The organism is Jiangella alkaliphila (assembly GCF_900105925.1).
GTDB lineage: Bacteria > Actinomycetota > Actinomycetes > Jiangellales > Jiangellaceae > Jiangella > Jiangella alkaliphila.
This window is the reverse complement of the sequence record NZ_LT629791.1, coordinates 1,072,671-1,129,479: the sequence shown is the minus strand read 5'-3', so window position 1 is coordinate 1,129,479 and position 56,809 is coordinate 1,072,671. Positions and strand designations below refer to the sequence as shown.

Genomic DNA, 56,809 nt, shown 5'->3' with positions numbered 1-56,809 from the left:
GACCGGCATCGGCGTCGCCGGCAGAGTCGTCGGCGGGGAGCAGATGTACGACCATGGTCGGCCGTCCGACGCGGACACCGCGGCGCACGATCACCCGGAAATCGGCCGAGCGCCGCAGGCGGTGCTCGGCCTTCAGCACCTCGGATCGTCGAGCGAGCGCAAGCGTGCCGGCCGGATCAGGCGGACAGCTTGGCACGGCCCTTGCTGCGGCGGGCGGCGAGGATGCCACGGCCGGCGCGCGTACGCATACGCAGCCGGAAGCCGTGAGTCTTCGCACGACGGCGGGTATTCGGCTGGAAGGTGCGCTTGACCACGTCCGAGCTCCTGTGTCGATCGATGAGATGTGCGTGCATTCGGGTGCCGCGCGGAACCCGCGCATCCCTGGAAAGTGCACAGCCAGGCATGACAACAGGAGCCCTCGTCGGACCGATTTACGGTACGCGGTCGCCGCGTCTCAGGTCAAACTCGGCGGCTTCATCGCGCGCGGGCGCGAGCGAACCCTTCAGCATGGCACCCTGGAAAGGTTCCCGGCCGGTAGCGACACGCCGGCCTCTGGGGGCAACCTGTGGACATCAGTTGAAGCCCCGGCCGCATGTTGTTAGCGTCACGTGCTCCAGCACGCTGTCCGTCCGGTACGGCACCACCAAACCGGCGCCGCGTTCGTGCAGGTCACAATGGAGCGGATAGGCACAAACCGCACGTGTCGACACCCTCCACACCCTGTGGACGACCGTGTGGACAACGACAACGGGGGTGGCCAGCCAGTTGCCGCCAGTTTGGAGTGAACTGTGGCAGACGAGGCCGGAATCGACTTCGCGACCGCTTGGTACAAGGCTCTGACCGACCTGGAATCCATCGAGATCGGGCCGCAACAGCGCGCGTTCCTGTCCCAGGCCCGTCCCGTCACTCTCGTCGAGGGTACCGCTGTCATCTCCGTCCCGAGTGATTTCGCCCGAGCTCAGGTCGAGCAGCGGCTGCGTTCGCACATCGTCGACGCGCTGTCCGAAGTGCTCGGCCGGCCGGTCGGCCTGGCCGTCAGTGTCGCGCCACCGCCCGACGGCGCGGCCGGCGCCACGCTCGAACCGGTGCCGCCTCCGCCGCCGATGGGCGGCTATCTCGACGCGCCGCCCTCGTCGTCGGTCGACACCGAGGAGATCCCGCTGGTCAGTGCCGCCACCGAGGCGCCGGCGTTCGTGCCGCGGCCGGCGCCCGACGGCCCGGCCCGGCGCGGCGACACCGAGCCGCACCTCAACCCGCGGTACACGTTCGACACCTTCGTCATCGGCTCGAGCAACCGGTTCGCGCACGCCGCGACGGTCGCCGTCGCCGAGGCGCCGGGCAAGGCGTACAACCCGCTGCACGTCTACGGCGAGTCGGGCCTGGGCAAGACCCACCTCCTGCACGCCATCGGCCACTACACGCGGACGATGTACCCCGGCACCCGGGTGCGCTACGTGAGCTCCGAGGAGTTCACCAACGACTTCATCAACTCCATCCGCGACGACAAGGCGTCGGCGTTCCAGCGCCGCTACCGCGACGTCGACGTCCTGCTCATCGACGACATCCAGTTCCTCGAGGGCAAGATCCAGACGCAGGAGGAGTTCTTCCACACGTTCAACACGCTGCACAACGCGAACAAGCAGATCGTCATCACGTCCGACCGGCCGCCGAAGCAGCTGTCGGCGCTGGAGGACCGGCTGCGCAACCGGTTCGAGTGGGGCCTGACGTGCGACGTGCAGCCGCCCGACCTCGAGACCCGCATCGCGATCCTGTCGAAGAAGGCCACCCAGGACCACCTCAACGTGTCGCCCGACGTCCTGGAGTACATCGCCAGCCGCATCGCCACGAACATCCGCGAGCTCGAGGGCGCGCTGATCCGGGTCACGGCGTTCGCGAGCCTCAACCGCCAGCCGGTCGACCTCTCGCTGGCCGAGATCGTGCTCCGCGACCTCGTGCCGACCGATTCCGGGCCCGAGATCACGGCCGCCACGATCATGGCGCAGACGTCGGCCTACTTCGGCCTGACCATCGAGGACCTGCAGGGCACCAGCCGCAGCAGGGTGCTCGTCACGGCCCGCCAGATCGCGATGTACCTGTGCCGCGAGCTGACCGAGCTGTCGCTGCCGAAGATCGGCCAGCACTTCGGCGGCCGCGACCACACCACCGTCATGCACGCCGAGCGGAAGATCCGCACGCTGATGGCCGAGCGGCGCAGTGTCTTCAATCAGGTCACCGAACTGACCAACCGCATCAAGCAGCAGGCCCGGCAGTCATGACGGTGGCCGGCGCCGCGACGGCCGGAGAAGCACAGTCACTGAGGGTGATCGACTTCTCACAGGCTGTGGACAAGTTTGTGGACATGGGTGCCATCGCCGTGGACCGGCTCGGGGAAAGTGTCACTCATCGGTGGACAACCTCGGACGGTCCACGTCACCCACTGCTCGCGCCCACAGGCTCCGTGGACAACGGTAGCGCCGCTCACCTGCGACGTTCATGGTTTTCCACACTTTCCACCAACGTTACGAACCTGACTGACCTATCCATGGATCAACTGGCAGCGCACAAGTCTGGCGGGCCGGTTCCTGTGGATCGTGTGATTCACGGCCGCCGTTTGACGCCTCTGGCCGCCACTGTCAGCGGCCCGTGGAAGGATGACGTCGAACCACAACGACCCGGGCGGGAGCCCGAGGGGAGGACGGACCGGTGAAGTTCCGGCTCGATCGCGATGTACTGGCAGATGCGGTGGCCTGGACGGCCCGCACCCTGCCCAACCGGCCGACGGTGCCGGTGCTGGCCGGCCTGCGCATCGACGCGTCCGACACCCAAGTGACGTTCTCGTCGTTCGACTACGAGGTGTCCGGCCGCGTGTCCGTCGAGGCCGACGTCGCCGACGGTGGCACCGTTCTGGTCTCCGGCCGGCTGCTGGCCGACATCGCACGGTCGCTGCCGAACAAGCCGGTCGACCTCACCGCCGACGGCTCCAAGGTCACCATCACCTGCGGCAGCGCCCGGTTCACCCTGCTGACGCTGCCGGTCGAGGAGTACCCCGACCTCCCGTCCATGCCCGAGGCGTCCGGCACCGTCGACGGCACCGTTCTCGCCGAGGCGGTCAGCCAGGTGGCGGTCGCCGCCGGCCGCGACGACATGCTGCCCACACTCACCGGCATCCGCATCGAGATCGAGGGCGAGACCGTCACCCTCGGTGCCACCGACCGCTACCGCCTCGCCGTCCGCGAGTTCACCTGGAACCCCGGCACGCCCGACATCTCCGCGGTCGCGCTGGTGCCGGCCCGCACGCTGGTCGACGCCGCCAAGACGCTCGGCCCGGCCGGCGCCGTCACGCTGGCGCTGGGCACCGGCAGCCAGGACAGCCTGCTGGGCCTCGCGGCCGGCGGCCGCCACACCACCAGCCGGCTCATCGACGGCGAATGGGTGCCCAACTACCGCCGGCTGTTCCCGGCCGAGACCGCCACGGTGGCCAGGGTCGAGATCTCCGCGCTGGTCGAGTCGGTGAAGCGCGTCGCCCTGGTGGCCGAGCGCAACACCCCGGTCCGGCTCGCCTTCGACGAGGGCCAGGTCGTCCTCGAGGCCGGCAGCGGCGAGGACGCGCAGGCCTCCGAGGCGCTGCCCGCCGACGTCCAGGGCCCGGCCATCGCCACCGGCTTCAACCCGACCTACCTGCTCGACGGCCTGCAGGCGCTGGGCACCCCGTTCGCGCACCTGTCCTTCACCGACACGCCGCTGAAGCCCGTGGTCATCCAGGGCGTCGGCAGCGCCGAGGCCGAGCCCGAGGGCGGCTACCGCTACCTCGCCATGCCCATCCGCCTCTCGGGCTGACGGCTCGCGACGGCGACCCGGTCGCACGCGGCGGCTGCGGCGCGCGAGGATGGTGACATCGGCTCGCGCCGCCGTACGGCGCCCATCGGCACGGGAGGAACTCTGGTGGCCACGGAAGGGAACGTCATGGAGCTGGGCCTGGTCGGCCTCGGCCGTATGGGCGGCAACATGCGCGAGCGGCTGCGTCGGGCCGGCCACACGGTGGTGGGCTACGACCGCAACCCCGAGGTCAGCGACGTCGGCAGCCTGAAAGAGCTGGTCGAGCGGCTGTCCGCGCCGCGGGCGGTGTGGGTCATGGTGCCGGCCGGCGACCCCACCCGGGCCACCGTCCAGGAGCTGGGCGAGCTGCTCGACGAGGGCGACCTCGTCATCGACGGCGGCAACTCCAGGTTCACCGACGACCGCGTGAACGCCGACATCCTCGCCGAGCACGGCGTCGGGTACGTCGACTGCGGCGTCTCCGGCGGCATCTGGGGCCTCGAGAAGGGCTACGGCCTGATGGCCGGCGGCGCGAAGGAGCACGTCGAGCGGTTGATGCCGATCTTCGACGCACTGCGGCCCGAAGGCCCGCGCGAGGAAGGCTTCGTCCACGCCGGCGGCGTCGGCGCCGGTCACTACGCCAAGATGGTGCACAACGGCATCGAGTACGGCCTCATGCAGGCCTACGGCGAGGGCTACGAGCTGCTGGCCGCCTCGGGCATCGTCGACGACGTCCACGGCACGCTGAAGGCATGGTCCCGCGGCACCGTCGTCCGCTCCTGGCTGCTCGACCTGCTGGTCCGGGCGCTCGAGCAGGACCCTGTGCTGGCCGAGATCGAGGGCTACGTCGAAGACTCCGGCGAGGGCCGCTGGACGGTCGAGGAGTCCATCCGCAACTCGGTGCCGGCGCCGGTCATCACCGCCGCCCTGTTCGCCCGGTTCGAGTCCCGGCAGGACGACTCCCCCGCCATGAAGGCGGTGGCCGCACTGCGCAACCAGTTCGGCGGCCACGCCGTCAAGGCGGCGGACGCCGGGCCGACCTCCGGGACGGGCGACGCCCGCACCTGAGGCCGGGGACGTCCGCGCATGCACGTCGCCCATCTGTCGCTGGCCGACTTCCGGTCGTACGCCTCGGTCGAGCTGCCGCTCGAGCCCGGCGTCACGGCGTTCGTCGGGCCCAACGGCCACGGCAAGACCAACCTGGTCGAGGCGCTGAACTACCTCGCGACGCTGGGCAGCCACCGGGTCGCGCAGGACGCGCCGCTGGTGCGGCTCGGTGCCGAGCGGGCGGTGGTGCGCGGCAGCGTCGTCGAGACCGTGGGCGGCGAGCCGCGCAGCACGTTGCTGGAGATCGAGATCACGCCGGGCAAGGCGAACCGCGCCCGGCTGAACCGGTCGCCGGTCCCCCGGCCGCGCGAGCTGCTCGGCGTGCTGACGACCGTGCTGTTCGCGCCCGAGGATCTGGCGCTGGTCAAAGGCGACCCGTCCGAGCGGCGCCGGTTCCTCGACGAACTGCTGGTCGCGCGGGCGCCGCGGTTCGCCGGCGTCCGGTCCGACTACGACCGGGTGCTGAAACAGCGCAACGCGCTGCTGAAGTCGGCCGGCATGGCCATGCGGGCGAGCCGGGGCGGCGGGTCGTCGCGCGGACCCGACCTCAGCACGCTGGACGTCTGGGACACCCACCTCGCCCAGGCCGGCGCCGAGCTGCTGGCCGCCCGCCTCGACCTCGTCGAGGCGCTCCGGCCGCTGGCCGCCAAGGCGTACGACGCGGTGGCCGGCGGTTCCGGCCCGTCCGGCGACCGGGACGCCTTGCTCACGTACAAGTCGTCGCTCGGCCCCGACGCCGAGCTGGTGCCGTCGCGTGAGACCCTGGCGGCGGCGCTGCTCGAGGCGCTGGCCGGGGTTCGCCGCGACGAGCTGGACCGCGGTGTGTCACTGATCGGCCCGCACCGCGACGACCTCGTGCTGTCGCTCGGCCCGATGCCGGCCAAGGGATACGCGAGCCACGGCGAGTCGTGGTCGTTCGCGCTGGCGCTGCGGCTCGCCTCGTACGAGCTGCTGCGTTCGGCCGGCAGCGACCCCGTGCTGGTCCTCGACGACGTCTTCGCCGAGCTCGACACCGGGCGGCGCGACCGGCTGGCCGAGCTGACGGCCGGGGCCGAGCAGGTGCTGGTCACGGCGGCGGTGCCGGCCGACGTGCCGGCCGGGCTCAGCGGGGCCAGGGTCGACGTGCTGGGCGGCGAGGTCCGGCGGGCGTAGGGTTCGCCTGGGTGAGAGGGGTGACGGCGGCCGATGAGTGACAGCGACGATGGCACCGTCCCGGCGCCGGGCGTCGACCTGCCGGCACCCGCCACGGACCCCGTCGGGCCGGCCGACGGTTTCACGTGGAACCCCGACGGCGATGACCTCGCGAAAGCGCTGCTGGCCAGGGCGAAGGTGGCGGGCCGGACGGGCCGCCCCGCGCCGTCCCGCAAGACCGGCGACACCGCGGGCCGCGGTGGCACCTGGCGCCGTCGCCGCGCACCGGGCGCCGGCTGGAGCGGCCCGGGCTCCGACGACCGCGATCCGCAGGCGGTCGGCTCGGCCGTCGACCGGCTGATCGGCGAGCATGGCTGGGCCGAGGACCTCGCGGTGCACGGCGCGGTCGCCCGCTGGGACCAGGTGGTCGGGCCGGAGGTCGCGGCGCATGTGCAGCCCGAGCACTACGAGGACGGCGTGCTGACCGTCCGGGCCGACACCACCGCGTGGGCGACGCAGGTGCGGCTGTTCGCGGCCGAGCTGGTCCGCCGGTTCAACAAAGAGATCGGCGACGGGTCCGTCACCAGGGTCGACGTGCGCGGACCGCAGGCGCCGAGCTGGCGGCGCGGACCCCGCAGCGTACCCGGACGCGGTCCGCGCGACACGTACGGCTGACCGAAATCCGCCGATCCGCTCCGCGGCGCCAGATTGCCCCCAGCGCCGTCGAGGCGCCCGGTGCGGGTATGGGGACACACGCGGGGCGATCTACGCGGCTCCACGGGGCATTCAGGGCCGCAGAACGCGCATTCTGATGTCGGCACAAGGTAGAATGGACACTGTCCATCCAGGCCGCGCGGTCTCCTGGGCCTCTCAAGCGGCCTGCAGGTGGCGCGGTGCGGCCTGATCCCTGGCAGGAGGTCCCCCGCTCGTGACGGACACTACGTCCTACGACGCCAGCGCCATCACCGTACTCGAAGGTCTCGAAGCGGTACGCAAGCGTCCCGGCATGTACATCGGCTCCACCGGCGAGCGAGGTCTGCACCACCTGGTCTACGAGGTCGTCGACAACTCCGTCGACGAGGCCCTGGCAGGGGTCTGCGACCTCATCGAGATCACCCTGCTGCCTGGCGACAACGGCGACGGCGTGCGCGTCATCGACAACGGCCGCGGCATCCCGGTCGACATGCACCCGGTCGAGAAGCGGCCGGCGGTCGAGGTCGTCATGACGGTTCTGCACGCGGGCGGCAAGTTCGGCGGCGGCGGCTACAAGGTCTCCGGCGGCCTGCACGGCGTCGGCGTCTCCGTCGTCAACGCGCTCTCCCGCAAGGTCGACCTCGAGATCCACCGCGACGGCTACCGGTGGACGCAGTCCTACTCGCTGGGCGTGCCCGACGCCCCGCTCGAGCGGCACGAGGAGTCCGACCGCACCGGGACCACCACGACGTTCTGGGCCAGCCCCGACATCTTCGAGACCACCGACTACGACTTCGAGACGCTGTCGACCCGCTTCCGCGAGATGGCGTTCCTCAACAAGGGCCTGACCATCGTCCTGCGCGACGAGCGGCCCGAGGGCATCGACGCCGGCGCCGACGAGGACGTCGACAGCGAGCAGAGCTCCGCGCCGCGCGAGGTCCGCTACAAGTACGACCTCGGGCTGGTCGACTACGTCCAGCACCTCAACAACGCCAAGTCGCCGGTGCACCGCACCGTCATCGACTTCGAGGCCGAGTCCGAGGACGGCGACGGCCAGGCCATGAGCCTCGAGGTCGCGATGCAGTGGAACGACCAGTTCACCGAGTCGGTGCACACGTTCGCCAACACCATCAACACCCACGAGGGCGGCACGCACGAAGAGGGCTTCCGGGCGGCGCTGACCACCCTGGTCAACCGGTTCGCGCGCGAGTGGGGTGTGCTGAAGGAGAAGGACCCGAACCTCTCCGGCGAGGACGTCCGCGAAGGACTCACCGCCATCATCAGCATCAAGCTGGCCGAGCCGCAGTTCGAGGGCCAGACGAAGACCAAGCTCGGCAACACCGAGGCGAAGAGCTTCGTCCAGAAGGTCGTCAACAACGAGCTCGGCGCCTGGTTCGAGCAGAACCCCAACGAGGGCAAGCTGATCGCCCGCAAGGCGCAGAGCGCCGCCATCGCCCGGGTCGCCGCCCGCAAGGCGCGCGACGCCGCCCGCAGCCGCAAGGGCCTCATGGGGGGCGCCGGGCTGCCCGGCAAGCTGGCCGACTGCCAGTCCACCGACCCGGAGGAGTGCGAGCTCTTCATCGTCGAGGGCGACTCCGCCGGCGGCCCGGCCAAGCAGGGGCGCGACTCGCGGGTGCAGGCGATCCTGCCGATCCGCGGCAAGATCCTCAACGTCGAGAAGGCGCGCATCGACCGCATCCTGCAGAACCAGGAAGTGCAGGCGATCATCAACGCGCTCGGCACCGGGGTCCAGGAAGAGCTCGACCTCAACCGGCTGCGCTACCACAAGGTGGTCCTGATGGCCGACGCCGACGTCGACGGCCAGCACATCGTGACGCTCCTGCTCACGCTGCTGTTCCGCTTCATGCGTCCGGTCATCGAGCAGGGTCACGTGTTCCTTGCTCAGCCGCCGCTCTACAAGCTCAAGTGGGCCGGCCGCGACGTCGATCCCGAGTACGCGTACTCCGAACGTGAGCGCGAAGCCCTCGTAGGTGCCGGTGTCGCCGCCGGCAAGCGGCTGCCGAAGGAGAACGGGATCCAGCGGTACAAGGGTCTCGGCGAGATGAACGACGACGAGCTGTGGGAGACCACTATGGATCCCTCGCAGCGGCTGCTGCTTCGGGCCACGCTCGACGACGCCGCGCACGCCGACGAGGTCTTCTCGACTCTCATGGGCGAGGACGTCGAGAGCCGGCGCAAGTTCATCCAGCGCAACGCCCGCGACGTGCGCTTCCTGGACATCTGAGCCCGGCGCGAGACGAACCGACCCGAGTAGGACATGAAACACAACGGGGCCGCAGACAACCGTGAGGCTGTCTCGCGCGTCATACCTGATGTGTGGCCGGCAGGTCGCACCTGGAGGAACCACTCGTGACGAACGACATCACCACGGCCGGCGACGCGACCGGGCCCGGTGGACGCATAGAACCGGTCGACCTGCAGGTCGAGATGCAGCGCAGCTATCTCGACTACGCGATGGCCGTCATCGTCGGCCGTGCGCTGCCGGACGTCCGCGACGGCCTGAAGCCGGTGCACCGCCGCGTGCTCTACGCGATGTACGACGGCGGCTTCCGCCCCGACCGCGGGTTCTACAAGTGCTCGCGCGTGGTCGGCGAGGTGATGAGCAACTACCACCCGCACGGTGACACCGCCATCTACGACACCCTGGTCCGGCTCGGCCAGTGGTGGTCCATGCGGTATCCGCTGGTCAAGGGCCAGGGCAACTTCGGTTCCCGCGGCGACGACAAGCAGGCGGCGATGCGCTACACCGAATGCCGCATGGAGCCGCTGGCCATGGAGATGGTCCGCGACATCGAGGAAGAGACCGTCGACTTCTCGCCGAACTACGACGGCAGGAGCGACGAGCCCGACGTTCTGCCGGCGCGGTTCCCGAACCTGCTGGTCAACGGTTCCGGCGGCATCGCGGTCGGCATGGCCACCAACATCCCGCCGCACAACCTGCGTGAGGTCGCCGCGGGCGTCGACTGGTATCTGGACAACCCCGAGGCCGACAGCGAGCAACTCCTCGACGCGCTGCTCGCGCGGATCAAGGGCCCCGACTTCCCCACCAGCGCCCTCATCGTCGGCACCACGGGCATCGAGCAGGCCTACCGCACCGGCCGCGGCTCGGTCACCATGCGCGCCGTCGTCGACGTCGAAGAGGACAGCCGCGGTCGCGCCATCCTGGCCATCACCGAGCTGCCTTACCAGGTCAACCCCGACGCGCTGCTGCGCAAGATCGCCGAGCTGGCCGACACCGGCAAGGTTCCCGGCATCGCCGATCTCAAGGACAACTCGTCGTCGCGCACGGGCATGCGCATCGAGGTCGTGCTCAAGCGCGACGCCGTCGCGTCGGTGGTCCGGAACAACCTCTACAAGCACACACAGCTGCAGGACACCTTCGGCTGCAACATGGTGGCGCTGGTCGACGGCGTTCCGCGCACGCTGCCGCTCGACGGGTTCGTCCGGCACTGGGTGACCCACCAGGTCGAGGTCATCCGCCGGCGCACCGAGTTCCGGCTGCGCAAGAAGCGCGAGCGCCTGCACATCGTGCTGGGCCTGCTCAAGGCGATCGACGCCATCGACGAGGTCATCGCGCTGATCCGCCGGTCGCAGGACGTCGAAGAGGCCCGCAACGGCCTCATGCAGCTGCTCGACATCGACGAGATCCAGGCCACGGCCATCCTCGACATGCAGCTGCGCCGGCTCACCGCGCTGTCGCGCGAAGAGCTGCAGAACGAGCACGACGCCCTGGTCGCCGACATCGCCGAGCTGCAGGCCATCCTCGAGTCCGACGAGCGCAAGCGGACCATCATCCGCGAGGAGCTGGCCGAGATCGTCGAGAAGTTCGGCGACGACCGGCGCAGCCGCATCATCCCCGCCGAGGGCGACATGACCGCCGAGGACCTCATCCCCGAGGAGCCGGTGGTCGTCACCATCACCCGCGGCGGCTACGCCAAGCGCACCAAGGCCGACCTCTACCGCTCGCAGAAACGCGGCGGCAAGGGCGTGCGGGGTGCGCAGCTGCGTGAGGACGACGTCGTCGACCAGTTCTTCGTCACCACCACGCACCACTGGATCCTGTTCTTCACCAACCGCGGCCGGGTCTACCGCGCCAAGGCGTACGAGCTGCCCGAACTGGCCCGCGACGCCAAGGGCCAGCACGTCGCGAACCTGCTGGCGTTCCAGCCCGACGAGAAGATCGCCCGGGTGCTCACGCTGAAGGACTACGAGCAGTCGCCGTACCTCGTGCTGGCCACGAAGCACGGCATGGTCAAGAAGACCAAGCTCACCGAGTACGACTCCAACCGCTCCGGCGGCGTCATCGCGGTCCTGTTCCGCGAAGAGGACGACGAGCTGATCGGCGCCGAGCTGGTCACTGCCGACGACGACGTCCTGCTGGTGTCGCGCAAGGCGCAGGCCATCCGGTTCACCGCCACCGACGAGCAGCTGCGGCCGATGGGCCGTGCCACGGGCGGCGTCGTGGGCATGAAGTTCCGCGACGGGGACGAACTGCTGTCGATGTCCGTTGTGGGTGATGGAACCGACTCGTACGTCTTTACCGTCACAGATGGTGGATTCGCCAAACGAACCGTTGTCGAGGAATATCGTGTTCAGGGACGCGGGGGTTTGGGTATCAAGGCGATGAAGATCAATGAGGACAGAGGGTCTCTTGTGGGTGCGTTGGTCGTCGGCGACGGCGACGAAGTGCTTGCCATCCGGGCATCCGGAGGGGTGACGCGCAGTCCCGTGGCGGACGTTCCCGCCAAGGGACGTGACACCATGGGGGTCAAGTACGTTGCGCTCGGTGGCGACGATGTGGTCGTCGCCATCGCGCACAGTGCCGAGGAAGACTCGGTGGAGGAGGCCGTCGAGGACGTGGCGGACTCCGAGATCGACGCGGAGGGTGATGGCTCGTGACGAGCAGTGGCGCGACCGGGCGTCCGGGGTCCGACCAGGACGCGCGCAACAAGAGCGCGCCTCCTCCGGACCGGCCGGACCAGCAGGCCAACGGCGCGAAGCCGGGGCCTCCCAACAGCAACGGTTCGCCCAACGGGCAGCGCGGCGCCGCTGACCCGGCGGTCGACAACCGCGGGCAGCAGGGTGGTGGGCAGCAGCCGCGTGGTGCGGCCGCCGCCCGCGTCGCCACCCGCAACCGGTCGCGCGAAGACACCACGCCGCGTCCCGACGCCGGGTCCACGCAGAACCCGTGGTCCCGCCCGGGCGAGCCCGGCCAGAACGGCGGGCCGCAGAACGGCAACGGCCAGCGGCCGACCGGCCAGGCCGGTCCGACCTCGCCGAACGGCGCTCCGCCGGCGGCCGGCCGAGCCGCGGCCGGCGCGGCGAACCAGGGCCCGGTGCCGCCGCCGTCTCTGGTCGCCCAGCAGGGTGCCGCCGCTCCGGCGGCGTTCCCGGCGCCGCCCGGCCCGGTGCCGGCCGCGCCGCTGCCGCCGTCGAACCTGGACCTCGCCGACGACACCCAGGCCAGCCTCGAGGCCATCCCGCCGGCGGCGCCCCGTTCGACCACCGCCGCGAAGGCGGCCACCACGCCGACCCCGTCGCGCTCGGCCAGCTCGCGCCGTCCCGGCCGGGTCCGCAAGGCCCGGCTGCGGTTGCTGCGGGTCGACCCGTGGTCGGTCATGAAGACGGCGTTCCTGCTGTCGGTCGCGCTCGGCATCACGCTGTTCGTCGCGGTCGCGGTGCTCTGGTCCGTCCTCGACGCCGCCGGCGTGTTCAGCTCCATCGACGACGTCGTCACCGACATGACGGCCTCCGACAGCAACTCCGGCATCGACATCAACCAGTACGTCGAACTGTCCCGCGTGCTCGGCTTCACCACCCTCATCGCGGTGGTCGACGTCGTGCTGCTCACGGCGCTGGCGACGCTGGGTGCGTTCCTGTACAACCTCTCGGCCAGCCTGCTCGGTGGCCTCGAACTGACCCTCGCCGAGGACGACTGAGCCCGGCCCCGCGGCGGCGGTCAGCCCGGTTTGGGCTGGCCGTCGACGGTGAGGTACGCTGCTGCGGCGCACTCGGTGCGAAATCCCCGGGCCTATAGCTCAGACGGTTAGAGCGCTTCCCTGATAAGGAAGAGGTCACAGGTTCAAGTCCTGTTAGGCCCACCCAGGTCAGAGCCCCTATCAGCAAGCTTGGTAGGGGCTTTCTCATGCCCGTGATCGAGCACGGAGTGCGACGCTCCGAACCGGGTACAGGTTCGGTCATGGTGGTTCTTGTGGTCGTCTTGCTGGCCGCTTGGTTGGTGCTGTCGATCGTGGGCTTTGCCATCGAGGGCATCCTCTGGCTGGGCTTGATCGGGGTGGTGTTGTTCGTGGCTACCGCGATCGTCGGCTGGCTCCGGCGGTCGACCCACCGGAAGGTGTGACGTAGCGGCGTAGGCTCGGCGCTGTGAAGACGGTGTCGCGGCTGCTGGTGCTGGCCGCGCTGCTCCTCGGCATCGTGCTGATGCACCACGTCGCCGGTGCCGGCCACGCCGACGGGCACAGTCCGGCGCACGAGACCACGGCGGCGTCCCATGCCGGGGCGGCCGCCGGCGCCGAGGGGCACGAGAGCAAGCCGTCGCCGTCGTCGTCGGAACATGGGCTGGCGCATCTGTGCCTGGCGGTGCTGACGGCGGCCGTGCTGGCCCTGGTCGGCCGCGTGCTGCTGGGCCGGCTGCCGGTGCTCGCGCGGCGCGCCCGCGACGCCGTCGTGTCCGTGCGCCCGCGCCGGGTGCGGCCGCCGCCACGTCCCTACGGTTCGGTGTTGCTGACGTCCCTGTGCGTGTCGCGGACGTGACGGCCGGGGTGTTGCCGACCCCGCCCGTCGTTCACGTCACCCCCGAAGGGACCGTTTCCTCATGCACCGCAGGCACCTCGCCCTGCCCACGCTCGTCCTCGTCCTGTTGGCCGGCTGCGGCTCGTCCGATGACGAGGAGGCGTTCGCGCCCGCGGACGTCGAGTTCGCGCGGCAGATGATCCCGCACCACGCCCAGGCCGTCGAGATGGCCGCCATGCTGCCGCCCAGCGGCGTCAGCCCCGAGCTGACCGAGTTGGCCGACGGCATCGCCGACGCCCAGCAGCCGGAGATCGATCAGATGACCGCGATGCTGGACCGCTGGGGATACACCCCGCCCCCGCTGGAGGGCGGGCACGCGCACGAGATGGCCGGCATGCTCACCGAGGACGACCTCGCCGCGCTGGACGCCGCGACCGGCGCCGAGTTCGAGCGGATGTGGCTGACCATGATGATCGAGCACCACGAGGGCGCGATCGAGATGGCCCGGACCCAGCTCGACGACGGCATCGACTCCGAGGCCCGCGAGCTGGCCGAGGAGATCGTCGACGCGCAGGAGGCGGAGATCGCGCGGATGGAGGGGCTGCTGGAGTGACGTGATTCCGATGTCGCCCTGCTGCCGCCGGGATCTCTGCGTTAACCTCACACGAGAGTCGAGCACCGTCTGGAGGCGGACCATCGTGTTCAACAAGAAGATCCTGTTCGGAGCGGTCGTGGCCGTGGTCGGGTACCTCGGTTACCGCCGCTACCAGTCCGGACGGGCCGAGCAGGACCTGTGGGCTGAGGCCACGGATCCGATCCCGCCCGCCGACCCGCGCTGATAGCAGCACCGACGGCCACGGAGACCTCGCCCGTTCGCGGCGAGGTCTCCGTGGCCGTTCTGCGTTGTCCCGACTTGAAGTTGACGCCACGTCAACGGTTACCGTCGTGGACGGATCGGAGAGTCCGGTCCGGGTGAACGACACGGAAGCACCATGAGCTGGTCGATCAACGAGGTGGCGCGGGCGTCCGGGGTGACGTCGCGGACGTTGCGGCACTACCACGCGATCGGCCTGCTCGAGCCGGCGTGGACGGCCGACGGCGGCCGCCGCTACTACGAGCAGGAGCAGCTGCTGCGGTTGCAGCGGATCCTGCTGCTGCGCGAGCTCGGTCTCGGGCTGGACGCCATCGGCGAGGTGCTCGCCGCGCAGGACGGCGCCGGCGCCGTCGACGTGCTGCGGCGGCACCGTGCCTGGCTGCTGGCCGAGCGGGACCGGCTCGATCGGCTCGTCGCGACCGTGGAGTCCACCATGACCACCCTCGAGAAGGGAGGAACCATGACGGCGAACTCGATGTTCGCGGGGTTCGAGCAGAACCCGTACGAAGAGGAGGCCCGCTCCCGCTGGGGCGACCTCGCCATCGACGACACGACCGCCCGCACGCGTGGCTGGTCGGCCGACCAGGCCGAGCTGGCCCGGTCGGGGTTCGGCGCGGCGGTGGCCGCGCTGCGCACCCTCAGCGCCGACGGCGTCCCCGACGACGACGCACGGGCCCAGGAGGTCGTCGACGACCACTACCGCTGGGTATGCCTGTTCTGGACGCCCGGCCGCGACGCCTACCGCGGCCTCGCCGGCCTCTACGTCGACGACGACCGCTTCCGGCAGAACATCGGCCAGGGCGACGACGCGCTGGTCGCGTACCTCCGCGACGCGATGATGGCCTACGCCGACGCGCGGCTGCGCTAGCAGACCGGACGGGTTCGGGAGAGCCGCAGATCTCCCGGCCCGCCGGCCCTGGGCAGTTTGCGAGGAATTCGCTGCACAGCGCGGCGACGCGCTAAGGTTGTCGGCGCGGTACGGCCCCGCGCCCTACGGCGCGGCGCCGTTCCGCACCAACGGGGACGTAGCTCAATTGGCAGAGCACCGCCTTTGCAAGGCGGGGGTTAGGGGTTCGATTCCCCTCGTCTCCACCAGGTCAGCCCGCGAGCTGCCGCTCCAGCGCCTCGGCGTCGTGGAGGGCCGACATGTGCAGGAACTTGCCGTCGCGGATCCGGTAGATCGCGTACTCGACGATCTCGATCGGCTTGCCGGTGGGAGCCGCCCCGAGCCACTCCTTGGTGGGGGTGCCGGTGTTGAGCAGACGGGCGGCGAGGCTGTCGCCGTTGACGGCGAGCTCCTGGGTCTCCCAGTGGAAGTCGGGGACCGCGTCGACGATGCTGTCCAGCTGCGCGACGAGCGCGGCGCGGGAGCTCGGCTCGCTGTGCATGACGATGGACTCGTGGACGAACTCGTCCATGCGGTCGAACTCGTGCGCGTTGAGCGCCTCGATGTAGCGCTCGTAGAAGTCGCGCGGGTTGGTGTCGGACATGGCTTCTCCCCTTTCGTGGGGGTCAGAGGCTCGCCCGTGGTGGGCGTCTCGATGTGCCCAACCCGGCCCTTCGTACTTCTATTCCAGTCGGTATAGAAGTACGAACCGATGGGAGTCGACGCGCGGTGAACGCGCGGCCTAGTGCTGCCGGGCCTCGCCCGGCCGCACCGTCGACCCGACGATGCGCAGGTCGTACTGGTCGGCGACGAAGGCGGTGTGCCGGTGTGCGTCGGCGTGGTCGCGCGCTGCCGTGTCGGCCGTGCCGTAGCGGACGAACGGGCGTCCGGTCCAGGAGCAGTCGTCGCATTGCCCCCGGTAGCGCAGTTGGCCCTGAGCCTGGGACATGGCGCCAGGCTAGCCGCCGGAAAACCGCTGGACGTCAGTAGCGGCTACTGCTCTATCGTGCAGCGGTGCTGCCCGACTCCGTCCTGCTGAGCCTGACCGGCCGCCGGCCCGCGGACGTGGTGGACGTCGCGGAGGTGCCCCTGCGCGGCGGTACCGGCGCGGCGACGGCCGGCGTGGCCAGGTTGACGGCGGCGCGGCAGCTCGGTGCGTGGCAGGCGAGCGCCGTCCTGCCCGATGTGCCGTGGCTGGGCGGGCACCAGCTGGCGCAGCGCGTCGCGGTGTCCGACCTCGACTGGTCCGCCGTCGACGCCGACGAGCGGGCGCAGCGGCTGTGGTCGCGCCGGCACGAACTGCTGGAGCGGCCGGCCGCCCTGCCGCAGGTGCTCGCCCACGGCGACGTCCACCCGGACAACCTGCGCGCCGACGGCCCGGACACCGTGGCGCTGGACTGGGGCACGATGGGCGCCGCCCCGGTCGGCGCCGACCTCGCGCACCTGGCCCTGGGCGCCCGGGCCGACCTGCTGGACGACTACCTGGCCGGCGCGGACGGCGCCTTCGACCGCGACCAGGTCGAGGCCGGCTGCCGGGCGACCCTGGTGCTGGTCGGCGCCAGCCGCGTGCACTGGATGCTCGCGACCGGCGCCGACGTCCCACCGGGATATGTCGATTTCCTCTGGGCGCACCGCCCCTGAGCGATCAGGTCGCGACGGCTGCCGCGGCGGTGGGTGCGACGTTGAAGTTGTGCCGGAAGACGTTGTCGGGGTCGTAGCGGTCCTTGAGGTCGCGCAGCCGCTCCAGCGTCGCCGGCGGGAACGCCGCGGCCAGCACCTCGTCGGTCTGGTCGGTCTCGAAGCTGAGGTAGAGGCCGGAGAAGAACGGCTGCAGCGTGGCCCACACCTCGCCCAGCCGCCGCGCGTTGGCGCCCATCGCCGTCACCGAGAAGTTCGCCGACCGGTGGGCGTACGCCGTCGCGTCGGAGGGGACGTCGGAGACGGCGCCACCGACGGCGCGGATCTGGAAGAAGTAGATCGCCCCGCTGGACAGGGCGGTCGCGACCGCCGCCGCGAACTCGGGCGTGATGTGCTCGACCAGCCCGCTGTGTGCCAGCGGCTCGCCGGTCGCCACGTGGGCGGGGCCGGCGGCGTTCTGCAGGATCCCGGCGTACGAGGTGATCGTCACCTCCTGGTCGTAGAGCGGCGCGATCGAGGCGATCTCCTGCAACCGTGCCACAACAACGTCGGGATCGGACGACTCGACCACCGAGCGGCTCTGCGCGATGGCCGGCTGGCCGTTCCGGGGCGGGCCCATGACAAGGAAGCTGGCGAAGTCGCGCGGCGCGTTCTCGACGGCGGCGCCCCAGCGGACCAGGTAGTCCTCGACGTCCTCGGCGACCTGGGTGAGGAAGCCCCAGCCGACGTCGCCCACCTCGTCGGCGACGAAGTCGAAGGACGTGACGATGCCGAGGTTGCCGCCGGCGCCGCGGACCGCCCAGAACAGGTCCGGGTGCTCGGTCTCGCTGGCCCGCACGACCGACCCGTCGGCCAGCACGATCTCGGCCGCCACCATGTGGTCGATGGTCAGCCCGTGCGACCGGGACAGGTACCCGATCCCGCCGGCCGTCGCCAGGCCCCCGACGCCGACGCCCCCATAGTCGCCGGACGACAGCGCCCAGCCGTGCGGCGCCAAGGTCGTCGCGACGTCCATCCAGCGTGCGCCGGCGCCGATGCGCACCAGCCGCCGCGCCTCGTCCAGCACCTCGATCCCGTCCAGCCGCCCGACGTCGATGACCAGGCCGCCGTCGTTGGTCGACCGGCCGCTGATGCCATGGCCGCCGCTGCGGACGCCGAGCGGCAGCGAAGGGTGGCGCCGCGCGTACGCCAGCGCCTCCACCACCTCGGCGGTCGACGACGGGCGCAGCACCAGGCCGGGTGACCCGCCGCGCAGGTAGCCGCCGCGCACCGTCCGGTAGTCGGGGTCGCCGGGCTCGACGGCGGAGTCACGCAGCGACGCGGGCACGCCGTCGTAGTCGATGCCGTCGCGCCGGGCCGCGATGGCCGCCGCCGGGCGGATCCGCTCCCCGGCCGAGCCGGCCGGCAGCGCGTCGTCGACGGCCGAGCGCAGCGCCGGCATGACCTCCTCGGCGAACTGCTGCATCGTGCGCGTGTCGTCGCCCATGACGATGAGAGTGCCGACGCCGTCCTCGACGACCAGCGGCAGCAGGTCGTCGACCCAGTCCTGGCTGGTGCCCTGGAGGAACCCGGTGCGCGACGTCTCGAACCGGCCGCCGATGTTGACCAGCCGGCGAATCTCCCGCGGATCCCGCCCGGCCGACCGCGCGGCCTCGTCGATGATCGCGTTGCCGCGCTTGAGATCGCCCGACTCGAGGTACGGCAGGCTGGGCAGCCAGCCGTCGCCCTTCTCGCCGATCAGGCGGAGCATGCGCGGCTTCAGCGCACCGATCCACAGCGGGATCGGATGCTTCGGCGCCGGCCCGCGCTTGGCGCCGTCGAGGCGGTAGAACTCGCCGTCGACGCGGGCGCCGCCGCGGGTGTCGACGTCCCACAGGGCGCGGATGACGTCGATCGCCTCGCTCAGGGCCTGGACGGACTCGCCGGGGCTGAGCCGGCGCCCGCCCATCGCCTGGATCGCGTCCCAGAACCCGCCGGCGCCGAGACCGAGCTCGGCCCGTCCGTCGGAGAGCAGGTCGAGGCTGGCCGCCGCTCGCGCGAGGACGGCGGGCGTGCGCAGCGGGATGCTGTGGACGTTCGCCGACAGCCGCACGCGCGACGTCTGGGCCGCGACCCAAGTGAGCAGCGTCCAGGTGTCGAGGAACGCGGGCTGGTAGGGGTGGTCCTGGAACGTCACTACGTCGAACCCGAGCTGCTCGCTGAGCTGGGCGAGCGCGACGGGCGTCTGCGGTGACTGGTTGGTGGGCGTGATGAAGGTGCCGAACTCGAGACGGTGGCCGTAGTTCACGTTCCTCAGTCTCCGGATCGGGAGCCCCATTGGCCAACACGCCGTTAGCGACTTACTATGAGTGAGTGGCTATCGACACCAGACTCGCTGCGGCCCGGCTCGAGACCGGGTTCGAGCACATCGACGACGAGAAGTGCCGGCTCTTCACCGGTCAACTGGAGATCATCGGTAAGAAGTGGAGCGGCGGCATCATGCTGGCCGCGGTCCGCGGTGCCACCCGCTTCGTCGAGTACCGCGCGGCCGTCCACGGCATCTCCGACCGGCTGCTGAACCAGCGGCTCAAGGAGCTCGAGGCCGAAGGGCTGATCGAGCGGACGGTCGTCCCGACCACGCCGGTGCTCGTCCAGTACCGCCCGACCGAGCGCGGGCGGAGCCTCATGCGGGCGCTCGAGCCGCTCGTCGCCTGGGGCGTCGACGATCACCAGCGACGCGAGCGCGCCGCAGAGCGCGGCTAGGCGCCCCGGCGGTTCCGCCGCTGCCTACGATGAGAGCCATGCGTCTGGCGTCCATCCTCGTCGACGGTGCGCCGCGGGCGGCCGTCGTCCACCCGACGAAGGGCGTGGCCGTCGTCGCGGACCTGCTGCCGGAGTTCACCGGCGACGTCATGTCGCTGATCGCCGACCGGCGCGGTGACGAGGTCGACGAGGCCGTCGCGGAGGCGGACCCGGGCCTGTTCCGGCCGGCGGACGAGGTGACGTACACAGCGCCGTACCGCAACCCGCCGAAGATCTGGGGCATCGGCCTCAACTACGTCGACCACGCCGCCGACCTGGCCGAGGTGGTCCCGGACGAGCCGGCGTCGTTCATCAAGGGCAACCACACGATCATCGGGCCGGGCGAGCCGATCCCGCTGCCGGTGCAGAGCGAGCGCGTCACCGCCGAGGCGGAGGTCGGGCTGGTCATCGGGCGCTACTGCCGCGACGTCGAGGAGGACGCGGCGCTGGGGTACGTGTTCGGCCTGTGCGCGATCCTCGACCAGACCGCCGAGGACATCCTGCAGCGCAACCCGCGGTTCCTGACCCGGTCGAAGAACTTCCCCGGCTTCTTCTCCTTCGGGCCACACATCGTGCCGCTGGCCGAGGCGCTCGCGGCACAGCCGGGCGGCCCGGACCTCGCCGACGTCCAGGTCAGCACCGTCGTCAACGGCGAGCGGCACCGCAGCAACGTCGTCGGGCGCATGCGGTTCTCGCCGGCGTACCTGGTCAGCTTCCACAGCAAGGTCATGCCGCTCTACCCCGGCGACATCATCTCGACGGGCACGCCCGGCGCCGTGGTCGTCGAGCCGGGCGACGTGGCCCGGTGCGAGGTCTCCGGGCTGGAGCCGCTGGTCAACCCGGTGGTGGCGCCCGAGTGAACGGGCGGAGCGCCGGCGGAGAGCTCGTCGAGGCGCTCCGGTCGCACGGCATAGGCGAGGTCGACGGGTCGGCGCTGCGGCGGGCGGAGTACTCCACCGACGCGTCGAACTACCGCGTGGTCCCGCGGGTCGTGGTGTTCCCGCGCGACGCCGACGAGGTGGTCGGTGTGCTCGAAGTCGCCCGGTCGCTGGGCGTCCCGGTGACGGCGCGCGGCGGCGGCACGTCGGTGGCCGGCAACGCCGTCGGGCCGGGCGTCGTCATGGACCTGTCGGCGCACCTGAACCGCGTCGAGCTGGTCGACCCGGACGCGCGGATCGCCGTCGTCCAGCCGGGCGTCGTGCTCGGGTCGCTGCAACGGGCCGCCGCGCCGCACGGGCTGCGGTTCGGGCCGGATCCGTCGACGTGGTCGCGGTGCACCATCGGCGGCATGATCGGCAACAACGCCTGCGGCTCCCGCGCGCTCGCGTTCGGTCGCACCGCCGACAACCTGCTCGAGCTGGACGTCGTCGACGGGTCCGGCCGCCGGTTCACCGCGGGCCGTGACCTCGACGCCGTCCCCGGCCTGCCCGAGCTGGTCAACGGCAACCTCGACGTCATCCGGACCGAGCTGGGCCGGTTCGAGCGGCAGATCTCCGGCTACTCGCTGGAGCACCTGCTGCCCGAGCGCGGTCACGACCTCGCGAAGGCGCTGGTCGGCACCGAGGGCACCTGCGGGGTCGTGCTGAAGGCGACGCTGCGGCTGGTCGAGGCGCCGCGGCGACCGGCGCTCGTCGTGCTCGGGTTCGCGGACATGCCGGCGGCCGCCGACGCCGTCCCCGCGCTGCTGCCGCTCCGGCCGCTGGCGATCGAAGGGCTCGATCGCCGCATCGTCGGGACGGTCCGCGTCATCCAGGGCGAGGCGGCGGTCCCGGAGCTGCCGGACGGGAACGGCTGGCTGCTGGTCGAGGTCGGCGGCGCGGACCCGGACGACGCGCACGTGCGGGCCGCTCGGCTGGCCCGCGATGCCGCTGACGCCGGCGCGACCGGCGTCCGGGTGCTGCCCGACGGGCCGGAGGCGCGCGCGATCTGGCGCATCCGCGAGGACGGCGCCGGGCTGGCCGGCCGCACGCTCGACGGCGTGCAGGCGTGGCCCGGGCTGGAGGACGCCGCCGTGCCGACGGAGCACCTCGGCGCGTACCTCCGTGACCTCGACACGCTGCTGGACGAGCACGGCCTGGCCGGTTCGCCGTACGGCCACTTCGGCGACGGCTGCGTGCACGTGCGCGTCGACCTGCCGCTGCACACCGGCGGTGCCGAGCTGCGGTCGCTGATGACCGACGCGGCCGCGTTGATCGCGAGCCACGGCGGCTCGCTGTCCGGCGAGCACGGCGACGGGCGGGCGCGCGGCGAGCTGCTGCCGTCCCTGTACTCCGCGCGGATGATCGGCGTGTTCGAGCGGTTCAAGGCGCTGTTCGACCCGGCCGGCCTGCTGAACCCGGAGGTCGTGGTGCGCCCGGCGCCGCTCGACCGCGACCTGCGCCGTCCGGCCGCCGCGCCGCTCCCGGCGTCCGACGGGTTCGCGTTCGCCCACGACGGCGGCGACGTCACCAACGCGCTGCACCGCTGCGTCGGCGTCGGGAAGTGCCGGGCCGATCTGACGTCCAGTGGCGGCTTCATGTGCCCGTCGTTCGTGGCCGTCGGCGACGAGACGACGTCGACCCGCGGCCGGGCGCGCGTGCTGCAGGAGATGGCGAACGGCGCGCTGGTCGCCCGCGACTGGCGGGCGCCGGAGGTGCACGAGGCGCTGGACCTGTGCCTGTCCTGCAAGGCCTGCGCCACCGACTGCCCGGCCGGGGTCGACATGGCGACGTACAAGTCCGAGGTGCTGCACCGCGCCTACGCGGGCCGGCGTCGGCCGTGGACGCACTACACGCTCGGCCGGCTGCCGCGATGGGCCGGGCTGGCGGCCCGGTTCGCCCGGCCGTTGAACGCACTGCTCTCCATCCGGCCGCTGGAGCGGCTGGCGCTGCGGCTGGGCGGGATGGACCCGCGGCGGTCGATCCCGCGGTTCGCCCCGTTGTCGTTCCACCGTTGGTGGAAGCGCCGAGTGTCGGTGCCCGCCGACGGCGTCCCGCGTCCGAGGGTGCTGCTGTGGGTCGACACGTTCACCGACCTGCTCTCGCCGTCCATCGGCGTGGCCGCGGTCGAGCTGCTGGAGTCGGCCGGCTACGAGGTGCTGACCCCACCGCCGGGCGTGTGCTGCGGGCTGACCTGGATCACGACAGGCCAGCTCACGGCGGCACGGTCGAAGCTGACGGCGCTGGTCGCGGCGCTGGCCCCATACGCGGAGCAGGGCGTCCCCGTCGTCGGGCTGGAGCCGTCGTGCACGGCCGTGCTTCGGTCCGACCTCGTCGAGCTGCTGCCGGACGACCCGCGTGCGGCCGCCGTCGCCGAGGGCACGGTGACGCTGGCCGAGCTGCTGACCCGGACCGGCGGCGACCAGTGGACGCGGCCGGACCTCGGCGGGCTCGAGGTCGTCGTGCAGCCGCACTGCCACCACCACTCGGTCATGGGCTTCGGGCCGGACCAGGAGCTGCTGCGCGAGCTGGGCGCCACGATCACCGTCCTGGCCGGCTGCTGCGGGCTGGCCGGCAACTTCGGCATGGAGCGCGGCCACTACGACGTGTCGGTCGCCGTGGCCGGGAACGCGCTGCTGCCGGCCCTGCGGGCAGCCGCGCCTGGCACCGTCCTGCTGGCCGACGGGCTGTCCTGCCGAACCCAGGCCGAGCAGCTGGGCGGCGTCCGCGGACTGCACCTGGCCGAACTGCTGGTGCGCGGCGCGGTCACATCCGGCGCCCGCCACGCGTCAAGGTAGTGACGGACCGAGACTGGAGAGTGTGACCGCGATGCGCGACGACGACTGGCTGGCCCAGCGGTTCGAGGAGAACCGGCCGCGGATGCGCGCCGTGGCCTACCGCATGCTGGGCTCGTCCGCCGAGGCCGACGACGCCGTGCAGGAGGCCTGGCTGCGGCTGAGCCGCGCCGACACCGACGACGTGCAGAACCTCGGCGGCTGGCTGACGACGGTGGTGTCGCGGGTGGCGCTGGACATGCTGCGCTCGCGGACGTCGCGGCGCGAGGACCCGCTCGACGACGACGGCGAGCGCGACTCCGCCACCGTCGACGCCGCCGCACTCGATCCCGAGGGCGAGGCGGTGCTGGCCGACGCCGTCGGTCCGGCGCTGCTCGTGGTGCTCGACTCCCTCGCCCCGGCCGAGCGGCTGGCGTTCGTCCTGCACGACCTGTTCGCGATGCCGTTCGACGAGATCGCGGTCATCCTCGAGCGCACGCCGGTCGCCACCCGGCAGCTGGCCAGCCGGGCCCGTCGCCGCGTCCAGGGTGCGCGGGCCCCGTCCGTCGACCCGGCTCGGCAGCGGCTGGTCGTCGACGCGTTCCTCGCCGCCTCGCGCAACGGGCAGTTCGAGGACCTCCTCGCGCTGCTCGACCCCGATGTCGTGCTCCGCGCCGACGAGGCCTCGATCGAGAACGCCCGCATCGGACGGGCGCAGGGCGCGCCGGACCTGGTCCGCCTGCTGCACGGCAGTGAGGCCGTCGCCCGCGTCTTCCACGGCCGCGCCGCCCACGCCGAGACGGTCCTCGTCGACGGTGTCCCGGCCGCCGCCTGGGCGCCGGGCGGACAGGCGAGAGCGCTGTTCCGGCTCACCTTCGACGGCGACCGCATCACGGCCATCGACATGGTCGGCGACCCGGACGAGATCGCCCAGCTGGACGTCACGCTGCTGCGCTGACGGCGCCGCCCGGCGTAAGCGATAGGATCGCCAATGCCCGGGCTCCGGCCCGGGTGCGACGAGTGTCTGCGAAGTCCGGTTCGACTCCGGCGCTGTCCCGCAACTGTGAAGCCGCCCGCCTGCCGCGGACGGACGAGTCAGGTCGCCAGCCTCGTGGCCCGGATTGTCCTCGGTAGAAGGGCGGTTCGCAGATGGCTCCCCGCCATCCGCGCCCCTTTACCACTGTGAAGGAGGCGCACCTTGCGAACCACCCGTCCCCTGCGACTCGCCCTGCTGGCGGCCGCACTCCCGCTCGTCCTCGTGGCCTGTGGCGACGACGGTGACGGCGACTCCGCCGCGCCGAGTGACGCGCCGTCGTCGGCCGCCGGCACCGATGGCGGCGACGAGGCCACGTTCCCCGTCACCATCGAGACCGCGAACGGGCCGGTCGAGATCGCCGAGCAGCCGGAGCAGATCGTCTCGCTGTCGGCCACGGCCACCGAGATGCTGTTCGCCGTCGGCGCCGGTGAGGCCGTTGTGGCCGCCGACTCGTTCTCGAACTACCCGGCCGAGGCGCCGACGACGGACCTGTCCGGCCTCGAGCCGAACATCGAGGCGATCGTCGGCTACGACCCCGACCTCGTCATCGCCTCCAACGACCCGGGCGAGCTGGTGTCCGGTCTGGACGCCGTGGGCATCCCGGCGATCGTCCTGCCCGCCGCGGTCACGCTCGACGACACCTATACGCAGCTCGAGCAGCTGGGCGCCGTGACGGGCCACGTCGGCGACGCCGCCGAGTTGGTCGGCGAACTGCAGGCCGACGTCGACGAGCTGGTCGCGCAGGTGCCTGCCGACGCGCCGCCGGTGACGTACTACCACGAGCTCGACCCCAACTTCTTCACCGTCACCAGCAGCACGTTCATCGGCGAGATCTACTCGATGGCCGGCATGACGAACATCGCCGACGAGGCGCCCGACGCCGCCGGCGGCTACCCGCAGCTGTCGCCGGAGTTCGTCGTCACGGCGAACCCCGACGTCATCTTCTTCGCCGACGGCGGCGCGGGCGGCGTCGTGGCCGAGGACATCGCGAGCCGGCCGGGCTGGGACCAGCTCACGGCCGTCCAGGAGGATCGCATCGTCGAGGTCGACCCCGACATCGCCAGCCGGTGGGGCCCGCGCATCGTCGACTTCCTGCGCACCGTCATCGAGGAGCGGACGGCGCTCGCGCCGGTCGAGTGACGCTGTGAGCAGTGCCGCCGGGACCGAGCTGGACACCGCGACGCCGTCGTTGCGGCCGGTCCGGCTGCCCCGGCGCTGGTTGTTCGGCGGGCTCGCGGTCCTGCTGGCGGCGGTCCTGCTCGGCCTCACTGTGGGGCCGGCCGGGCTGCCGCTGCGCGGCGTCGTCACCGAGATCGTCAACCTCCTCCCGGGCGTCGATCTCGCCGGCGGGCTGGACGATCGCGAGGCCGCGGTGCTCTGGCAGCTGCGGGCGCCGCGGGTCGTGCTCGGCCTCATGGTCGGCGCGATGCTGGCGCTGGCCGGGGCTGGGTACCAGGGCGTGTTCCGCAACCCGCTGGCCGACCCGTACCTGCTCGGCGTCGCGGCCGGCGCCGGGCTGGGCGCGACGTTCGCGATCGTCTCCGGCGGCAACCGGCTGCTGGTGCCATTGGCGGCGTTCACCGGCGGCCTGGCCGGCGTGGCAGCGACGTACGCGCTGGGCCGCAGCGTCGGCGGGCGCAGCACCACCTCGCTGATCCTCGCCGGCGTCGCCGTCGCGGCGTTCCTGACCTCGGTGCAGACGTACGTCAGCCAGCGCAACTCCGAGACGCTGCGCGAGGTGTATGGCTGGATCCTGGGCCGGCTGCTCACCGCCGGGTGGGACGAGGTGCTGGCGGTGCTGCCGTACATCGCCGTGTCGGCCGTCGTGCTCCTGGCGCACCGGCGGCTGCTCGACGTCCTCAGCGTCGGCCCCGACGAGGCCGGCACGCTCGGCGTCCCGGCGGGCCGGGTCCGGCTGGTGGTGGTGCTGGCGGCGACGCTCGGCACCGCGGCGGCGGTGTCGGTCAGCGGGCTGATCGGGTTCGTCGGCATCGTCGTCCCGCACATCGTCCGCATGCTGGCCGGCTCGTCCTACCGGGTCGTGCTGCCGCTGGCGGCGGCGCTCGGCGCGACCTTCCTGGTGGTCGCCGACCTCGTCGCGCGCACCGTCGTCTCGCCCGGCGAGCTGCCGGTGGGCGTCGTGACGGCGTTCGTCGGCGCACCGTTCTTCACGCTGGTGCTGCGCAGCTCGCGGAGGTCGTGGTGACCACGCTGACCGTCGACGGTGTCGCCGTCACCCTGCTGGAGCGCCGGGTGGTCGACGGCGTCAGCCTCAGCGTCCCCGCCGGGACCTGGCTGACGCTGGTCGGACCGAACGGCGCCGGGAAGTCGACGCTGCTGCGGGCCGTGACCGGTGCTGTGGCGCACGACGGGACGATCGCCTTCGACGGCGTCGAGGTCGCTCGGCTGCGCTCACGCGAGCGGGCCCGGCTGGTGGCCGTCGTCCCACAGGACCCGGCCCGGCCCGACGGCATGAGCGTGCTCGACTACGTGCTGCTCGGGCGCACGCCGTACGTGCCGTATCTGGGAACGGAGTCGGCACAGGACCTCGCGGTGGCCGGCGAGCTACTGGACACCCTGGAGCTGCGGTCGCTGTCCGGCCGCATGGTCACGGAGCTGTCCGGCGGCGAGTTCCAGCGCGCCGTGCTGGCCCGCGCGCTGGCCCAGCAGGCGCCGGTGCTGCTGCTGGACGAGCCGACCAGCTCGCTCGACCTCGGCCACGCGCAGCAGGTGCTGGAGCTGGTCGACGAGCTGCGGGCGTCGCGCGGGCTGACGGTGGTCAGCGCGCTGCACGACCTCACCACCGCCGGGCAGTTCGCCGACCACCTGGTGCTGCTGGTCGACGGCCGCGTGGTCGCGCAGGGGTCGGCGCAGGAGGTGCTGACCGAGGAGCTGATCCGCGAGCACTACGGCGCGCGCGTGCGGGTGGTCACCGATCCGCACGGCGGCGTGATCGTCGTGCCGCTCCGGTCCCGGCCGGCCGGCGGACTCCGCGACGTCGGCGGGGTCGCGTGAGCGCGCTTTGCAATGAGCACCGATACGCACCGGTGCGTATGCGTGCTCATTGCAAGGGCGGGTGGACTGCCGCGGCAGCCGTCGTGGTGGCCGTGGCGTTGGACGCCGCGTTCCGGGAGCCACCGCTGGCGGTGCACCCGGTCCGCTGGACCGGGCGGTATCTCGCCTGGGCCGCGCGCCGCGTGCCGTCGGGTCCGCCCGGGCGCGCGGTGGCGACCGGCGCCCTGGCCTGGGCTTTCGGAGCTGTGACGGCGTACGGCGCGGGCTTGCTCGTGTCCCGGGCGGCGGCCCGGTTGCCGTCGCCGTTGCGGCCGGTCGCCGTCGGCGTGGCGCTGTGGCCGCTGTTCGCGCACCGGATGCTGCTCGACGAGGTCGCCGGGGTGGAGCGCGCCCTGGCCTCCGGCGGCGTGGCGGCGGGGCGGGCGGCGGTGGCCCGTATCGTCAGCCGCGACGTGTCCGAGCTGACGCCGGACGAGATCCGGCAGGCGGCGGTCGAGTCGCTGGGCGAGAACCTGTCCGACTCCGTCGTCGCGCCGCTGTTCTGGTACGCCGTGGGTGGGTTGCCGGCGGCCGCGCTCTACCGGTTCGCCAACACCGCCGACGCCGTCTGGGGCTACCGCACGCCGCGCTGGAACCACGCCGGCCGGGTCGCCGCGCGCGCCGACGACCTGCTCAACCTGGTGCCGGCCCGGCTCACCGGTCTGCTGCTGGCCGGCCGGACGGTGTCGTGGGAGCGGCTGCGCGCGGAGGCCGCGCTGACCCCGTCACCGAACGCGGGCTGGCCGATGGCGGCGCTGGCGCTGCGGCTGGGCGTGTGGCTGGCCAAGCCGGGCGTCTACGCGCTCGGTGCGGGAGGTCGCGCGGTCGAGCCCGGTGACGTCCGTGCTGCTCTGCGGCTGGCCCGGCGCCGCGGGTGGGCGCTGGCCGCAGCTGCCGCCGTAGTCGCCGGGGCGCGGGCGCGATGACCGCCGTCATGGTGCAGGGCTGCACCAGCTGGGCCGGGAAGAGCCTGCTCACGACCGCGCTGTGCCGCTGGTACGTGCGCCAGGGCCTGAAGGTCGCGCCGTTCAAGGCACAGAACATGTCGAACAACGCGCGCGTCGTCGAGGGCGGCGAGATCGGCGTCGCGCAGTGGCTGCAGGCGCGCGCCGCCAGGGTCGAGCCGGACGTGCGGATGAACCCCGTCCTGCTCAAGCCCGAGTCCGGCACCAGCCAGGTCGTCCGGCTGGGCCGCGTCGACGCCGAACTGTCCCGGCGGCCGTGGCGCGACCGCAGCGAAGCCCTCTGGCCCACCATCGAGAACGCGCTGGCCGAGCTGCTCGACGAGTACGACGTCGTGGTCATCGAGGGCGCCGGCAGCCCGGCCGAGATCAACCTCGCCGCCAACGACATCGTGAACATGAGGGTCGCCGAGCGGGCCGAGGCGCCCGTGCTGCTCGCCGTCGACATCGACCGCGGCGGCGCCTTCGCCCACCTCTACGGCACGTGGGCGCTGCTGCCGCCGCACCACCAGCGGCGGATCCGCGGCTTCGTGCTCAACCGCTTCCGCGGCGACGCGTCGCTGCTGCCGCCCGGGCCGGAACAGCTGGAACGGCTGACCGGCGTGCCGACCGTCGGCGTCGTCCCGATGATCCGGCACGACCTCCCCGACGAGGACGGCGCGGCATTGCGAGCGCCGGTGCGGGGCGGGCTGCCGCCGGTCGCGATCGTCCGCTACCCGGCGGCGTCGAACCTGGACGAGTTCGCGCTGCTGGAGCAGGTGGCCGACGTGCGCTGGGCGACGCAGCCCTGGCACCTCGACGGCGCGGCAACGGTGCTGCTACCGGGCTCGAAGCACGTGGCGTCGGACCTGCGCTGGCTGCGAGACTCGGGGGTCGGCGACGCGGTGGTCGCGGCCGCCGGGCGGCCGGGGGTGCGGGTCATGGGCGTGTGCGGCGGGCTGCAGCTGCTCGGACGGCGGCTGTCCGATCCGCACGGCGTCGACGGTGCCGGCGACGGGCTCGGCCTGCTGCCGCTGACCACGACGTTCGAGCGCGACAAGCTGGTCCGGCGGCGGTCGCTGACGCTGCCCGCGTTCGCCGAGCCGTGGGCGGCGCTGAGCGGGCTGCCGGTCCACGGCTATGAGATCCGGCAGGGCCGCACGGTGGACGACGCCGGGTCGGACGCCGTCGTCGTGGCCGACAGGAACGTCGCCGGGTGGTATCTGCACGGCCTGTTCGAGGACGCGGCGGTGCTCGAGGCTCTCTTCGGCGCCCGGCCGGCCCGGACCTTGGAGGCGACGTTCGAGCGGCTCGCCGACGTCGTCGAGCAGCACGTCGACACGCGGCTGCTGCGGGGTCTGGTGGGGCTGTCGTGATCGCGGCGCTGCGTACGGCGGTGGAGTTCCTGACCCGGATACCGGTCGGCGCTTCCGCGAACGCTAGACCAGGGTTGGACCGGGCCGGTGCGTGGTTCCCGCTGGTCGGCGCGCTGGTCGGGGCGGTGGGGCTGGCGGTGTGGTGGGTGGCGGACGCTCTGGCCGGTCCGCTGGTGGCCGCGGTGGCGGCGGTGCTGGCGACCGTGATCGTCACCGGTGCCCTGCACGAGGACGGGCTCGCAGACACCGCTGACGGGCTGTGGGGCGGCTCGACCCGGGAACGGCGCCTGGAGATCATGCGCGACAGCCGGCTCGGCACGTACGGCGCGCTGGCGCTGGCCGGCGACCTGCTGCTTCGGGTGGCGCTGCTGGCGACGGCCGGATCGGCGGCCTTCACCGACGTCGCCCGCGTGCTCCTCGCCGGCCACGTCGTCGCGCGGGCGGCGCCGCTGGTGCTGGCGGCCTGGCTGCCGGTCGCCCGGGTCGATGGTCAGGGCCAGCGGCTCGGCCGGCTCCGTGCCGGGGATGCCGTCGTGGCGGCGGTGACCGTGCTCGTCGTGGCCGTGCTCGTGACCGGCTGGTGGGCGCCGGTCGTGCTCGCCGCGGCGGCCGTGCCGGTGCTCGGCCTGCGCCGTGCCGCCCGTCGGCGGATCGGCGGGGTCACCGGAGACGTGCTCGGCGCCGGGGTGGCGCTGACGAACCTCGCCGTCGCGATCGTCGTCGTGGCGCTGGCCCAGGAGGACCTACTGTGACCCCGACCCCCGTTGATCATGGAGAAGGTCGGGTTCCCGGGCGCTCGGAAGCCGACCTTCTCCGTGATCAACGGGGGCAGGCGGCAGCGCGGGGGCGGCTGACGCTGGTGCTGGGCGGCCAGAAGTCGGGCAAGTCCGGGCTGGCGGCGCGCCGGGCCGAGGCCAGCGGCCGTCCCGTCGTGGTCGTCGCGCCGGCCGTCGTCCGCGACGAGGAGTTCAAGGCCCGGGTCGAGCGGCACCGGGCGGACCGACCCGCGCACTGGCGGACCCTGGAGACGTTCGACCTGGCGGCCGCGGTCGCTTCGGCGGGAACCGGGTCGTTCGTGCTGGTCGACGCGCTGGACACCTGGCTGGCCGAGACCCTCGAGTCGGCCGGCGTCTTCGTCGGCGACGACGTGCCCGACCCCGCTTTGCGGGCACGCGCCGAGGACGACGTGGTGGCGGCGTTGCGCGCGTTCTGCGCCGCGGTCGCGGCGACGGACGTGGACGTGCTGGTCATCGCCGGCCAGCCCGGCCTGGGTGTCCACGCCGGCGGTCCCGGCGCCCGGCTCTATGTCGACGTGCACGGCCGGGCGGTCCAGACGCTCTCCGCAGCGGCGGACGAGGCCCTCCTCGTGGTCGGCGGCCGCGCGGTCCGCCTCGAGCCCGACATGCCGCCCACGGTCCCCGTTGATCATGGAGAAAGTCGGCTGCCGAGCGCCCGGGAAGCCGACCTTCTCCATGATCAACAGGGACGGGGTGGGGCGCCTGTGGTGGACCCACTGTTGCGCGAGCATGGTGACACCCAGGTGCCGCCCGGCGCGGTCGATCTCGCCGTCAACGTGCTGCCGGGACCACCGTCGTGGCTGGCAGAGCGGCTGGCGGGAGCCGTGCGCGACCTGGCCGCCTACCCGGACGATCGCGCCGCCCGCGCCGCGGCGGCCGCAAGGCATGGCCGTCCCGCCGAGGAGTGCATGGTCGTCGACGGTGCGGCGGAGGCGTTCTGGCTGCTGGCCAGGGTGCTCCGGCCGCGGCTGGCCGCCTGCGTGCACCCGTCGTTCACCGAGCCCGAGGCGGCGCTGCGGGCCGCCGGCGTCCCCGTGGTCCGGGTCATGCGCGAGGCCGAGCGGGCCTGGCGGCTGGACCCGTCTGCCGTGCCCGAGGAGGCGGACCTCGTCGTGGTCGGGCGGCCGGACAACCCGACCGGGGCGCTCGACCCGGTCGAGACGGTCGCGGCGCTCACCAGGCCCGGCCGGACCGTCGTCGTCGACGAGGCGTTCGCGGAGTTCCTGGACGACGCCGACGGCGTGGCCGGGCGTCGTGACCTGCCCGGCGTCGTCACCGTACGGAGCCTGACCAAGCTGTGGGGGCTGGCCGGCCTCCGGGTCGGCTACGTCGTCGGCCCGCCGGCCACCATCGGCAGGCTCGCCGCCGGCCGCCAGCCGTGGAGCGTCAACAGCCTCGCCCTGACCGCGATCGAGGCGCTGGCGTCGCCGGCCGCCGAGGCCGAGCGGCGCGAGCGGGCCGCCGCTGTCGCCGAGTCGCGGACCGAGCTGGTCGCCGAGCTGCGGGCCGTCGGCGGCCTGGAGCTGTGGGACGCGCACGCGAACTTCGTGCTGGTCTGCTCCGGCCGGCCGGGCCTGCGCGACCGGCTGCTCGAGCACGGCCTGGCGGCCCGCCGGGCCGACACGTTCCCGGGGCTGGACGACCGCGCCGTGCGAGTCGCCGTCCGCGACCGGGCGACGAACCGCAGGTTGATCGCCGCGCTACGCACCATCGAAGAAGGAGGGCCGGCATGACGCCGACCGTGGAAGAGCTCGTCGAGCAGGTCCGGCCGGTCGACCGGACGGCGTACGCGCAGGCCCGCGAACGGCACGCCGGGCTGGCAAAGCCACCGGGCAGCCTCGGGCGCCTGGAGGATCTCGGCGCCCGGCTGGCCGCGATCGCGCACCGCTGCCCGCCGCCGGTGCCGTCGTCGCCGGCATTGGTCGTGGCCGCGGCCGACCACGGAGTGCACGCTCAAGGCGTCTCCGACTGGCCGCAGGAGGTGACGGCGGCGATGGTCGCGACCGTCGTCTCGGGCGGGGCCGCGGTGAACGCGATCGCCCGGACGGTCGGCGCGCAGGTCGTGGTCGTCGACGTCGGGACGCTGCGGCTCGGCCCGGTCCCCGACGGCGTGCGCGACGAGCGGGTGCGCAGCGCCACCCGCGACCTCGCCGTCGAGCCGGCGATGACGCTCGACGAGTGCCGGACGGCGATCCGCGCGGGCGCCCGGGTCGCGGCGGAGCTGATCGACGGCGGCACCGACCTGCTCGTGACCGGCGAGGTCGGCATCGGCAACACGACGGCGTCGGCCGCCCTGTTCGCGGCGTTCACCGGCGCCGACCCGGCCGACGTGACCGGGAAGGGCGCCAATCTCGACGACGGCCGGACGGCGCACAAGGTCGACGTCGTGCGGACGGCGCTGGCCCGGCACGCCGCGGCCGGCCGGTCCGGACCGCTGGAGACACTGGCGTCGCTGGGCGGGCTGGAGCACGCGGCGCTGGTCGGCGTCATGCTGGCCGGAGCGGCCGCGCGGATCCCCGTCGTCGTCGACGGCGTCGTCACCGGGGCCGCGGCGCTGGCCGCCGTCGCGCTCGCCCCGGAGGTCGCCGGCTACCTGGTCGCCGGGCACACGTCGGCCGAGCCGGGCGGGCGGAGGCTGCCCGACCGGCTCGGTGAACCTGCTCTGCTCGACCTGTCGTTGCGGCTCGGCGAAGGCACCGGCGCGCTGCTGGCCGTCCCGCTGGTGCAGGCCGCCGCGCGAGTGCTGACGGACATGGCGACGCTCGCCGACGTGACAAGAGCGCCTAGCACGTTGCCTGGTCCTGGTGCGGTGGATGCGGCGATTGCTGCGCCGGCTCCGCTTCGCGGCGGTGAAGCATGCCGCGGGCGCTCTTGACGCCGGCTCCGCAATCCCCGCATCCACCGCACCCGCGGGCTCGGCTCCGCTGTCTTCGTCGGTCGGCTCGCTAGTTCTGGCTGCCGTCGAGCGTGCCCTGGCTGCTGTTGCCGGCGGCCGAGGTGGGCGCCGCCTTCTTCGCGGGCGCCTTCTTGGCCGCGGTCTTCTTCGCCGGAGCGCTCTTCTTGGCCGGCGCCTTCTTCGCGGCCGGCTTGTCGCCCCCCGCGGCGTTGGAGCTCGACGCGGCCTTCTTCGCGGCGACCGGAGCGGGCTCAGCGGCCGGCTTGGCGTCGGGCGACGGCGCCGGTGCCCACGGACCCGTGGACGGGTCGTACGTCGTCCACTGGTCGGACTGCCCGCGCCGGCGCACGACCGCGGCCAGCGCGGCGCCCGCGGCGGCGAACCCGCCAAGCACCGCGACGACCCGGCGGCGCCGCTTGCGCTGCTTCTCGGCCTTCTCCGCGAGCACGGCCGTCTTCTCGGACAGCTCGTGCGCACGCTCGGAGAACTTGTCCGCCGCGACCGCCAGCGAGTCGGCGACCCGCGGGACGACGTCGTGCAGCAGCGTCTCCTTGGCCTGGTTCGCGGCCGGCCCGACCTTCTCGCGCGCCGCCTGGACCTTCGGGCCCATCTTGTCGACCGCAGACTCGACGACCGGCGTCAGCCGCTCTCGCGCGGAGTCGACCACTGGTGTCGCGGCGTCGCGGGCGCGCCGACCGGCTTCGCGTGCGGCCTGGCGGGCCTGTTCCGCAGCCTCCTGCGTGCGCACCTTCGCATCCTCGGTGCGGCTGTTCCGCCGGATGCTGAATCGCCTGCTCACGTTGGGCCTCCCTTGTCGGATCGCGTGCAGGGCCCCTGTCCCCGTTGTATCCCCCCGATCTTGCCTTACTCACGACCGTATGCCGACATACGCCACGGCGTGCGAGGATGGAGCAAATATCGAGGACATCGAACAGCGAAGGGCTTACCCGTGGCCGACGAGCTTCATGCCACCCTGCACACCAACCGCGGCGACATCACCGTGGCACTGCTGCCCAACCACGCTCCGAAGACGGTGCGCAACTTCGTCGAGCTCGCGCAGGGCGAGCGCGAGTGGGTCAACCCGGAAACCGGTGAGAAGACCTCCGACAAGCTGTACGACGGCACCGTCTTCCACCGCGTCATCTCCGGCTTCATGATCCAGGGCGGCGACCCGCTGGGCAACGGCACCGGCGGTCCCGGCTACGACTTCGCCGACGAGTTCCACCCGGAGCTGGCGTTCAACAAGCCGTACCTGCTGGCCATGGCCAACGCCGGGCCCAACACCAACGGCTCGCAGTTCTTCATCACCGTCGGCCCGACGCCGCACCTGAACCGCCGTCACACCATCTTCGGTGAGGTGGCCGACCAGAGCAGCCGCGACGTCGTCGACGCCATCGCCGCCACGCCCACCGACCGTGGTGACCGGCCGCGCGAGCCCGTCATCATCGAGTCGGTCACCGTCACCGGCGGCTGAGACCCGAGAGCCGTCCTCCATGACCGGAAATGCCGGTGGTCCGGCCGGGCCGCCCGCCAGTGGCGACTCGGCCGCGCCGCCGACCTGTTATCGCCACCCTGACCGCGAGACGTACATCCGCTGCTCGCGGTGCAACAAGCCGATCTGCCCCGACTGCATGATCGCCGCGCCGGTCGGCTACCAGTGCCCGCAGTGCGTCGCCGAGGGCCGCAAGGGCGTCCGCCAGGCCAGGACGGCGCTGGGCGGGCAGCGCCGCGAGGGCAACGCCAACCTCGTCACGCTCACCATCATCGGCATCAACGTGGTCATCTGGGTGATGGGCCTGGTCATCGGCACGCGTGGCGACACGATCCTGGCCGAATACGCCCGCGCCTCAGGCACCAACGAACTGGCCGCCCGGCTGGGCCTGGTCCTCGGCGACCCCACCGACGCGTTCTCGTTCGGCATCGTCGACGGCGAGTGGTACCGGGTCATCACCGCCACCTTCATGCACGTCAGCGTGCTGCACATCGCGCTGAACATGCTGGCGCTGTACATGCTCGGTTCGCAGCTGGAGCCGCTGCTCGGCCGGTCCCGGTTCATCACGCTCTACCTGCTGTCGGCCCTCGGCGGCTCGGCGGCGTCGCTGTTGATGGTCTCGGCCCCGTACAACATCTCCATCGGGGCGTCGGGAGCCGTGTACGGCCTGTTCGGCGCGCTCTTCGTGGTCGCCCGAAAGCTCGGCGGCGACACCCGCAGCATCCTCGTGGTGCTGGCCCTCAACCTGGCGTTCAGCTTCACCATCTCCGGCATCGACTGGCGGGCCCACCTCGGCGGCCTGGCCATCGGGACGGCGCTCGCGGCGGTGTTCGCCTACGCCCCGCGTGAGCAGCGCAGCCTCTGGGGGCTGATCGGCTCGCTCGGCGCTGCTCTGCTCATCACGACCGTCATCATGATCGCCGTCATCTGACCAAGCGTCACGCGCGCCTCGTTCCGCCAGACGGCACAGTTGATCTTGGAGTTCTTCGGCCATCAAGCGGACATTCGGGACGGTAGTACCCGAACAACTCCAAGATCAACTCGGGTGACGGGGCGGGTGTCCGGCGTAGCAGCAGCGTGTCCCTGGTCCTCGCTCAGAGCGAAGGGGCGTGGTCCGCACCACCGCGACGGCAAGGGCCGGCTGGCCGCCGCCCCGCAGCGGACGCCAGCGCGCCCGGCCCCAGTCGTCGTGGGTCACGTCGAGCAGGGGTGCGCCGCATGGCGCACCCCGTCGTCCTCGAACCCGACCGCCGCCGGCCACGGGCGCGCCGTCCCGAACCCCGTCCCCCGACGGCCACCGACCCACCGCGACGAACACGGCCGGCCGGCGCTCGGGCATCCACACCCCAACGCCGGCGGCGAGGTTATCCACAGGAGTTATCCCCACTGGGGAAAATTACACGCGTGTAATCACAGCTGTGCAATAACCTGTGGACAGCGGCGTTCCCCCAGTTCAGCGAGGGAATCGATCACTTCCAGCGGGTGGCGGTCATGAAGCCGCCGGTGATCAGCCCCATGCCGATCAACAGGTTCCAGCCGCCGAGGTCTTGGACCACCGGGATGTCGTCGCCGACGAGGTAGTAGACGACGATCCACACCAGCCCGACGACGAGTAGGGTGATCATGGTGGGGACGACCCAGCGACCGGACACCGTCGAGTCCTTGAACTCGCCCCGCTCCGGAGGGGTGTAGTCGTCGTCCTTGCGACGGCTGCGAGACTTGGGCACGGTCGGTTCCTCTCGGTCTTGGCTGGTTGCGGTGATGCTCGGCTAGCGTAGTCGTCAGCGGGCCGAGCGCCCACATCGCGGCACGCGGTCCCGATCGTCCCACTTGGAGGTGGCCACCATCAGCCGGTCGTCCGACTACCCCCGGGCCTGGCGCTTCCTGGCCCCCGTGGTGCTCGCAGGCTGTGGTGTCCTGCTCATCACCAGTGCCAAGGCCGCCGACGGCGAAGACCTCCGGGGCAGCGACGTCGTCGCGTTCTCCGACCTGGTGCGGGCCGAGGAGCAGCGCGTCCAGGAGCTCCAGGCCCGCATCGACGACATCTCCTCCGACATCGAAGATCTCACCGCCGGCGGGGCAACAGTGAGTCCGCCGAGGTCGACCGCCACACCGAGGAGCTGATGCCGGAGGCCGGGCTCACCGCGGTCCAGGGTCCGGGGCTGACGGTCACGCTGGACGACGCGGAGCTGCCGAACAATCTGAGCGAGGACTCCGAGTTCAACACCGAGGACTACCTCGTGCACCAGCAGGACCTCGAGGGCGTCATCAACGCGCTGTGGGCGGGCGGGGCCGAGGCCCTGACCGTCATGGACCAGCGCATCGTCTGGACCAGCACGGTCGAGTGCGAGGGTCCGGTGCTGCTGCTCAACGGCCGCACCTTCTACCCGCCGTACACCATCAGCGCCATCGGCGACGCCGACGCCATGCGCGACTCGCTCGACGCGTCGCCGCAGGTGCGTGAGTACCGCGCGTGGGCCGACCGCATCGGGCTGCACTACGGCGTCGCCGGCGAGGAGAACATCACGATGCCGGCCTTCACCGGCAGCGTGCAGGGAGGCCAGACGTCGTGAGCCGGCGCATCCTCGTGGTCGACAACTACGACAGCTTCGTCTTCAACCTCGTCCAGTACCTCGCCCAGCTCGGCGCCGAGTGCGATGTGCGCCGCAACGACGAGATCGGCTCGGCCGACGGCTACGACGGCGTCCTGCTCTCCCCCGGCCCCGGCACGCCCGAGAAGGCCGGCGGCTGCATCGACCTCGTCCACACGCTGGCCGGGCGCACCCCGATCTTCGGCGTGTGCCTCGGGCTGCAGGCCATCGGCGTCGCATACGGCGCCACCGTCGGCCGCGCGCCCGAGCTGCTGCACGGCAAGACCAGCCAGGTCCTCCACGACGGCGACGGCGTCCTGGCCGGTCTGGCCAGCCCCTTCACCGCCACCCGCTACCACTCGCTGGCCGTCGAGCCCGGCACCGTCCCGGCCGAGCTGGAGGTGACGGCGCGCACCGCGGGCGGCGTCGTCATGGCCATGCGGCACCGGACGCTGCCGGTCGAGGGGGTCCAGTTCCACCCCGAGTCGGTGCTCACCGAGGGCGGCCACCGCATGCTGGCCAACTGGCTCGCCGTCTGCGGCGACGACGGCGCGGTCGCTCGGTCCGCGGGGCTGGCCCCGGTCGTCTCGCACGGACCGTCCGCCGACCTGCCCGCCTGACCGTCAAGCCACAGAACGAGAGCCGCGCGGCCCGGGAGATGCTCCCGAGCCGCGCGGCTCTCGTTCGTGCATGGGTCGCGGCCAGTCGGCTACGGGCCGAGGACGCCGCCCTCCTCCGTGCCGCCCTCACCACTCTCACCATTCTCGGTCCCGGACGGGTCGCCCGTCTCGTCGCCAGGCGGGGTCTCGGTCTCGGTTGGGGTCTCGGTCGGCGTCTCCGTCTCGGTCTCCGTCGGCTCCTCGGTGGGCTCCTCCGGCGGCGCCTCGGCGACGTAGATGATGACGGTGTCGCCCTCTTCGAGCTCTGTGCCTTCGCCCGGCTCCTGCCGGAAGACGTTGCCCTCGGGCACGTCGGCCGTCTCCTCGTTGCGGGGGTCGGCCACCAGACCGAGCCGCTCCAGGGCCTGGACGGCGGCGTCCTCGCTCATGCCGACCACGTTCGGCGCCAGAATGGCGACCTCGCCGCTGGAGATCGTGAGGTTGACCGTGGTTCCTGGTGCCACGGAGGCGTTGGCCTCCGGATCCGTCGCGAGAACGGTGCCGGCCTCGTCCTCACTGTCCTGCCGGCTGACGTTGCCTGGTTGGAGTCCTGCCTCGCGGAGCAACTCCTCGGCCTCTGCCTGAGGCCGGCCGACGACCCCCGGAACGGTGACCATGTCGGGCGCCGCGCCGATGGTGAGCGTCACGGCGGAGCCCTCGTCGAGCTGAGTGGAGGGCACCGGATCCTGACGGATGACCGCGCCGATCTGCGCTTCGTCGTCGACCGGCTCGGTCTCGACCGTGGCTTCGAGATTCTCCTCGGTCAGCCGCGCCGTCGCCTCTTCCTGCGTCATGCCGACGAGGTTCGGGACGGTCGCCTGCGCTGTGCCGCCGGAGTTGAACACCAGGTAGCCGATCAGCCCGGCGATCGCCAGGATGGCCAGCGCGCCGAGGACGACGGCCCACCAGCTGAAGCCCTTGCGCTGGTCGTCCTCGTCGTCGTCGAACTCGTCGGGGAACGGCGTGTCGTCGTCGAGCGGCATCGCGCCGGCGACGGTGGCCGGCGCGGCGTTCGCGATGAGCTGCGTCGCGGCGGACGTGTCGGCGGCCGCGGCGACCGGCAGCCCGGCGGCGGCCCGCTCGAGGTCGGTACGCATCTCGTAGGCGCTCTGGTACCGGTGCAGGCGGTCCTTGGCCAGCGACTTCATGACGATGGCGTCGAGCTCGGGCGTGATGTTCGGGTCGAGCGCCGACGGCGGCGTCGCCTGTTCGCGGACGTGCGAGACCGCCACCGACACCAGCGACTCGCCGATGAACGGCGGCCGGCCGGTGAGCAGCTCGTACAGCACACAGCCGCTGGCGTAGAGGTCGCTGCGGGCGTCGGCCTGCTCGCCACGCGCCTGCTCAGGCGAGATGTACTGCGCGGTCCCGACGACGGCGGCGGTCTGGGTGAGCGCCATGCCGGTGTCGGCCAGTGACCGGGCGATGCCGAAGTCGGTGACCTTCACCTCGCCGCCGTTGGTGATCATGATGTTGCCCGGCTTGATGTCGCGGTGGACGATGCCGGCGCGGTGGCTGTACTCCAGCGCGTCGAGCGTCGCGACGAGGATCTCGATCGACCGCTCCGGCGTGAACCGCTGCTGCTCCTGCAGTATCTCGCGCAGCGTCTGGCCCTCGACGTACTCCATGACGATGTACGGAATACGGTGGCCGTCGATGTAGTCCTCGCCGGTGTCGTAGACGGCGACGATGTTGCGGTGGTTCAGTGACGCCGCTGACTGCGCCTCACGGCGGAACCGGGCCTGGAACGTGGCGTCGCTCGAGTGGTCGACCCGCAGCATCTTCAGAGCGACGATGCGCCCCAGCCGGGAGTCGCGGCCACGGCGGACTTCGGCCATGCCTCCACGGCCGATCACCTCGCCCAGCTCGTAGCGATCTCCCAGGAGTCGCAACTCGTTCATTGTGCGGCCCTTTCTCGACTCAACCCCGCGCAGGCTACCCGTTCCGGTGGGCCTGCTGCTCTACCTGACCGAACAGTGAAGATGGTCACGATCCCAACACCGCCTGCATGACGTCCCTGGCGATGGGCGCCGCGAGCCGTCCGCCGCCGATGTCGTCGCGCGCGGTGTCGGGCGCGTCTTCGATGACGACGGCGACCGCCACGCTGGGCTCGTCGGCCGGCGCGAAGGACGTGAACCACGCGTACGGAGGCCGGTCCTCCGAGCTCTGGGCGGTGCCGGTCTTGCCCGCGACCTGGATGCCGTCGATCTGCGCGTTCTCGCCGGTACCGTTCTCGACCACGTCGACCATCATCTCGGTCAGCTGCTCGGCGGTCTCCGGCGAGACGGCGCGGGTGCGCTCCTCCGGCTCGGTCCGCTCGATCGGGCTGACCAGGTCCGGCCCGCTGACCTCGCGGACGATGTACGGCTCCATCAGCACGCCGTCGTTGGCGATGGCCGCGGACACCATGGCCATCTGCAACGGCGTCGCGGCGACCTCGAACTGCCCGATCGCCGAGTAGGCCAGCAGGGCGTCGTCGAGCTCGGCCGGGAAGACGCTGGTCGCGGCGTTCATGTCGTCGTTCGTCAGCGGCTGGGTGCCGAAGCCGAACCGCTCGGCCTGCTCGCGCAGCGCGTCGTCACCCAGCTCGTTGCCGAGGAAGGCGAATGCGGTGTTGCACGAGACCCGCAGCGCCTCGGTGAGCGTCGGCGTGCCGTCGCCGCAGGCCTGACCGTTCTGGTTGGGCAGCGGGCGGGACGACTGCGGCACGTCGTAGTCGGCCGGCCCGGGCACCTCGGTGTCGGGCTCGAACTGGCCGGACTCCAGCGCCGCGGCGGCCGTGACCAGCTTGAACACCGAGCCCGGTGGCAGCCGCTGGGCGATCGCGCGGTTGAGGTCGGGCTTGTCGGGGTCGGCGGCCAGGGCGTCGCGGGTGGCCGTCTGCTCCTCGATCGAGTGGCTGGCCATCGGGTTGGGGTCGTACGACGGTGTGCTGACCATCGCCAGGATCGCGCCGGTCTGGACGTCGATGGCGACGACGGCGCCCTTGAAGCCCGCGTCGGTGAGGCCGTCCCACGCGGCCTGCTGGGCCGCCGGGTCGATGGTCAGCCGGACGGCGCCGCCGCGCGGTTCCTCACCGGTGACGAGGTCGATGAGCCGGCGGACGAACAGTCGGTCGTCGTCGCCGGACAGGATGTCGTTCTGCGCCCGCTCGAGCGCCGTCCGCCCGTAGTTGTACGAGTAGTAGCCGGTCAGCGGCGCGTAGATGGGCCCTTGGGGGTACTGGCGCAGGAACTGGTACTCGTCGTCGACCGGCGTCGACTGCGCGACCGGGGTGTCGTCGGCGAGCAGGATCGGGCCGCGCTCGCGCGAGTACTCGTCGAGGAGCACCCGGCGGTTCTCCGAGCGCGCGTTGAGGTCGTCGGCCCAGAACGCCTGCACGTACGTCGCGTTGATGAGCAGCGCGACGCACAGCAGCAGGCAGCCGGCGGAGATGCGGCGGATCGGGGAGTTCATCGGATTCTCACGACCTGGGTCACGGCGGTGTCCGCCTGCGGGGAGGACGACGGCGTCGATGGCGGGGCCGGCCGCCGGGCCGCGTCGGACAACCGGATCAGCAACGCGACCAGCACCCAGTTCATCACCAGCGACGAGCCGCCGAGTGACAGGAACGGCGTCGTCAGACCGGTCAGCGGGATCAGCCGGGTGACACCGCCGAGCACGATGAAGACCTGGAGGAAGAAGCCGGCGGCGAGGCCCGCTGCCAGCAGCTTGCCGAACGGGTCGCGCAGCAGCAGGCCCGCGCGCAGGCCGCGGGAGGCGAGCAGCGCGTACAGCAGGATGATCGCGATCAGCCCGGTGAGCCCCAGCTCCTCACCGAGGGCGGAGCCGATGAAGTCGCTCTCGGCGATCGGGGTCAGATCCGGACGGCCCTGGCCGAGGCCGGTGCCGAGCAGGCCGCCGTATGCCAGCCCGTAGAGCGACTGCGCGACCTGGCCCTGCGGGTCGATGAACGGGTCCATCCAGAAGTCGACGCGCTCGGCGACGTGCGAGACGACGGCGTTCGCGGCGAACCCGCCGGCCAGGATCAGCAGCAGGCCGAGGATGATCCACGAGATGCGCTCGGTGGCGACGTAGATCATCAGCACGAAGATGCCGAACAGCAGCACGGACGGGCCGAGGTCGTTCTGCACGACGAGGATGCCCAGGGCGCCGAGCCAGACCAGCAGGATCGGCCCGAGGTCACGGGCGCGCGGCAGATCGACGCCGAGGAACCGGCGGCCGGCCAGCGCCAGCGCGTCGCGGGTCTGCACCAGGTAGGCGGCGAACGCGATGATCAGGATGATCTTGGCGGCCTCGCCCGGCTGGAACGTCATCGGCCCGATGTTGATCCAGATGCGGGCGCCGCGGATCGAGTGGCCGACGACCGGCAGCAGCGGCAGCATCAGGAGCAGCAGCCCGGCCAGCCCGGCGAGGTACGGCAGCCGCGCCAGCACCCGGTGGTCGCGCACGAAGATCAGCACGAAGACGAACGCGGCGACGCCGACCGCCATCCAGGTGAGCTGGGTGGACGCGCGGGTCGTCCCGTCGGCGAGGTCGAGCCGGTGGATCATCGCCAGGCCCAGCCCGCACAGCGTCACGACGATCGGCAGGATGACGGGGTCGGCGTACGGCGCCCTGATGCGGATCACGATGTGCGCGACCGCCGTGGCCGCGGACAGCCCGCCGAGGTAGCCCAGCGCGTTCGGCGGCACCCGCCCGAGCGCGCCGAGGTCGACGCTCACGTAGGCGAACGTCGCGATGCCGATGGCGAAGATTAGCAGCACCAGTTCGGTACCCCGGCCGCGGCGCGGGGTGACCGTCTCGGGCGCCGGTGGTTCGGTGCGGGCGCGGGCGCGGTCCAGAGTCATGACGCCCCCGCACAGAGCAGCCCGGGGAAGCCGACCTCGCCGCCGAGCCAGCCGTCCTCGGTGCCCTCGGCTTCCTCGGTGGGGTTGTCGGTGGGCTGCTCGGTCGCCGGGTCGGTGGCCGGTGGCGTGCCCTCGCCCTCGCCTGCGCGCGGCGCGGCGGTGCCGGTGGGCGTCGGGGTCGGGGTCGGGGTCGGGGTGGTCGTGGGCGGTGGCGTCTCGCCGCCGTCCAGCCGCTCGTGCGCCCGGCACGCCTCTAAGCGCAGCCGTTCGACGACGGTGTCGGCGTCCTGGAGGTCCTCGGCCGTGATGGTGTCGGCGACCTGCTCGCGGTAGAGGTCGGGCAGCGCCTCGACCGGCAGCCCGCCGGGGATGTCGTGCAGCTCGGACAGCCGGATCGGCCCGATCTCCTGGCTCACGCCCTGGTAGATGGCCACCTGCCCGTTGCTGTCGCCGATGTAGTACTGGTTGCGGACCCAGTCGCTGGCGAGGTCGAGCCCGACCCAGCCGATGGCCCCGACGGCGGCGACGATGACGACGGTGCGCAGCCAGCGGCGGCGTCGCGGCGGCTGCGGCGCGTACCGCATGGCCTCGAGATCCTCAGGCGTCGGGCGGTGCTCCTCGGCGCCGACGAGGGCGCGCAGCGCGGCACCCGGACGGCGGCGGTGCGGCCGTTCCGGCGGCGGTGCGTCGTTGCTGGCCGCGGCGCCGACGAGGAACGCCTCGGCGGTGTCGTCAGGCTGCCGCGGGGTATCGGTCTCGACGACGTCGGCCAGCACCAGCGTGACGTTGTCGGGGGCGCCGCCGGCCAGCGCCAGCCGGATCAGTTCGTCGGCGGCGTCGTCCAGCCCGGCGACGGAGCCGAGGGTGTCTTCCAGCGTGGCGTCGGACACCACGCCGGTGAGGCCGTCGCTGCACACCAGCAGGCGGTCGCCGGGATAGACGTCGAGCACCTGCAGGTCGGGGTCGACGTCGCCCTGGCCCTGCAGCGCCTTGAGGATCAGCGAGCGGGCCGGATGGACGCCGGCCTCCTCGAGCGTGATGCGGCCCTCGTCGACCAGCGACTGGACGAACGTGTGGTCGTGCGTGAGCTGCATGATGGCGCCGCCGCGCAGCAGGTAGGCGCGGGAGTCGCCGATGTGGCCGAGCCCGAGCGCGGCGCCGGTCCACAGCAGCGCCGTGACCGTCGTGCCCATGCCCTCGCGGCTGGAGTCGTCGACGATGAGCTGACGGATGCGCTTGTTGGCCGCCTCGATGGCGGCCGTCAGGGTCTGCAGCGGGTCGCTGTCGCGGGGTTCGCGCTCGGTCAGCACCAGCTCGTCGATGGCCGCTTGGCTGGCGACCTCGCCGGCCGCGTGGCCGCCCATGCCGTCGGCGACGGCCAGGAGGTAGGGGCCGGCGTAGCCGGAGTCCTCGTTGCCCTCCCGGACCAGGCCGACGTCGGAGCGCGCGACGTAGCGCAGCGTCAACGGCATCGAGGCCTACTTCCGCAGCTCAACGACGGTCTTGCCGAGCCGGAACCGGCTGCGGGCGGTGACCGGCGTGCTGCGCGTGAGCCGCTGGTTGCCGACATACGTGCCGTTGGTCGAGCCGAGATCCTCGACGAACCACTGGCCGTCGTGGAACCGCAGCCTGGCGTGCTGCGTCGACACGTACTCGTCGGCCAGCGGCACGGTGCAGTCGGCGCCGCGGCCGAACGTGACCGGGGTGCCGTCGAGCGGCACGGACTTCCCAGTGTCGGGTCCTTCGACGAGGAACGCCCTGGTGGGGGTGCCCTTGGCGCCGCGAGGCTGACGGTTCTGCTTGGCCGCCTCGCGGGCCTCGCGCTGCGGCTTGGGCTGCTTCGGGGGCCGCACGCCGAACAGGTCGGCTCGCATGGCCGACGTGACGGAGAGGATCAGCAGCCACAGCACGGCCAGGAAGCCGAGCTTGATGACCGTGAGTGTCAGTTCCGACACTCGTTCACCTCCCGGGACTGCGCCGACGGACGTCGATCACGGTGGAACCGATCACGATGCGGGAACCGTCGGTCAGTGGCGCCTGGCCCACCCGGGCGCCGTCGACGACCGTCCCATTGGTGGAGCCGAGGTCGACGGCCACCAGCTGGGACTGCGGTCCCTGCTGGTACACGCGGATCTCCAGATGCCGGCGCGAGACGCCGGCATCGTCGATGCGAAGGTCGCACTCGCTGCCGCGCCCCAGCACGACACCGGGCGGCAGCACCGGATGCTGGGTGCCGTTGATGATGAGGTACGCGTCGGCCTGCTGCTCGCTGGTGGGTGTCGGCGCGAACGACGCCCCGCGGTCGACGCCGGCCCGGACCGCACTGCGGATGCGGAAGGCGCCGGTGCCGAGGTCCTCGTGCCTCTCGAACCCGACCCCGACCGGTCCCGTGAAGGCGTAATGCTGCAGCTCGGCGTGTTCGCGGGCCAGTTCGACCAGCTCGGTCGCCAGCGTGCCGATGTACGCCTGGAGCCGGTCGTAGTCGCCTGGACCCAGCTCGACCACGAAGTCGTTCGGCACGAGCGACCGGTCGCGGCTGACGATCTGCGCGTTGTTGTCGAGCTCGCGCTGGATCGCCGCGGCGATCTCCACGGGCTGCACCTCGGAGCGGAACGCCCGGGTGAACGCACCTTGGACCATGCTCTCGAGCCGGCGCTCGAAGCGCTGCAACACCCCCACGGGTACCTCCCTCCACGTCTCGCACCTGGTGCCGCGGGCAAGACCCTGATCGTAACGGCGCGTTGCAGTGCGGTGCGGTCGCGCCCTGGATCGGGGCCGTGCGGAAACGGCCGTCGCAACCTTATGTGACGAAGGACGGCCTGCGGCTGGTTCCGGCGGCTCTCACTGTCTTCCCGCCCATGCTGACATCCAGACCCCCAGATCGTGGAATCGACCACGCGCGGAGGCGTGTTAACCTTGGTGCCGCACCACGCGCGGGTGGCGGAATAGGCAGACGCGCACGGTTCAGGTCCGTGTGTCCGAAAGGACGTGGGGGTTCAACTCCCCCCTCGCGCACCACACCAGGATCCCGGTCAGGTACCCATCTGGCCGGGATCTTCGCGTTCGGACCGGACACGAAGGAGCAGTTGTGAAGATCCTCGTCATCGGGGCGAGCGGGGTCGTGGGGTCGGCGGTGGCCGAGGAGCTGGCCGGGCGCGGGCACGAGGTGATCCGGGCGTCGCGGCGGGGGCCCGTCGTGGTGGACACGGGCGAGCCGGCGACGGTGGAAGAGCTGTTCGCGACGGTGTCCGGCGTCGACGCGGTGGTGTGTTGCGCGGCGAACGCGCCGACCGCCGATCTGGTCGAGGCCAGCGACGACGAGTTCACCGCAGGGCTGCCGGGCAAACTGCTCGGGCAGGTGCGGCTGGCCCGGACGGCGCTGCACCACGTCCGCGACGGCGGGTCGATCACGCTGACCGGCGGCACGTTCGCCGAGCCGCTGCCGGGCGGGTCGTTCGGCGCGCTGGTCAACGCGGGGCTGGCGGCGTTCGTCGAGGCGGCGGCGCCGGAGCTGCCGCGCGGCCTGCGGCTCAACCTCGTCGCGCCGGGGTGGGTGCGCGAGTCGCTCGAGGCGTTCGGCTGGGACCCCGCGCGCGGCGTCCCGGCGGCCGACGTCGCGCGGGTCTATGCCGACCTGGTCGACGGGACGGCGACGGGCGAGGTGGTCGCGGTCACGGGGCCGGTGCCGAGCCCGCGATGACCGACGCCGGCAGGTAGTCCGACCGGACGGCCGACGGCAGGCCGTGGTCGTGCCGCAGCGCGGCCCAGGCCAGCGGTCCGAGCGCTATGAAGCCGGCCGGATCGTTGTCCTGCGGCTCGCCGGGATTGGCCTCGACCTCGGTCCAGTAGCGGCGGTGCAACGTCAGCGCGTTGCGTAGCGACTGGTCGAATTGATCGCCGCCGGGCTGCAGGTGCCCCAGCGTGAGCTCGATCTCCGGCGAGACGAGGAACAGCGCGTAGTCCCGCGCGGCCGGATGCAGGCCGCCATCGGTGCAGCCCTGCAGCGCCTCCAGCAGCAGGTCGTTGCCGGCAGCGTCACCACGCAGCAGGAGCTGCAGGCCGCGCGCGTGCGCCAGCCCGTACGCCGCCTCCTCGGCCGACACCGGCTCGCGGGCCGTGCGCTCGATCGGCACGGCCGCGAACAGCTCGAGCGCGACGGTGTCGCGGGTCGCCAGCGCGGCGTGCGTGGCCTGGACGAGCGACCGCGGGCCCAGCCCGACGGGGCGCGCGGCCAGTAGCGGCAGCGTCACCGGCCCCGGACCGCCGAGGGCCACCTGCAGGGGCGCATCGAGCCCGAGCAGCACACCGGCCGCCGCGACGGCGCGGGCCGCGATCCGCAGCGGCGTCGCGACGTCGCCGTCCAGCAGCGTCCGCAGCCCCGCGACGGCCAGCGCCTCCGCGCCCAGCTCGACCAGGTTCCCGGGCCGGTCCGGCAGGCTCGCCGTGAGCGGCTCGAGCTCCTCAGCGCGGTCGGCGAGCTGCGCGGCCAGCTCCTCCGGCGACCGGCTGGGTCGGTGTCCCTCGACGACGTCGGCCACGAGCGCAGGCTATCGGCCGGCCACTCGGTTCCGCCTCAGCCGACCGGGGCCACGTCGGCCTCGACGGCAGTGGTGCGGTCGTCGACGACGCGGCCGGCGGTGAGCAGTCCGCCGAGCGCGACCACGCCACCGGCCACGAGGATGCCCGCGAACGTCGCCGGGCCGGGCGTGGTCAGCGCGACCGCGGCGCCGCTGACCGCCAGCGCGGCGGCCGTGCTGAGCGACCCCGCGAGCTGCCCGGCGCTCACGTTGCGGCCCTGGTTCGTCCGGTCCGACCCGGCCAGGATCAGCAGCGACAGCACCGGCGACGTGAGCCCCATGCCGAGGCCGGCCAGCGCCCAGCCGAGCAGCCCGATCACCGTCGGCACCGCCGGCCAGGCCAGCAGCGTCGTGACGGCGAGGCCGGCGGTCATCGTGGCCAGCCCGGCCCGCAGGACGACCGCCGGCGGACGGCCGTGGTCGCGGCCCTGCAGCCAGGAGCCGACCGCCCACGTGACGCCGGTGATCGACAGGCTGACGCCGGCCGTCGTCGGGCTGAAGCCGTGTACCAGTGTCAGCAGCAGCGGCAGCCACGACCCGACCGCGCCGAAGGCGGCACCGGCGAACGCTCGCTGCGCCACGACGGCGGGCAGCCCGCGCCGCACCCGGAACGTCCCTCGCGGCAGCAGCCGGACCGCCGCGAGGACCGTTCCGGCGGCGCCCAGGACGACGATCGCGACCGCGGGGACGGTCTCAGCGGACAGGTGCTCGCCGGCCAGCGACAACCCGAAAACAGACGCCGCCGCGACGAACGCCCACGGCAGCACCGACCGCGACGCGCCACCAGGTACAGGCGCCCCGGCAGCCCCGGCAGACGGCGGCACCGTCCGCAACGCAGGCCGGAGCAGCAGCCACACCGGCACCAGCACTGCCAGCGCGCCGAGGAACACCCACCGCCACCCGACGCCCTCGGTGACGATCCCCGTCAGGAACGGGCCGACCACCGACGGCAGCACCCAGGCGGCCGCGAACAGCGAGAACATCCGCGGCCGCAGCGCCTCCGGCAGCGCCCGCGCGATCAGCACCATGATCCCGACGTCGATCAGCCCTTCGGCCAGGCCGCTGAGCAGCCGCCCCGCGATCACCTGCGGCATTCCCGCGGCCGTGCCGACCAGCACCTGCGCGACGGCGAACGTGACGGCGCCGGCCCGCAGCGGCGGCACCGGGCCGGACCGGTCGGCCCACAGGCCGGCCAGCGCCAGCGAGACGACATAGGTCGCGATGGGCGCGGCCGTGGCCAGGCCGAAGCTGCTGACGGCGTCGAACTCGCGCACCAGGGTCGGCAGCGCGGTGCCGACCGCCCGGTTCTCGAACGCGCCGAGCGTCACCAGGGCGACGGCGCCGATCGCGAGCGGCAGGTGGTCACGGCTGAACAGCGACGGCGAGGACGAGCGAGCAGGCATGCCACCGATGCTGCAACCTCAAGCAAAGTTGAGGTCAAGTTGCGGGCAACCCGACCAGCCGGCCGAGCGTGCGCACCTGGTGGTCGAACAACCCGGCGCGGTCGTCGACGACGTTGGCGAACTGGCCGAACAGCTCGAAGTTGAGGTAGCCGAACAGGCCGGTCCAGGCGGTGATGGCCCGGGCGACGAGCTCGTCGGGCAGGCCGGGCATCATCTCGCGGACGGTCTCGGCGTCGGCGGCGAACGACGGCGACGGCGGCGGGAACCCGTCGGGCGACGCCAGAACGCCGGCCGCATAGGCGGAGGCGAGGATGCGCCCGTAAACGACGGTGTCGCGCACGGCCGGGCCGACGGTGTCGACCGGCGCCTGGTAGCCCGGCACCGGCGAGCCGTAGATCAGTGCGTACTCGTACGGGTACGCGAGCGCCCAGTCGCGGACGGCGTGGCAGACGGCCCGCCACCGGCCCGCGTGGTCGTCCGCGTCGCACGCGGCGTCGGCCCGTTCGACCGCCTCGCCGACCGCGTTGTAGGCGTCGATGATCAGCGTGGTCAGCAGGTCGTCGCGGCTGGGGAAGTAGCGGTAGATGGCCGAGGAGACCATTCCCAGCTCGCGGGCGATGGCACGCAGGTTGAGGCCGCCCGCGCCCTCGGTACCCAGCTGACGCCGGGCGATCTCGGTGATCTCCCTGGTCAGCTCGGCCCGGGCGCGCTCGCGTGCGGTGCGTCCGGCGTTCATGCCGGTGACTCTAGCAGAGCAACGCACCAAGTCGAGAGCACTGCTCTTGACATCTCCGCTCCGAACAGAGAGCATTGCTCTCGTAATGGAGCGACAGACACTGAGGAGCAGGTCATGGGCAAGCACGTCATCGTCGGCGCCGGGCAGATCGGCCGCTTGCTGGCCGAGCGGCTGGTCGCGGACGGCCACGAGGTCACCGTCGTCAGCCGGTCCGGTTCGGGCCCCGACGGCGTTACGAAGGTCGCGGCCAGCGCCGCCGACGAGGCCCGGCTGACGCAGGTCACGCAGGGCGCCGACGTGCTGTACAACTGCGCCAACCCGCAGTACCACCGCTGGACGCAGGACTGGCCGCCGATGGCCGCCGCGATCCTCGGCACCGCGCAGACGACCGGCGCCGCCCTGACGATCCTGGGCAACCTGTACCCGTACGGCCAGGTCGACGGCCCGATGACCGAGGACCTGCCGCTGGCCGGACCCGGAGTGAAGGCCCAGGTCCGGGCCCGGATGTGGGCGGAGGCACTGGCGGCGCACGAGGCGGGCCGGGTCCGGGTCACCGAGCTGCGCGGGTCGGACTACTACGGGCCGGGCGTGCGCGACCAGGGGCACGTCGGCGACCGGTTCTTCCCGCCGCTGCTGGCCGGCAAGCCCGCCACCTACCTGCACGATCCGAGCGTCGTCCGCAGCTGGACGTACGTCCACGACGTCGCCGCCGCGCTCGTCACGGCCGGCAGCGACGAGCGTGCCTACGGCCGGGCCTGGCACGTCCCGACGGCGGCGCCGTTCAGCGCGCGGGAGCTGGCGGACCAGGCGGCCGCAGCCGCGGGCACGTCGCCGGCGCGGATCCGGCGGCTGCCGTACTGGGCCCAGGACGTCCTGGGGGTCGCGGTGCCGATGATGCGCGAGCTCAAGGAGACCCGCTACCAGTTCTCCCGCCCGTTCATCCTGGACTCGTCGGACTTCCAGGCGACGTTCGGCCAGCGGCCCACGCCGCTCGACGAGGCGGTGGCGGCGACGGTCAGCTGGTGGCAGGCGCAGCTGGCTCGCTGAGCACCGGCCGGCGGCGTTCGGCAGGCGAGGAGGGCCGGACCGACGTCCGGCTAGGCTGGGCCGCGGAGCCGGCCGAGCGGGAATGACCGTCGCCAGAGCCGCGAGGGAGGCGCAGTGGGCCGTCAGCTCAACGGTGACGGCGCGGCGGCGCCGACCCGCCGCGCGACCATCAAGGACGTCGCTGTGGCCGCCGGTGTCTCGCGGTCGACGGCGTCGCGCGCCCTCACCGGCCGCGGGTACGTCGCCGCCGATGCGCGTGAGCGCATCCTGGCCGCCGCCGAGGAGCTCCGGTACGTCCCCGACGCCACGGCCCGGTACCTCAAACAGCAGGTCAGCCTCTCGATCGGCGTGCTGGTCACCGATCTGCGCAACTCGTTCTACGCCCGGCTCGCCGCCGGCATCGGGCAGACGGCGCGCGCCCGCGGCTTCAGCCTGGTCCTCGCCGAGGACGGCGGGTCGGCGCAGACCCAGGTCGAGCTCGCGGAGACGTTCGTCGCGAGCCGGGTCGCCGGCGTGATCGTCACGCCCGCCTCGGCCGACATCACGACCTACCTGTGCCGGCATCGCGTCCCCGTCGTCGAAGTCGACCGGCAGTTCGCGGCCGGCTCCTGCGACGCGGTGGTGGTCGCCGACCGCGCGGCGTCGCAGGAGGTGAGTGCATATCTGCTCGGTCTGGGTCACCGGCGCGTCGCGTTGCTCGTCGACACCTCCACGCTGATCACCGGCGGTGAGCGCTACGCCGGGTACCGGGCGGCCCTCGCCGCGGCCGGCGTCCCCTTCGACCCCTCCATCGTCGTCGGAGCTGACCTCGAGGTCGGGGCAGCGCGGGCGACGGCCGCGGCACTGCTCTCCGGCCCGCGCCGGCCTACCGCGGTGTTCGCGGCCAACAACGTGCTCGCCGAGGGCGTGTGGCGCGCGGCCGGGGACGTCGGCCTGAGCATCCCGGCCGACCTCAGCGTCGTCTCCTTCGACGACGCGCCGTGGATGAGCCTGGTGGTGCCCGGCCTGACCGCCGTCGACCAGGACGAGGAGGCGCTGGGCGCCGCCGCCGTGAACCGTCTGCTGGAACGCATCGCCGACCCTGAGGCCGGCCCGACGACGATCACCATGCCGACCCGCCTCGTCCACCGCGCCTCGACCCGAGCCCTGCCCTGATGGCCGCGGTACTGGGGCTGGACATCGGCGGCACCAAGCTGGCCGTCGGCGTCGTCACGCCTGACGGTGCGGTGCACGGCCTGATCGTCGAGCCGACCCGTCGCTGGGAGGGCCCGGACGCCGTGCTCCCCCGGCTGTTCGACCTCGGCCATCGGGCGGTGGCCGCGGCCGGGCTGGGCCGGCCGATCGATGCCGTCGGGATCTCGTGCGGCGGGCCGCTCGACAGCGCCGCCGGCGTGCTGATCTCGCCGCCGCACCTGCCGGGCTGGATCGACGTCCCGGTGGGCGAGCTGACCCGCCAGGAGTTCGGCGTGCCGACATACCTGGAGAACGACGCGACGGCCGCCGCGCTCGGCGAGCACCGGTTCGGCGCCGCCCGCGGCGTCAGCACGATGATCTACCTGACCATCTCGACGGGGGTGGGCGGCGGCGCGGTCATCGGCGGACGGCTGCACCGGGGCGCCGCAGGGAACGGCGGCGAGCTGGGTCACGTGATGGTGCGCCCCGGCGGGCGGTTGTGCACGTGCGGGCGCCGCGGCTGCCTGGAGGCGTACGTGTCCGGCACGAATATCGCCGATCGAGCGGCGGAGGGGCTGCGGGCGGGCCTCGGCTCGGGCTCGTCGCTGCGCTCGGCCGACCCGCTGACGGCCGCCGACGTCGCCGCGGCGGCACGCGACGGCGACGCCTTGGCCCGTCAGATCTGGACGGAGACAACCGACGTGCTCGGACAGGCGCTGACCGACCTGGTGAACGTGTTCGAGCCCGAGCTCGTGGTGCTGGGCGGCGGGGTCACCCGGGCGGGCGCGATGCTGCTGGACCCGGTCGCGGCGACGGTCGCACGCGAGGCGATGCCGCCGGCGGCGAAGGCGGTGCGGGTGGTGCTCGCCGGGCTCGGCGACGTCGTGGGGGTCGTCGGAGCCGGGGTGGTCGCGCTGGAGGCGGTGGACGTCGAGCCTGCCTAGCGCCGTCCGGCCTTGGCCAGCGCGACCTCGGCCTGGGCGGCGAGGGTGGCGACCAGGTCGGCCGCGTGCGGCAGGTCGGAGATGAGGTCGACGGCCTCGCCCGCCCAGACCGGCAGTGGAGGAATGGCGCCTCGCGCGACATCGTCCTGGTACTCCTGCTGAGCCTGGGCGTCCGTGGCGAGCTCGGCCTCGCGGCCGCGCCATCGGTCGAGGTACGGGTGGCCGAGCGTGCGGGCCAGGTACTTCGACGGCCACTGGGAGCCGCGGGCGACGTCGAGCAGGTTGCTGCGCTCGGTGTCCTGCGGGGACCCGTCGATGATCGCCTTCGTGGTCGCGGGGTCGACCAGGGCTTCGGCGGTGGCCTGGAACCTGGTGCCGATGAGGGCTCCGGCCGCGCCCAGCGCCAGTGCGGCAGCGACGCCGCGACCGTCGGCGATGCCGCCGGCCGCCAGCACGGGCACGGGCGCCGCGAGGTCGACCACGACCGGGACGAACGGCAACGTGGACCGGCCCCGCCGGGCACTGTGCCCACCGGCCTCGGTGCCTTGCGCCACGATGACGTCGGCGCCGAGGTCGACGGCCTGCCTGGCCTCGTCCAGATCGGTGACCTGGAGGATCAGGACCGCCCCCGCCTGACGGACGCGCTCGACGTACGGGCTGGGGTCGCCGAAGGACAGCATGACCGCGGTCGGGCTGTACTCCAGGGCGTGGTCCACCGCCCTGGCGTCGATCGCCCAGGTCAGGAAGCCGACTCCCCACGGCTGGTCGGTCCCCGCGGCGACGATCGGGGCCTCACGGTCCAGCCACTCGGGGTCGCCGAACGCGGCGCCGAGCATGCCGAGGCCGCCGGCGCCCGACACGGCCAGCGCGAGGGCGCCGCCGGCCGATCCGCCCAGTGGCGCCTGCACGATCGGGTGGCGCAGGCCGAGCAGTTCGGTGAGTGCCGTCGACAGTGCCATGGCCTCATCATTGCGCGGTGCCGACGGTCAGCAGCTGCCGGTGTCCATGCCGTTCTCGATCAGCCGGCGCGGGCCCGGGCCGTGCTCGCCCAGTTCGTCGTGCGTGTTCGCCAGCGCGCAGCAGCGCAATGACAGGCAGCCGCAGCCGATGCAGTCGGTGAAGTCGTCGCGCAACTGCTGCAGCCGCTGGATCCGATCGTCGAGGTCGGCCCGCCACCGATGGGACAGCTCCTCCCAGTCCTTCTGGTTCGGGGTGCGGCCGTCGGGGAGGTTGGCCAGCGCGCGGTTGATCTCGGCGAGCGGGATGCCGACGCGCTGGGCGATGCGGATCAGCGCGACCCGCCGCAGCGTCGCCCGCCGGTATCGTCGCTGGTTGCCCGAGGTGCGCCGCGACCTGATGAGGCCCTGCCGCTCGTAGAAGTGCAACGCCGACACCGCGACGCCGCTGCGTTGGGACAGCTCGCCGACGGTCAGCTCGGACTTGTTCCACGCGACGGTGTCCACGGCGGCGGTCTCCTCGACTTGACCTCAACTTTGATTCAGGTTCTAGCGTAGCGGCGAGACCATGTGGAGCCAACGGTTGCCGCGCCGCTCGGACAGGGTGTGCTGCCGTCACACCCCCTCGGAGGACCCCGGATGCACGCGATCCGTCTGCACGAGTTCGGCCCGGCCGAGAACCTGCGCTACGAGGAGGTGCCCGACCCGGTGCCCGCCGCCGGCCAGGTCCGCGTCGCCGTCGAGGCCAGTGGCGTGCACCTGATCGACACGACGCTGCGATCGGGCGAGGGCGGCGGCCCGCTGCCGTTGCCGGCGCTGCCGTCGATCCCCGGCCGCGAGGTGGCCGGCACCGTCGACTCCGCCGGCGACGGTGTCGACCCCGCCTGGGTGGGCCGGCGGGTCGTCGCGCACCTGGGTGCGGCCGGCGCCGGGTACGCGCGGCTGGCGGTCGTGCCGGTCGAGTCGGTGCACGTGCTGCCGGACTCTCTTGCCGCCGACGCGGCCGTGGCGATGATCGGTACCGGCCGGACGGCGGTCGGCGTGCTGTCGCGGGCCGCGCTGACGGCGGACGACGTGGTGCTGGTGACGGCCGCGGCGGGTGGGGTGGGGAGTCTCCTCGTGCAGGCGGGCCGCAACGCCGGCGCCGTCGTCGTCGGGGTCGCCGGTGGTGACGACAAGGTCGCGCGGGCCCGTGACCTGGGCGCCGACCACGCCGTCGACTACACCGCGCCCGACTGGCCGGAGCGGGTCCGCACCGCCCTCGGCGACCGCGCGCCGACCCTCCTCCTCGACGGCGTCGGCGGTCCGCTCGGCCGCGCCGCGATGGACCTCCTCGACGTCGGTGGCCGGCTGGTGATGTTCGGCTGGTCGTCCGGCGAGCTGCTCCCGTTCTCCTCCCCCGACCTCGTCGACCGCGGCCTCACCGCGACCTGGCCGATCAGCCGGCACCAGGTCGGGCGGCCGGGGTTCCTGCGCGGGCTGGAGACCCAGGCGCTGGCCGAGGCCGCTGCGGGCCGCCTGGTCCCGTTGGTGCATCGCTTCCCGCTCGAACGCGCCGCCGACGCCCACACCGCCCTCTCCACCCGCCGGACGACGGGCAAGGTCGTCCTGGTCTGAGCGGTACTTTCGACGGCCAGCGCTCAGCGCCGCGTCCGTCGTCGGGTCGATGGCACCAGGTCTATCCCCCGACGAGCGTCAAGGTGGCCGCAGAGGTACCGGCTACTCGGAGCAGAGCAGGCCGGGGAAGCCGACGTCGTCGCCGAGCCACTCGTCCCCGTTGTCCGATGCGTTCGTCGTCTCGCGTTGGTGCGCGCGGCAGGCGCGCACCCGCAGCGTGTCGACCAGCTGCTCCGCCTCGTCGAGGTCGCCGGCGGCGATGGTCGCGCCGACCTCGTCGCGGTAGACGGTCGGCAGCGCGTCCAGTGGCAGGCCGCCGGGGACCGCGTGCAGCTCGGACAGATGCACGGGGCCGAGCTCGTGCCGGACGCCCTGGTAGATCGCGACCTGGCCGTCGCTGACGCCGACGTAGTACTGGTCGCGCACCCAGCCGTTGGCGTACGTCAGGCCGGCCCAGCCGACCGCGACCACCGCGGCGACCGCGATCACCGGCCGTACCCAGAGCCGGCGACGTCGCCGTCGGGCGCGGGGGGCGTAGCGCATGGCCTCAGGGTCATGCTCGAGCTCCGCCGGCTGGCCGTCCTCGATGCTCTCCGCCGCCGACCCGACGATGAACGACTCGCTGGTCGCGCCGGCGCCGGCGCCGGCCGCCTCGGCGTCGACGAGCTCGCCGATGACGACGGTGACGTTGTCCGGCGCGCCGGCGTCGAGGGCGGTCGTGATGAGCTGCTCGGCGGCGTCGTCGATGGTGTGCGCGCGAGCCAGCAGCGACTCGATCTCCTGGTCCGTGACGACGTCAGACAGCCCGTCGCTGCAGATCAACACCCGGTCGCCGGCCTGCACATCGATGATCGAGTAGTCCGGGTGGATCGGTGACTGCCCCTGGAGCACCTTCGTCACGACGGAGCGCGCGGGGTGCTCGCGGGCGTCCTCCGGGGTGATGCGCCCGTCGTCGACCAGCGACTGGACGAACGTGTGATCGCGGGTGATCTGCGTCAGAGACCCGTTGCGCAGCAGGTAGGCCCGGGAGTCGCCGATGTGGCCGAGCGCCAGCTGGACGCCGTTCCACAGCAGCGTCGTCGACGTCGTGCCCATGCCGGCGCGGGACGGATCGGCGCGCGCCATGTCGTCGATGCGGCCGTTGGCGGCGCTGACGGCCGCCGACAGCACGTCGATCGGGTCGCCGTCGGGCAGATGGTCGGCGTTGACGAGCTCGTCGATGGCCGCCCGGCTGGCGACCTCACCCGCTGCGTGACCGCCCATCCCGTCGGCG

The 56,809-nt window shown here is 72.6% G+C and carries 55 protein-coding genes and 3 tRNA genes (2 of these 58 only partly in view); 39 read left to right on the top strand and 19 right to left on the bottom strand.

From position 1 onward, the window contains the following. Positions 1-139: the start of a ribonuclease P protein component gene (gene rnpA / locus BLV05_RS05295; protein WP_046767049.1), read on the bottom strand. 233 nt of this gene lie to the left of the window's left edge; 139 of the gene's 372 nt are visible here — the first part of the coding sequence; its start codon is at positions 137-139; its stop codon lies beyond the left edge, outside the window. A 37-nt stretch (positions 140-176) separates the two neighbouring features. Next, complete coding sequence (rpmH, locus tag BLV05_RS05290; protein ID WP_082154959.1) at positions 177-314, bottom strand: 50S ribosomal protein L34; 138 nt, start codon at positions 312-314, stop codon at positions 177-179. A 474-nt stretch (positions 315-788) separates the two neighbouring features. Between rpmH and dnaA the strand changes: the two genes are divergently transcribed. From dnaA to BLV05_RS05225, 15 genes are all read left to right on the top strand, one after another. Then, the gene (dnaA, locus tag BLV05_RS05285) at positions 789-2,276 is read left to right on the top strand and encodes a chromosomal replication initiator protein DnaA (protein WP_052762155.1); all 1,488 of its coding nucleotides are present in this window, start codon (positions 789-791) and stop codon (positions 2,274-2,276) included. Positions 2,277-2,703: 427 nt separating this feature from the next. Then, entirely contained in the window at positions 2,704-3,837 is a 1,134-nt protein-coding gene (dnaN, locus tag BLV05_RS05280; protein WP_046767050.1) for a DNA polymerase III subunit beta, read from the top strand. Positions 3,838-3,942: 105 nt separating this feature from the next. Beyond that, positions 3,943-4,884, top strand: a complete 942-nt coding sequence (gene gnd / locus BLV05_RS05275; protein WP_231948750.1) for a phosphogluconate dehydrogenase (NAD(+)-dependent, decarboxylating) — start codon at positions 3,943-3,945, stop codon at positions 4,882-4,884. Positions 4,885-4,902: 18 nt separating this feature from the next. Beyond that, a complete protein-coding gene (recF, locus tag BLV05_RS05270; RefSeq protein ID WP_046767052.1) occupies positions 4,903-6,075 on the top strand; it encodes a DNA replication/repair protein RecF in 1,173 nt (390 codons plus the stop codon). A gap of 33 nt (positions 6,076-6,108) precedes the next feature. Next, the gene (locus BLV05_RS05265) at positions 6,109-6,729 is read left to right on the top strand and encodes a DUF721 domain-containing protein (RefSeq protein ID WP_082154960.1); all 621 of its coding nucleotides are present in this window, start codon (positions 6,109-6,111) and stop codon (positions 6,727-6,729) included. Positions 6,730-6,982: 253 nt separating this feature from the next. Continuing rightward, positions 6,983-8,992, top strand: coding sequence for a DNA topoisomerase (ATP-hydrolyzing) subunit B (gyrB, locus tag BLV05_RS05260; protein WP_046767053.1), 2,010 nt, complete (start codon positions 6,983-6,985; stop codon positions 8,990-8,992). Between the two features lie 125 nt (positions 8,993-9,117). Then, on the top strand, positions 9,118-11,667 hold the full coding sequence (gene gyrA / locus BLV05_RS05255) for a DNA gyrase subunit A (protein ID WP_046767054.1): 2,550 nt from the start codon (positions 9,118-9,120) through the stop codon (positions 11,665-11,667). Further along, the gene (locus tag BLV05_RS36870; RefSeq protein WP_052762156.1) at positions 11,664-12,707 is read left to right on the top strand and encodes a DUF3566 domain-containing protein; all 1,044 of its coding nucleotides are present in this window, start codon (positions 11,664-11,666) and stop codon (positions 12,705-12,707) included. Before gyrA ends, BLV05_RS36870 begins: the two co-directional genes overlap by 4 nt. A gap of 88 nt (positions 12,708-12,795) precedes the next feature. Then, a tRNA-Ile gene (locus BLV05_RS05245) sits at positions 12,796-12,869 on the top strand. 44 nt (positions 12,870-12,913) lie between these two features. Continuing rightward, positions 12,914-13,129: a hypothetical protein gene (locus BLV05_RS35565; RefSeq protein ID WP_152690593.1), complete on the top strand. Its 216-nt coding sequence runs from the start codon at positions 12,914-12,916 to the stop codon at positions 13,127-13,129. Between the two features lie 23 nt (positions 13,130-13,152). After that, a complete protein-coding gene (locus BLV05_RS05240) occupies positions 13,153-13,542 on the top strand; it encodes a DUF6153 family protein (protein WP_052762157.1) in 390 nt (129 codons plus the stop codon). 61 nt (positions 13,543-13,603) lie between these two features. Continuing rightward, positions 13,604-14,134 (top strand): DUF305 domain-containing protein, encoded by a 531-nt coding sequence (locus tag BLV05_RS05235; RefSeq protein ID WP_052762158.1) that lies wholly within the window; start codon positions 13,604-13,606, stop codon positions 14,132-14,134. Positions 14,135-14,219: 85 nt separating this feature from the next. Next, positions 14,220-14,360 (top strand): DLW-39 family protein, encoded by a 141-nt coding sequence (locus BLV05_RS36425; RefSeq protein WP_169790490.1) that lies wholly within the window; start codon positions 14,220-14,222, stop codon positions 14,358-14,360. Between the two features lie 153 nt (positions 14,361-14,513). Further along, positions 14,514-15,263 carry a MerR family transcriptional regulator gene (locus BLV05_RS05230; protein ID WP_046767056.1) on the top strand — a complete coding sequence of 250 codons (750 nt, stop codon included), beginning with the start codon at positions 14,514-14,516 and terminating at the stop codon, positions 15,261-15,263. Between the two features lie 151 nt (positions 15,264-15,414). After that, a tRNA-Ala gene (locus tag BLV05_RS05225) sits at positions 15,415-15,490 on the top strand. Positions 15,491-15,492: 2 nt separating this feature from the next. Here the strand turns inward: BLV05_RS05225 and BLV05_RS05220 are convergent. Continuing rightward, positions 15,493-15,885 (bottom strand): ester cyclase, encoded by a 393-nt coding sequence (locus BLV05_RS05220; RefSeq protein ID WP_046767057.1) that lies wholly within the window; start codon positions 15,883-15,885, stop codon positions 15,493-15,495. Positions 15,886-16,023: 138 nt separating this feature from the next. Next, positions 16,024-16,230, bottom strand: coding sequence for a hypothetical protein (locus tag BLV05_RS05215; protein WP_046767058.1), 207 nt, complete (start codon positions 16,228-16,230; stop codon positions 16,024-16,026). Between the two features lie 65 nt (positions 16,231-16,295). On the opposite strand from BLV05_RS05215, the gene BLV05_RS05210 reads away from it, so the two are divergent. Further along, on the top strand, positions 16,296-16,922 hold the full coding sequence (locus BLV05_RS05210) for a phosphotransferase (protein ID WP_052762159.1): 627 nt from the start codon (positions 16,296-16,298) through the stop codon (positions 16,920-16,922). A 4-nt stretch (positions 16,923-16,926) separates the two neighbouring features. Here BLV05_RS05210 and BLV05_RS05205 read toward each other — a convergent pair whose 3' ends face one another. Next, positions 16,927-19,206: an LLM class flavin-dependent oxidoreductase gene (locus tag BLV05_RS05205; RefSeq protein ID WP_197683540.1), complete on the bottom strand. Its 2,280-nt coding sequence runs from the start codon at positions 19,204-19,206 to the stop codon at positions 16,927-16,929. A gap of 65 nt (positions 19,207-19,271) precedes the next feature. Here BLV05_RS05205 and BLV05_RS05200 point away from each other — a divergent pair, with 65 nt between their 5' ends. The 12 genes from BLV05_RS05200 (at position 19,272) to cobT (ending at position 33,470) form a co-directional block, all read left to right on the top strand. Beyond that, positions 19,272-19,661 (top strand): winged helix-turn-helix transcriptional regulator, encoded by a 390-nt coding sequence (locus BLV05_RS05200; RefSeq protein WP_152690594.1) that lies wholly within the window; start codon positions 19,272-19,274, stop codon positions 19,659-19,661. Between the two features lie 38 nt (positions 19,662-19,699). Next, entirely contained in the window at positions 19,700-20,560 is an 861-nt protein-coding gene (locus BLV05_RS05195; protein ID WP_046767060.1) for a fumarylacetoacetate hydrolase family protein, read from the top strand. After that, on the top strand, positions 20,557-23,415 hold the full coding sequence (locus BLV05_RS05190; RefSeq protein ID WP_046767061.1) for an FAD-binding and (Fe-S)-binding domain-containing protein: 2,859 nt from the start codon (positions 20,557-20,559) through the stop codon (positions 23,413-23,415). Before BLV05_RS05195 ends, BLV05_RS05190 begins: the two co-directional genes overlap by 4 nt. A gap of 31 nt (positions 23,416-23,446) precedes the next feature. After that, positions 23,447-24,349 (top strand): sigma-70 family RNA polymerase sigma factor, encoded by a 903-nt coding sequence (locus BLV05_RS05185; protein ID WP_046767250.1) that lies wholly within the window; start codon positions 23,447-23,449, stop codon positions 24,347-24,349. A gap of 240 nt (positions 24,350-24,589) precedes the next feature. Next, the gene (locus BLV05_RS05180) at positions 24,590-25,567 is read left to right on the top strand and encodes an ABC transporter substrate-binding protein (RefSeq protein ID WP_046767062.1); all 978 of its coding nucleotides are present in this window, start codon (positions 24,590-24,592) and stop codon (positions 25,565-25,567) included. 49 nt (positions 25,568-25,616) lie between these two features. After that, positions 25,617-26,633 carry a FecCD family ABC transporter permease gene (locus BLV05_RS05175; protein WP_046767251.1) on the top strand — a complete coding sequence of 339 codons (1,017 nt, stop codon included), beginning with the start codon at positions 25,617-25,619 and terminating at the stop codon, positions 26,631-26,633. Between the two features lie 5 nt (positions 26,634-26,638). Then, a complete protein-coding gene (locus BLV05_RS05170) occupies positions 26,639-27,442 on the top strand; it encodes an ABC transporter ATP-binding protein (RefSeq protein ID WP_046767252.1) in 804 nt (267 codons plus the stop codon). Positions 27,443-27,534: 92 nt separating this feature from the next. Beyond that, on the top strand, positions 27,535-28,407 hold the full coding sequence (gene cbiB, locus BLV05_RS05165; RefSeq protein ID WP_197683537.1) for an adenosylcobinamide-phosphate synthase CbiB: 873 nt from the start codon (positions 27,535-27,537) through the stop codon (positions 28,405-28,407). Beyond that, entirely contained in the window at positions 28,404-29,798 is a 1,395-nt protein-coding gene (locus tag BLV05_RS05160; protein ID WP_046767064.1) for a cobyric acid synthase, read from the top strand. Before cbiB ends, BLV05_RS05160 begins: the two co-directional genes overlap by 4 nt. Further along, complete coding sequence (gene cobS, locus BLV05_RS05155) at positions 29,795-30,550, top strand: adenosylcobinamide-GDP ribazoletransferase (RefSeq protein ID WP_082154964.1); 756 nt, start codon at positions 29,795-29,797, stop codon at positions 30,548-30,550. Before BLV05_RS05160 ends, cobS begins: the two co-directional genes overlap by 4 nt. Before the next feature lie 107 nt (positions 30,551-30,657). Further along, positions 30,658-32,328, top strand: a complete 1,671-nt coding sequence (gene cobC, locus BLV05_RS05150) for an Rv2231c family pyridoxal phosphate-dependent protein CobC (protein WP_160312713.1) — start codon at positions 30,658-30,660, stop codon at positions 32,326-32,328. After that, entirely contained in the window at positions 32,325-33,470 is a 1,146-nt protein-coding gene (gene cobT / locus BLV05_RS05145) for a nicotinate-nucleotide--dimethylbenzimidazole phosphoribosyltransferase (RefSeq protein ID WP_063932494.1), read from the top strand. The genes cobC and cobT overlap by 4 nt, the downstream gene beginning before the upstream one ends. Positions 33,471-33,540: 70 nt before the next feature. On the opposite strand, the gene BLV05_RS37515 is transcribed toward cobT, so the two are convergent. Continuing rightward, positions 33,541-34,290: a hypothetical protein gene (locus BLV05_RS37515; protein WP_152690596.1), complete on the bottom strand. Its 750-nt coding sequence runs from the start codon at positions 34,288-34,290 to the stop codon at positions 33,541-33,543. A gap of 150 nt (positions 34,291-34,440) precedes the next feature. Between BLV05_RS37515 and BLV05_RS37510 the strand changes: the two genes are divergently transcribed. Then, complete coding sequence (locus tag BLV05_RS37510) at positions 34,441-34,965, top strand: peptidylprolyl isomerase (RefSeq protein ID WP_046767065.1); 525 nt, start codon at positions 34,441-34,443, stop codon at positions 34,963-34,965. A 19-nt stretch (positions 34,966-34,984) separates the two neighbouring features. Beyond that, entirely contained in the window at positions 34,985-35,914 is a 930-nt protein-coding gene (locus BLV05_RS05130) for a rhomboid family intramembrane serine protease (RefSeq protein ID WP_046767066.1), read from the top strand. 538 nt (positions 35,915-36,452) lie between these two features. On the opposite strand, the gene BLV05_RS05125 is transcribed toward BLV05_RS05130, so the two are convergent. Then, positions 36,453-36,710, bottom strand: a complete 258-nt coding sequence (locus BLV05_RS05125; protein ID WP_046767067.1) for a cell division protein CrgA — start codon at positions 36,708-36,710, stop codon at positions 36,453-36,455. 109 nt (positions 36,711-36,819) lie between these two features. On the opposite strand from BLV05_RS05125, the gene BLV05_RS05120 reads away from it, so the two are divergent. The 3 genes from BLV05_RS05120 to BLV05_RS05110 are packed head-to-tail and all read left to right on the top strand — an operon-like array spanning position 36,820 to position 38,194. Further along, complete coding sequence (locus tag BLV05_RS05120; RefSeq protein WP_157524202.1) at positions 36,820-37,107, top strand: hypothetical protein; 288 nt, start codon at positions 36,820-36,822, stop codon at positions 37,105-37,107. Next, complete coding sequence (locus tag BLV05_RS05115) at positions 37,107-37,556, top strand: DUF881 domain-containing protein (protein WP_083421275.1); 450 nt, start codon at positions 37,107-37,109, stop codon at positions 37,554-37,556. The genes BLV05_RS05120 and BLV05_RS05115 overlap by 1 nt, the downstream gene beginning before the upstream one ends. Beyond that, the gene (locus BLV05_RS05110) at positions 37,553-38,194 is read left to right on the top strand and encodes an aminodeoxychorismate/anthranilate synthase component II (protein WP_046767068.1); all 642 of its coding nucleotides are present in this window, start codon (positions 37,553-37,555) and stop codon (positions 38,192-38,194) included. Before BLV05_RS05115 ends, BLV05_RS05110 begins: the two co-directional genes overlap by 4 nt. Before the next feature lie 89 nt (positions 38,195-38,283). On the opposite strand, the gene pknB is transcribed toward BLV05_RS05110, so the two are convergent. The 6 genes from pknB to BLV05_RS05080 form a co-directional block, all read right to left on the bottom strand. Then, positions 38,284-40,134, bottom strand: a complete 1,851-nt coding sequence (gene pknB / locus BLV05_RS05105) for a Stk1 family PASTA domain-containing Ser/Thr kinase (RefSeq protein ID WP_052762163.1) — start codon at positions 40,132-40,134, stop codon at positions 38,284-38,286. Between the two features lie 85 nt (positions 40,135-40,219). Continuing rightward, entirely contained in the window at positions 40,220-41,689 is a 1,470-nt protein-coding gene (locus BLV05_RS05100; RefSeq protein WP_046767069.1) for a peptidoglycan D,D-transpeptidase FtsI family protein, read from the bottom strand. Further along, the gene (locus BLV05_RS05095; protein ID WP_046767070.1) at positions 41,686-43,083 is read right to left on the bottom strand and encodes an FtsW/RodA/SpoVE family cell cycle protein; all 1,398 of its coding nucleotides are present in this window, start codon (positions 43,081-43,083) and stop codon (positions 41,686-41,688) included. The genes BLV05_RS05100 and BLV05_RS05095 overlap by 4 nt, the downstream gene beginning before the upstream one ends. Continuing rightward, positions 43,080-44,555, bottom strand: a complete 1,476-nt coding sequence (locus BLV05_RS05090; protein ID WP_052762164.1) for a PP2C family protein-serine/threonine phosphatase — start codon at positions 44,553-44,555, stop codon at positions 43,080-43,082. The genes BLV05_RS05095 and BLV05_RS05090 overlap by 4 nt, the downstream gene beginning before the upstream one ends. Positions 44,556-44,561: 6 nt before the next feature. Continuing rightward, a complete protein-coding gene (locus BLV05_RS05085) occupies positions 44,562-45,038 on the bottom strand; it encodes an FHA domain-containing protein FhaB/FipA (RefSeq protein ID WP_046767071.1) in 477 nt (158 codons plus the stop codon). Between the two features lie 4 nt (positions 45,039-45,042). Next, entirely contained in the window at positions 45,043-45,762 is a 720-nt protein-coding gene (locus tag BLV05_RS05080; protein WP_046767072.1) for an FhaA domain-containing protein, read from the bottom strand. A gap of 252 nt (positions 45,763-46,014) precedes the next feature. Here BLV05_RS05080 and BLV05_RS05075 point away from each other — a divergent pair. Further along, positions 46,015-46,101: transfer RNA gene (locus tag BLV05_RS05075), tRNA-Leu, on the top strand. Positions 46,102-46,171: 70 nt separating this feature from the next. Next, positions 46,172-46,783, top strand: coding sequence for a short chain dehydrogenase (locus tag BLV05_RS05070; RefSeq protein ID WP_046767073.1), 612 nt, complete (start codon positions 46,172-46,174; stop codon positions 46,781-46,783). Here BLV05_RS05070 and BLV05_RS05065 read toward each other — a convergent pair. Genes BLV05_RS05065 through BLV05_RS05055 form a run of 3 tightly spaced genes read right to left on the bottom strand, consistent with a single transcriptional unit; the run spans position 46,755 to position 49,799 of the window. After that, positions 46,755-47,621, bottom strand: coding sequence for an immunity 49 family protein (locus tag BLV05_RS05065; protein ID WP_052762165.1), 867 nt, complete (start codon positions 47,619-47,621; stop codon positions 46,755-46,757). The genes BLV05_RS05070 and BLV05_RS05065 overlap by 29 nt on opposite strands. Positions 47,622-47,656: 35 nt before the next feature. Continuing rightward, entirely contained in the window at positions 47,657-49,063 is a 1,407-nt protein-coding gene (locus BLV05_RS05060; protein ID WP_046767074.1) for an MFS transporter, read from the bottom strand. A gap of 34 nt (positions 49,064-49,097) precedes the next feature. Continuing rightward, complete coding sequence (locus BLV05_RS05055) at positions 49,098-49,799, bottom strand: TetR/AcrR family transcriptional regulator (protein ID WP_046767075.1); 702 nt, start codon at positions 49,797-49,799, stop codon at positions 49,098-49,100. Between the two features lie 114 nt (positions 49,800-49,913). On the opposite strand from BLV05_RS05055, the gene BLV05_RS05050 reads away from it, so the two are divergent. The 3 genes from BLV05_RS05050 (at position 49,914) to BLV05_RS05040 (ending at position 52,963) form a co-directional block, all read left to right on the top strand. Next, complete coding sequence (locus BLV05_RS05050) at positions 49,914-50,846, top strand: NAD-dependent epimerase/dehydratase family protein (protein ID WP_046767076.1); 933 nt, start codon at positions 49,914-49,916, stop codon at positions 50,844-50,846. Positions 50,847-50,960: 114 nt separating this feature from the next. Then, complete coding sequence (locus BLV05_RS05045) at positions 50,961-52,001, top strand: LacI family DNA-binding transcriptional regulator (protein WP_046767077.1); 1,041 nt, start codon at positions 50,961-50,963, stop codon at positions 51,999-52,001. Further along, complete coding sequence (locus BLV05_RS05040) at positions 52,001-52,963, top strand: ROK family protein (RefSeq protein WP_046767078.1); 963 nt, start codon at positions 52,001-52,003, stop codon at positions 52,961-52,963. The genes BLV05_RS05045 and BLV05_RS05040 overlap by 1 nt, the downstream gene beginning before the upstream one ends. Here the strand turns inward: BLV05_RS05040 and BLV05_RS05035 are convergent. Both BLV05_RS05035 and soxR read right to left on the bottom strand, forming a co-directional pair. Continuing rightward, positions 52,960-53,922, bottom strand: a complete 963-nt coding sequence (locus tag BLV05_RS05035) for an NAD(P)H-dependent flavin oxidoreductase (RefSeq protein WP_046767079.1) — start codon at positions 53,920-53,922, stop codon at positions 52,960-52,962. The genes BLV05_RS05040 and BLV05_RS05035 overlap by 4 nt on opposite strands. Positions 53,923-53,949: 27 nt before the next feature. Beyond that, the gene (gene soxR / locus BLV05_RS05030; protein WP_046767080.1) at positions 53,950-54,426 is read right to left on the bottom strand and encodes a redox-sensitive transcriptional activator SoxR; all 477 of its coding nucleotides are present in this window, start codon (positions 54,424-54,426) and stop codon (positions 53,950-53,952) included. 132 nt (positions 54,427-54,558) lie between these two features. On the opposite strand from soxR, the gene BLV05_RS05025 reads away from it, so the two are divergent. Continuing rightward, positions 54,559-55,536, top strand: coding sequence for a zinc-binding dehydrogenase (locus BLV05_RS05025; RefSeq protein WP_046767081.1), 978 nt, complete (start codon positions 54,559-54,561; stop codon positions 55,534-55,536). A gap of 102 nt (positions 55,537-55,638) precedes the next feature. On the opposite strand, the gene BLV05_RS05020 is transcribed toward BLV05_RS05025, so the two are convergent. Then, positions 55,639-56,809 carry the 3' portion of a Stp1/IreP family PP2C-type Ser/Thr phosphatase gene (locus BLV05_RS05020; RefSeq protein ID WP_052762166.1) on the bottom strand. Its footprint extends 98 nt past the window's final position, so 1,171 of the gene's 1,269 nt are visible here — the last part of the coding sequence; the start codon falls outside the window, past its right edge — the gene reads right to left on this strand; its stop codon occupies positions 55,639-55,641.

Excerpts from the sequence above, each read along its gene's own strand:
- BLV05_RS05050 (WP_046767076.1), top strand. The coding sequence starts at position 49,914 with ATGGGCAAGCACGTCATCGTCGGCGCCGGGCAGATCGGCCGCTTGCTG.
- BLV05_RS05130 (WP_046767066.1), top strand. The coding sequence starts at position 34,985 with ATGACCGGAAATGCCGGTGGTCCGGCCGGGCCGCCCGCCAGTGGCGAC.
- recF (WP_046767052.1), top strand. The coding sequence starts at position 4,903 with ATGCACGTCGCCCATCTGTCGCTGGCCGACTTCCGGTCGTACGCCTCG.
- BLV05_RS05055 (WP_046767075.1), bottom strand. The coding sequence starts at position 49,799 with ATGAACGCCGGACGCACCGCACGCGAGCGCGCCCGGGCCGAGCTGACC.
- BLV05_RS05160 (WP_046767064.1), top strand. The coding sequence starts at position 28,404 with ATGACCGCCGTCATGGTGCAGGGCTGCACCAGCTGGGCCGGGAAGAGC.
- BLV05_RS05060 (WP_046767074.1), bottom strand. The coding sequence starts at position 49,063 with ATGCCTGCTCGCTCGTCCTCGCCGTCGCTGTTCAGCCGTGACCACCTG.
- pknB (WP_052762163.1), bottom strand. The coding sequence starts at position 40,134 with ATGAACGAGTTGCGACTCCTGGGAGATCGCTACGAGCTGGGCGAGGTG.
- BLV05_RS05220 (WP_046767057.1), bottom strand. The coding sequence starts at position 15,885 with ATGTCCGACACCAACCCGCGCGACTTCTACGAGCGCTACATCGAGGCG.
- cobT (WP_063932494.1), top strand. The coding sequence starts at position 32,325 with ATGACGCCGACCGTGGAAGAGCTCGTCGAGCAGGTCCGGCCGGTCGAC.
- BLV05_RS05195 (WP_046767060.1), top strand. The coding sequence starts at position 19,700 with ATGCGTCTGGCGTCCATCCTCGTCGACGGTGCGCCGCGGGCGGCCGTC.
- BLV05_RS05115 (WP_083421275.1), top strand. The coding sequence starts at position 37,107 with ATGCCGGAGGCCGGGCTCACCGCGGTCCAGGGTCCGGGGCTGACGGTC.
- BLV05_RS35565 (WP_152690593.1), top strand. The coding sequence starts at position 12,914 with ATGCCCGTGATCGAGCACGGAGTGCGACGCTCCGAACCGGGTACAGGT.
- BLV05_RS05230 (WP_046767056.1), top strand. The coding sequence starts at position 14,514 with ATGAGCTGGTCGATCAACGAGGTGGCGCGGGCGTCCGGGGTGACGTCG.
- BLV05_RS05090 (WP_052762164.1), bottom strand. The coding sequence starts at position 44,555 with ATGCCGTTGACGCTGCGCTACGTCGCGCGCTCCGACGTCGGCCTGGTC.
- BLV05_RS05035 (WP_046767079.1), bottom strand. The coding sequence starts at position 53,922 with ATGGCACTGTCGACGGCACTCACCGAACTGCTCGGCCTGCGCCACCCG.
- BLV05_RS05025 (WP_046767081.1), top strand. The coding sequence starts at position 54,559 with ATGCACGCGATCCGTCTGCACGAGTTCGGCCCGGCCGAGAACCTGCGC.
- BLV05_RS05235 (WP_052762158.1), top strand. The coding sequence starts at position 13,604 with ATGCACCGCAGGCACCTCGCCCTGCCCACGCTCGTCCTCGTCCTGTTG.
- BLV05_RS05185 (WP_046767250.1), top strand. The coding sequence starts at position 23,447 with ATGCGCGACGACGACTGGCTGGCCCAGCGGTTCGAGGAGAACCGGCCG.
- BLV05_RS05265 (WP_082154960.1), top strand. The coding sequence starts at position 6,109 with ATGAGTGACAGCGACGATGGCACCGTCCCGGCGCCGGGCGTCGACCTG.
- BLV05_RS05040 (WP_046767078.1), top strand. The coding sequence starts at position 52,001 with ATGGCCGCGGTACTGGGGCTGGACATCGGCGGCACCAAGCTGGCCGTC.
- BLV05_RS05100 (WP_046767069.1), bottom strand. The coding sequence starts at position 41,689 with ATGAACTCCCCGATCCGCCGCATCTCCGCCGGCTGCCTGCTGCTGTGC.
- BLV05_RS05095 (WP_046767070.1), bottom strand. The coding sequence starts at position 43,083 with ATGACTCTGGACCGCGCCCGCGCCCGCACCGAACCACCGGCGCCCGAG.
- BLV05_RS05215 (WP_046767058.1), bottom strand. The coding sequence starts at position 16,230 with ATGTCCCAGGCTCAGGGCCAACTGCGCTACCGGGGGCAATGCGACGAC.